The sequence below is a fragment of the Streptomyces sp. OR43 genome, from assembly GCF_008042275.1.
In the GTDB taxonomy this organism is placed as follows: domain Bacteria; phylum Actinomycetota; class Actinomycetes; order Streptomycetales; family Streptomycetaceae; genus Streptomyces.
In genome coordinates, this window is the sequence record NZ_RDBK01000043.1 from 1589228 (window position 1) to 1645218 (window position 55991).

The 55991-nt window shown below is 70.0% G+C and carries 47 protein-coding genes, 2 tRNA genes and 1 pseudogene; 27 read left to right on the forward strand and 23 right to left on the reverse strand.

Annotation, left to right across the window (positions count from 1 at the left end; genetic code table 11):
- Positions 1–127, forward strand: a pseudogene (locus tag EAO72_RS43335) (acyl-CoA dehydrogenase); the annotation flags it as partial.
- A gap of 1 nt (position 128) precedes the next feature.
- On the opposite strand, the gene EAO72_RS25765 reads toward EAO72_RS43335, so the two are convergent.
- Positions 129–440: a hypothetical protein gene (locus EAO72_RS25765; RefSeq protein WP_148019583.1), complete on the reverse strand. Its 312-nt coding sequence runs from the start codon at positions 438–440 to the stop codon at positions 129–131.
- A gap of 306 nt (positions 441–746) precedes the next feature.
- Here EAO72_RS25765 and EAO72_RS25770 point away from each other — a divergent pair, with 306 nt between their 5' ends.
- On the forward strand, positions 747–1655 hold the full coding sequence (locus EAO72_RS25770) for a bifunctional DNA primase/polymerase (protein ID WP_148019584.1): 909 nt from the start codon (positions 747–749) through the stop codon (positions 1653–1655).
- 49 nt (positions 1656–1704) lie between these two features.
- Positions 1705–1965, forward strand: coding sequence for a GrpB family protein (locus EAO72_RS25775; protein WP_261991638.1), 261 nt, complete (start codon positions 1705–1707; stop codon positions 1963–1965).
- Positions 1966–2119: 154 nt separating this feature from the next.
- Here the strand turns inward: EAO72_RS25775 and EAO72_RS25780 are convergent.
- Positions 2120–2209, reverse strand: a tRNA-Ser gene (locus tag EAO72_RS25780).
- Positions 2210–2262: 53 nt separating this feature from the next.
- Complete coding sequence (locus tag EAO72_RS25785) at positions 2263–3834, reverse strand: S1C family serine protease (protein WP_148019585.1); 1572 nt, start codon at positions 3832–3834, stop codon at positions 2263–2265.
- Between the two features lie 190 nt (positions 3835–4024).
- Between EAO72_RS25785 and EAO72_RS25790 the strand changes: the two genes are divergently transcribed.
- The 3 genes from EAO72_RS25790 (at position 4025) to EAO72_RS25800 (ending at position 6875) form a co-directional block, all read left to right on the forward strand.
- Positions 4025–4870: a glycerophosphodiester phosphodiesterase family protein gene (locus tag EAO72_RS25790; RefSeq protein ID WP_148019586.1), complete on the forward strand. Its 846-nt coding sequence runs from the start codon at positions 4025–4027 to the stop codon at positions 4868–4870.
- Between the two features lie 123 nt (positions 4871–4993).
- Complete coding sequence (locus tag EAO72_RS25795) at positions 4994–5677, forward strand: ATP-binding protein (RefSeq protein WP_148019587.1); 684 nt, start codon at positions 4994–4996, stop codon at positions 5675–5677.
- Positions 5678–5909: 232 nt separating this feature from the next.
- Positions 5910–6875 carry a DUF5926 family protein gene (locus EAO72_RS25800; RefSeq protein ID WP_148019588.1) on the forward strand — a complete coding sequence of 322 codons (966 nt, stop codon included), beginning with the start codon at positions 5910–5912 and terminating at the stop codon, positions 6873–6875.
- A gap of 787 nt (positions 6876–7662) precedes the next feature.
- On the opposite strand, the gene EAO72_RS25805 is transcribed toward EAO72_RS25800, so the two are convergent.
- Positions 7663–8385, reverse strand: a complete 723-nt coding sequence (locus tag EAO72_RS25805) for a bifunctional DNA primase/polymerase (protein WP_148019589.1) — start codon at positions 8383–8385, stop codon at positions 7663–7665.
- Positions 8386–8865: 480 nt separating this feature from the next.
- On the opposite strand from EAO72_RS25805, the gene EAO72_RS25810 reads away from it, so the two are divergent.
- Entirely contained in the window at positions 8866–10353 is a 1488-nt protein-coding gene (locus EAO72_RS25810; protein WP_187285394.1) for a PP2C family protein-serine/threonine phosphatase, read from the forward strand.
- A gap of 123 nt (positions 10354–10476) precedes the next feature.
- Positions 10477–11940, forward strand: a complete 1464-nt coding sequence (locus tag EAO72_RS25815; RefSeq protein WP_148019591.1) for an aminopeptidase P family protein — start codon at positions 10477–10479, stop codon at positions 11938–11940.
- Positions 11941–11978: 38 nt separating this feature from the next.
- Here EAO72_RS25815 and EAO72_RS25820 read toward each other — a convergent pair whose 3' ends face one another.
- Positions 11979–12572: an ATP-binding protein gene (locus EAO72_RS25820; protein ID WP_148019592.1), complete on the reverse strand. Its 594-nt coding sequence runs from the start codon at positions 12570–12572 to the stop codon at positions 11979–11981.
- 257 nt (positions 12573–12829) lie between these two features.
- Here EAO72_RS25820 and EAO72_RS25825 point away from each other — a divergent pair, with 257 nt between their 5' ends.
- The 9 genes from EAO72_RS25825 (at position 12830) to EAO72_RS25865 (ending at position 23031) form a co-directional block, all read left to right on the forward strand.
- A complete protein-coding gene (locus EAO72_RS25825; RefSeq protein WP_187285212.1) occupies positions 12830–13633 on the forward strand; it encodes a hypothetical protein in 804 nt (267 codons plus the stop codon).
- Positions 13634–13799: 166 nt separating this feature from the next.
- Positions 13800–14546, forward strand: coding sequence for a YcnI family copper-binding membrane protein (locus EAO72_RS25830; protein WP_148019593.1), 747 nt, complete (start codon positions 13800–13802; stop codon positions 14544–14546).
- Between the two features lie 79 nt (positions 14547–14625).
- On the forward strand, positions 14626–15279 hold the full coding sequence (locus tag EAO72_RS25835; RefSeq protein WP_148019594.1) for an SCO family protein: 654 nt from the start codon (positions 14626–14628) through the stop codon (positions 15277–15279).
- Positions 15276–15722 (forward strand): copper chaperone PCu(A)C, encoded by a 447-nt coding sequence (locus tag EAO72_RS25840; RefSeq protein ID WP_148019595.1) that lies wholly within the window; start codon positions 15276–15278, stop codon positions 15720–15722. The genes EAO72_RS25835 and EAO72_RS25840 overlap by 4 nt, the downstream gene beginning before the upstream one ends.
- A 14-nt stretch (positions 15723–15736) precedes the next feature.
- Positions 15737–17758, forward strand: a complete 2022-nt coding sequence (locus EAO72_RS25845) for a copper resistance CopC/CopD family protein (protein ID WP_148019596.1) — start codon at positions 15737–15739, stop codon at positions 17756–17758.
- 8 nt (positions 17759–17766) lie between these two features.
- Positions 17767–19137, forward strand: a complete 1371-nt coding sequence (gene efeB, locus EAO72_RS25850) for an iron uptake transporter deferrochelatase/peroxidase subunit (protein WP_410090502.1) — start codon at positions 17767–17769, stop codon at positions 19135–19137.
- A 210-nt stretch (positions 19138–19347) separates the two neighbouring features.
- Positions 19348–20283, forward strand: a complete 936-nt coding sequence (gene pheA / locus EAO72_RS25855; protein ID WP_148019597.1) for a prephenate dehydratase — start codon at positions 19348–19350, stop codon at positions 20281–20283.
- Positions 20284–20947: 664 nt separating this feature from the next.
- The gene (serS, locus tag EAO72_RS25860) at positions 20948–22237 is read left to right on the forward strand and encodes a serine--tRNA ligase (protein WP_148019598.1); all 1290 of its coding nucleotides are present in this window, start codon (positions 20948–20950) and stop codon (positions 22235–22237) included.
- Positions 22234–23031 (forward strand): HAD family hydrolase, encoded by a 798-nt coding sequence (locus EAO72_RS25865; protein ID WP_148019599.1) that lies wholly within the window; start codon positions 22234–22236, stop codon positions 23029–23031. Before serS ends, EAO72_RS25865 begins: the two co-directional genes overlap by 4 nt.
- A 90-nt stretch (positions 23032–23121) precedes the next feature.
- Here EAO72_RS25865 and EAO72_RS25870 read toward each other — a convergent pair.
- From EAO72_RS25870 to EAO72_RS25895, 6 genes are all read right to left on the reverse strand, one after another.
- A tRNA-Ser gene (locus EAO72_RS25870) sits at positions 23122–23208 on the reverse strand.
- Between the two features lie 271 nt (positions 23209–23479).
- Complete coding sequence (locus EAO72_RS25875; protein WP_148019600.1) at positions 23480–24175, reverse strand: hypothetical protein; 696 nt, start codon at positions 24173–24175, stop codon at positions 23480–23482.
- A gap of 282 nt (positions 24176–24457) precedes the next feature.
- Positions 24458–25177 (reverse strand): ABC transporter permease, encoded by a 720-nt coding sequence (locus EAO72_RS25880; RefSeq protein WP_148019601.1) that lies wholly within the window; start codon positions 25175–25177, stop codon positions 24458–24460.
- 28 nt (positions 25178–25205) lie between these two features.
- Positions 25206–26117 carry an ABC transporter ATP-binding protein gene (locus tag EAO72_RS25885; RefSeq protein ID WP_148019602.1) on the reverse strand — a complete coding sequence of 304 codons (912 nt, stop codon included), beginning with the start codon at positions 26115–26117 and terminating at the stop codon, positions 25206–25208.
- Positions 26114–27022: an ABC transporter permease gene (locus tag EAO72_RS25890; protein ID WP_148019603.1), complete on the reverse strand. Its 909-nt coding sequence runs from the start codon at positions 27020–27022 to the stop codon at positions 26114–26116. Before EAO72_RS25890 ends, EAO72_RS25885 begins: the two co-directional genes overlap by 4 nt.
- Entirely contained in the window at positions 27012–28046 is a 1035-nt protein-coding gene (locus tag EAO72_RS25895; protein WP_187285213.1) for an ABC transporter ATP-binding protein, read from the reverse strand. The genes EAO72_RS25890 and EAO72_RS25895 overlap by 11 nt, the downstream gene beginning before the upstream one ends.
- Positions 28047–28413: 367 nt before the next feature.
- On the opposite strand from EAO72_RS25895, the gene EAO72_RS25900 reads away from it, so the two are divergent.
- The 4 genes from EAO72_RS25900 (at position 28414) to EAO72_RS25915 (ending at position 32700) form a co-directional block, all read left to right on the forward strand.
- Positions 28414–29265 carry a M24 family metallopeptidase gene (locus tag EAO72_RS25900; protein WP_148019604.1) on the forward strand — a complete coding sequence of 284 codons (852 nt, stop codon included), beginning with the start codon at positions 28414–28416 and terminating at the stop codon, positions 29263–29265.
- A complete protein-coding gene (locus tag EAO72_RS25905) occupies positions 29262–31043 on the forward strand; it encodes an SDR family oxidoreductase (protein ID WP_148019605.1) in 1782 nt (593 codons plus the stop codon). Before EAO72_RS25900 ends, EAO72_RS25905 begins: the two co-directional genes overlap by 4 nt.
- Positions 31040–32011, forward strand: coding sequence for a MerR family transcriptional regulator (locus EAO72_RS25910; RefSeq protein WP_148019606.1), 972 nt, complete (start codon positions 31040–31042; stop codon positions 32009–32011). Before EAO72_RS25905 ends, EAO72_RS25910 begins: the two co-directional genes overlap by 4 nt.
- Before the next feature lie 146 nt (positions 32012–32157).
- Positions 32158–32700: an RNA 2'-phosphotransferase gene (locus tag EAO72_RS25915; protein WP_148019607.1), complete on the forward strand. Its 543-nt coding sequence runs from the start codon at positions 32158–32160 to the stop codon at positions 32698–32700.
- 46 nt (positions 32701–32746) lie between these two features.
- Here the strand turns inward: EAO72_RS25915 and EAO72_RS25920 are convergent, their stop codons facing one another.
- Positions 32747–33709: an LLM class flavin-dependent oxidoreductase gene (locus EAO72_RS25920; protein ID WP_148019608.1), complete on the reverse strand. Its 963-nt coding sequence runs from the start codon at positions 33707–33709 to the stop codon at positions 32747–32749.
- A 302-nt stretch (positions 33710–34011) separates the two neighbouring features.
- Between EAO72_RS25920 and EAO72_RS25925 the strand changes: the two genes are divergently transcribed.
- Positions 34012–34878, forward strand: coding sequence for an HAD hydrolase family protein (locus EAO72_RS25925; RefSeq protein WP_261991639.1), 867 nt, complete (start codon positions 34012–34014; stop codon positions 34876–34878).
- A 138-nt stretch (positions 34879–35016) separates the two neighbouring features.
- On the opposite strand, the gene EAO72_RS25930 is transcribed toward EAO72_RS25925, so the two are convergent.
- The 5 genes from EAO72_RS25930 to hisC all read right to left on the reverse strand — a co-directional run bounded on the left by EAO72_RS25930 (position 35017) and on the right by hisC (position 44341).
- Positions 35017–36813: a sensor histidine kinase gene (locus EAO72_RS25930; protein WP_261991640.1), complete on the reverse strand. Its 1797-nt coding sequence runs from the start codon at positions 36811–36813 to the stop codon at positions 35017–35019.
- A gap of 62 nt (positions 36814–36875) precedes the next feature.
- Positions 36876–40415: a thiol reductant ABC exporter subunit CydD gene (gene cydD, locus EAO72_RS25935; RefSeq protein WP_148019610.1), complete on the reverse strand. Its 3540-nt coding sequence runs from the start codon at positions 40413–40415 to the stop codon at positions 36876–36878.
- A 46-nt stretch (positions 40416–40461) separates the two neighbouring features.
- The gene (gene cydB / locus EAO72_RS25940; RefSeq protein WP_148019611.1) at positions 40462–41463 is read right to left on the reverse strand and encodes a cytochrome d ubiquinol oxidase subunit II; all 1002 of its coding nucleotides are present in this window, start codon (positions 41461–41463) and stop codon (positions 40462–40464) included.
- Between the two features lie 19 nt (positions 41464–41482).
- Entirely contained in the window at positions 41483–42991 is a 1509-nt protein-coding gene (locus EAO72_RS25945) for a cytochrome ubiquinol oxidase subunit I (RefSeq protein ID WP_148019612.1), read from the reverse strand.
- A 270-nt stretch (positions 42992–43261) separates the two neighbouring features.
- A complete protein-coding gene (gene hisC / locus EAO72_RS25950) occupies positions 43262–44341 on the reverse strand; it encodes a histidinol-phosphate transaminase (RefSeq protein ID WP_148019613.1) in 1080 nt (359 codons plus the stop codon).
- A 370-nt stretch (positions 44342–44711) separates the two neighbouring features.
- On the opposite strand from hisC, the gene EAO72_RS25955 reads away from it, so the two are divergent.
- The 3 genes from EAO72_RS25955 to EAO72_RS25965 all read left to right on the forward strand — a co-directional run bounded on the left by EAO72_RS25955 (position 44712) and on the right by EAO72_RS25965 (position 48061).
- Complete coding sequence (locus EAO72_RS25955) at positions 44712–45824, forward strand: LacI family DNA-binding transcriptional regulator (protein WP_148019614.1); 1113 nt, start codon at positions 44712–44714, stop codon at positions 45822–45824.
- Between the two features lie 174 nt (positions 45825–45998).
- Complete coding sequence (locus EAO72_RS25960) at positions 45999–47057, forward strand: metallophosphoesterase (protein ID WP_148019615.1); 1059 nt, start codon at positions 45999–46001, stop codon at positions 47055–47057.
- A 182-nt stretch (positions 47058–47239) separates the two neighbouring features.
- Positions 47240–48061, forward strand: a complete 822-nt coding sequence (locus EAO72_RS25965; protein WP_148019616.1) for a hypothetical protein — start codon at positions 47240–47242, stop codon at positions 48059–48061.
- A gap of 180 nt (positions 48062–48241) precedes the next feature.
- Here the strand turns inward: EAO72_RS25965 and EAO72_RS25970 are convergent, their stop codons facing one another.
- Positions 48242–49933: a DUF885 domain-containing protein gene (locus EAO72_RS25970; RefSeq protein ID WP_148019617.1), complete on the reverse strand. Its 1692-nt coding sequence runs from the start codon at positions 49931–49933 to the stop codon at positions 48242–48244.
- A gap of 123 nt (positions 49934–50056) precedes the next feature.
- Complete coding sequence (gene thiC, locus EAO72_RS25975; RefSeq protein WP_148019618.1) at positions 50057–51856, reverse strand: phosphomethylpyrimidine synthase ThiC; 1800 nt, start codon at positions 51854–51856, stop codon at positions 50057–50059.
- Positions 51857–52052: 196 nt separating this feature from the next.
- Here thiC and EAO72_RS25980 point away from each other — a divergent pair, with 196 nt between their 5' ends.
- Positions 52053–53393: a YibE/F family protein gene (locus EAO72_RS25980; RefSeq protein ID WP_148019619.1), complete on the forward strand. Its 1341-nt coding sequence runs from the start codon at positions 52053–52055 to the stop codon at positions 53391–53393.
- 80 nt (positions 53394–53473) lie between these two features.
- Here EAO72_RS25980 and EAO72_RS25985 read toward each other — a convergent pair whose 3' ends face one another.
- From EAO72_RS25985 to EAO72_RS26000, 4 genes are all read right to left on the reverse strand, one after another.
- Positions 53474–53911 (reverse strand): SsgA family sporulation/cell division regulator, encoded by a 438-nt coding sequence (locus EAO72_RS25985; protein ID WP_114245561.1) that lies wholly within the window; start codon positions 53909–53911, stop codon positions 53474–53476.
- Between the two features lie 101 nt (positions 53912–54012).
- The gene (locus tag EAO72_RS25990; RefSeq protein WP_187285214.1) at positions 54013–54783 is read right to left on the reverse strand and encodes an IclR family transcriptional regulator; all 771 of its coding nucleotides are present in this window, start codon (positions 54781–54783) and stop codon (positions 54013–54015) included.
- 241 nt (positions 54784–55024) lie between these two features.
- Positions 55025–55234: a DUF5326 family protein gene (locus EAO72_RS25995; protein WP_148022045.1), complete on the reverse strand. Its 210-nt coding sequence runs from the start codon at positions 55232–55234 to the stop codon at positions 55025–55027.
- Positions 55235–55429: 195 nt separating this feature from the next.
- Positions 55430–55747 carry a cupin domain-containing protein gene (locus EAO72_RS26000; protein ID WP_148019620.1) on the reverse strand — a complete coding sequence of 106 codons (318 nt, stop codon included), beginning with the start codon at positions 55745–55747 and terminating at the stop codon, positions 55430–55432.
- 68 nt (positions 55748–55815) lie between these two features.
- On the opposite strand from EAO72_RS26000, the gene EAO72_RS44140 reads away from it, so the two are divergent.
- The coding region (locus tag EAO72_RS44140; RefSeq protein WP_148022046.1) for a phage holin family protein at positions 55816–55991 on the forward strand (176 nt) is incomplete at its 3' end.

Consider the following 55991-nt stretch of genomic DNA (forward strand, 5'->3'; position numbering starts at 1 on the left):
CACCCGGGCCGTCCGTGACGGCGACTCCTGGGTCATCGACGGGCAGAAGATCTTCACCAGCAACGCGCAGAGCGCGGACTGGATATGGCTCGCCTGCCGTACGGACCCTGACGCGCCCAAACACCGGGTCACCAGAGATTGGTGAAGTTCACCGCCAGGTTGTGCGTGGACTGGTCGATGTCGGTGAACGCCGAACCGTTCACCTGGGCGGAGTTGCTCTGGTTCGATGCCCCGGCTCCGGTGGCCTGCTGCTGCGAGGTGGACGAGTTGCCGAAGTTGTCCCCACCGACCCCGCTGCCGCTGATCGTGGCCACCCCCGCGTTCGATCCGTCGTTCGCGAACGAGCCGTTGTCGGCCTGGGCCACGCCACTGAAGAGAACGGCGGCAAGAGGCAGGGCGGCAACAACGGCGAGGGCACGAGCGGTACGGATGCTTGCCATGTCTATTCCTCCAGGAACCGAAAGTAAGGCTGAAACCGGGCCGGTTGGCCGACCGCCCGGCGATGGTCACGACGTCGCGAGATCAAAGCTGCCCAGCACCGCACCGGCGAACCACCCACACGATCCGATTCCCTCGCAAGCATGAGGAAGCGAAGATAAACCCCGAATCACACAAACTCCCAGGTCAGTGCAGCCCATGACGCGAGCCCGCGCCCCACGGGAGAAGAAGCGTTCCGCCACCGGGTCCCGCCCGCCACCTCACCCCCGCCCCTTCCCTTATTCGAACATCCGTACGAACATAGAACCATGGCCACCATCAACCGGCGAACCGCCACCCTGGCCCTGGCCCACGCGCTCTCCGCCGCCGAGCACGGGCTCCCCGTCATCCCGCTGTCCGCCACCAAGCTCCCCGCCCTGCGCTCCCCGCACCGCGACGAGCACCCCTCGTCCGGCTGCCGGGGCGCCTGCGGCCGTCCGGGACACGGAGTCCACGACGCCACCACCGACCCCACCGCGGTCCGCGCCCTCTTCGCCGCCGCCCCCTGGGCCACTGGTTACGGCATCGCCTGCGGACGCGCCCCGCACCACCTCATCGGCATCGATCTCGACATCGACTCCGACGGCCGGACCGACTCTGTGGCGTCCCTGCGACAGCTGGCCCTGCACCACCTGTTCACCCTCCCGCCGACCGTCACAGTGCTCACCCCCAGCGGCGGCCGCCACCTCTGGCTGTCCGGCCCACCCGGCGTGGTCGTACCGAACTCCGCCGGCCGCCTCGCCCCCGGCATCGACATCCGCGGCTCCGGCGGCTACCTCGTCGGCCCCGGCTCGGTCACCGCCCACGGCACCTACCGCCTCGTCCCCGGCACCGGCAGCCTCCCGCCCGCGCCCTGCCCGAGCGCCCTGCTCCACCTGTTGACGCCTCCCGCCCGCGCGCGTCACCACCACGGCCATACCGCCGGATCCCATTCCGGCCACGGCCATCCCGACCAGGGCCGCGGACTGGTCCAGTTCGTCCTGGCCGCGGACGAGGGCCAGCGCAACACCCGGCTCTTCTGGGCGGCCTGCCGCGCCTACGAACACGGCTTCGGCGACGCGCTGGCCGACGCCCTCACCCGGGCAGCCGTCGGCACCGGTCTCCCCGAACACGAGGCCCGGGCCACCATCGCCTCCGCCGCCCGCCTCACCCACACCCGCTGCGAGCCCCCACGATGAGTACCGCCGACCCGCAGAACCGTCCGGACAGGATGTAGCGTCTGGCGCCATGCCGTTTCCCGATGAGTACAGCCCCCTGGTCGGGGCCGACTACCGGCCCCAGTGGCCGGTGGAGTTCGAGTCGCTGGCCGGCACACTGCGCGCTGCGCTGGGCGGCCTCGTGATCGGCATCGATCACGAGGGATCCACCTCGGTACCGGGACTGCCTGCCAAGGACTGCATCGATGTGCAGGTGCGGATGAGGTCGGTCGACGAGCAAGGCCCCTGCCACGGAGGTCCTGATGGCCGCGGCCGAGCGATGGGCTGCTGAGACCGGCTGGGACGAGTGAGTCGGCCGGGGCGGATGATCCGGCCCGTTCATGCCCGTACACGCCGGCCAACACCTGCCGCGGGCGCCCGCAGCACACGCACAGGGCGGGCCTCCGAACCGGAGACCCGCCCTGTGACCTGCTGTTTCTCTGACCTGGCGGTGGGTGTGGGATTTGAACCCACGGTGACATCGCTGCCACGACGGTTTTCAAGACCGTTCCCTTAGGCCGCTCGGGCAACCCACCCCGCGTCAGCAGCCGGTGAGGACCGGTTTCGACGCGGAGGACAGCCTAGCCGGTCAGCTGTCGCCCTTGCGCTCGCCCAGGGTGACTTCCACCGTCGACGTCTTGCCGTCGCGCTTGTACGTCAGCGTCACCTTGTCACCCGGCTTGTGGGTCCAGATCTCACCGATCAGGGTCGGGCCACTGTCGACGACGGTGTCGTTGAACTTCGTGATGACGTCGCCCGCCCGGAGTCCGGCCCGGGCCGCGGGACCGTCCTTCGTGACCGCTTCCGTGCCACCGGCGCCCTGGTCCGAGATGACCGCACCGCCGGTCTTCTCGTCCATCGTCACCGTGGCGCCGATGACCGGGTAGACCGGCTGGCCGGTCTTGATCAGCTGCTGGGCGACGTTCTTCGCCTGGTTGATCGGGATCGCGAAGCCGAGACCGATGGACCCCGCCTGGCTCTGGCCGGTGCTTCCGGCCGACTGGATCGCGGAGTTGATGCCGATGACCGCGCCGCCGGCACTCAGCAGCGGGCCGCCGGAGTTGCCCGGGTTGATCGAGGCGTCGGTCTGCAGCGCGCTCATGTACGAGTTGCTGCCTCCGGATCCGTCACCGGAGGCGACCGGGCGGTTCTTCGCGCTGATGATGCCCGTGGTGACCGTGTTGGACAGACCGAACGGGGCACCGATCGCGATCGTCGAATCGCCGACCGCCACCTGGTCCGAGTTGCCCAGCGGCAGCGGCGTGAGCCCCTGCGGCGGGTTCTTGAGCTTCAGGACGGCCACGTCGTAGCCCTGGGCCCGGCCGACCACCTCGGCGTCGTACTTCTTGCCGTTGGAGAACGTCGCCGTGAGCTGGCCGCTGTCCGCCGCGGAGGCCACCACGTGGTTGTTCGTGAGGATGTGGCCTTCCTTGTCGTACACGAAGCCGGTGCCCGTACCACCCTCGCCGTCACCGCCCTGCGCGTCGATCGTGACCACGCTGGGGAGCGCCTTGGCCGCGACGCCCGCGACCGTGCCCGGGTCCCGCTTGAGGTCCTGGGGGGTGCCCGACGCGGCGACCGTGGTCGAACCGGACGAGCCGGAGCCGTTGTTGCTGTCGGCGGCCCAGAATCCGAGGGCTCCGCCGACTCCACCCGCGACGAGTGCCGCCACGACCACCGCGGCCACCATGCCGCCCGCGCCCCGCTTGCGCGGCGCATCGGGTGCCTGCGGCTGGGCGGGCGCGCCCCACACGGGGCCGCCGCCCTGCGCCCCGTGGGCGTACGACGGGACCGCAGGCGGGGGCGGGGGCCAGCCGGCATCGGCCGCGGACTGCGGTGCGGCCGGGGGCGCGTACTGCGGCGCGGCCGGCGGAACCGGGGCCATGGGTGTGGTCGCCGGGTCCTGGGCGGGAGAGGCCGGCTGGTGCTGTGCGGTCGCCGGGTCCTGGGCGGGAGAGGCCGGCTGGTGCTGTGCGGTCGCCGGGTCCTGGGCAGGGGAGGCCGGCTGGTGCTGTGTGGTCGTCGCGTCCGGGTGCGGCGGGGCGTCGGGCGCGCTCCCGGGGAGCCCCTGGGGAGCGTCGGCCGGCACTGGAGGTGCGGACGGAACGGACGGGGCGGCCTCGGCCGCGTTGCCCTCGTTGCCCTCGTTCTCTGTGCTCACAGCTCTTTACTCCTCGGTTCCACATCATCATTCGGCAAGAGATCCGCTGTGTACGTGTCTGGAGTCAGCTTTTCCCACGGCACGTCAGGCCACTGTAAGCAGGAGCTGTGCATCTGCGCACGGCCCCTTACATCGGACAAAACGGTCACACGTCCTCAGATGTACGCGTCCGTGGTCTCCCGGTGACACCATGGCGCGGGTGACCCAAGCACGGCCGCAGCGCCCCAGCCAGCATCCCATCCAGGTCATCGCACACCGGGGCGCGTCCGACGACGCTCCCGAGCACACCCTGGCCGCGTACCGGAAGGCGATCGAGGACGGGGCCGACGCCCTGGAGTGCGACGTACGGCTCACGGCCGACGGCCATCTCGTATGCGTACACGACCGACGGGTGAACCGCACGTCCAACGGGCGGGGCGCGGTCTCCGCCCTGGAGCTCAACGCACTCGCGGCCCTCGACTTCGGCTCGTGGAAGGACCGCGAGGAGGCGGAGTCCCCGGACTGGGACCCGGTACCCGGCGAGCTCACCTCCGTGCTCACCCTGGAACGGCTCCTCGAGCTCCTCGTCGAGACCAGGGCCTCCGGCCGGCACCTGCAGTTGGCCATCGAGACCAAGCACCCGACGCGCTGGGCGGGCCAGGTCGAGGAACGGCTGCTGCACCTGCTGAAGCGATTCGAGCTCGACGCGCCGCCGACCGACGCCCCGTCGCCGGTCCGCATCATGAGTTTCTCGGCCCGCTCGCTGCACCGCATCCAGGACGCCGCACCCCAGCTGCCCACCGTCTACCTGATGCAGTTCGTCTCGCCTCGGCTGCGTGACGGACGGCTGCCGGCCGGGGCCCGGATCGCCGGGCCGGGGATGCGGATCGTACGCAGCCACCCGGGCTACATCGACCGCCTGCACCGCGCCGGTCATCGGGCGCACGTCTGGACGGTCAACGAACCGGAGGACGTCGAGCTCTGCATCCGGCTCGGGGTCGAGGCGATCATCACGAACCGTCCGAAGCAGGTTCTGGCCCAGCTGGGGCGCGCGTAGCGAGAGCGTCGTCCGGGGGCGCCGGCGGGGAGCGCCGGCCGGGGGAACAACCGGGGAGGCACCCCCGCACTGTCGGTCACAGGGAGTACACCGGCGCATTCGCCCCGTACCCGATCGTTACGAGTGCGTCACTCGCGGGCCATTGGCCGGTTTCCGGTCCAGCCCAGGGGGGCATCCACTCCGTGGCGTGGGGCAAAGGAGGTCTCGGGGGTGGCGTTGGTGGTGGCACAGGAAGTGCCCACGTCGTCGAGCATGGCCGTACCCCATGGCCCTGCGGGCGTGGGTCAGGCACGGCACCGGATGCGTGAGCAGTTGCGCAACCACGGGGTGTCGGATTCGGTCGTCGACGATGCTGTATTGATTCTTTCCGAACTGCTCAGCAACGCCTGCCGGCACGGCAGGCCACTGGGCCGGCACACCGATGTGGGGGACGGCGATGTGCGCGCCGCGTGGCGCGTCGACAGAACGGGCGGGCTGACCGTCGAGGTGACGGACGGAGGCGGCCCGACGCGGCCGGTTCCGGCCACTCCTTCGGTGACCGCTCGCGGCGGTCGCGGGCTCAACATCATCAGTGCGCTCGCCGAGGAGTGGGGCGTGCGGGACGACTCGTCCGGCGAGGTCACGGTCTGGGTGCTGGTCAACGAGGGCCACGGCCCTGCCGACGAAGGGCCTGCCGCACGGGGCAACGCGAAAAGCAACGGACGGAGCCCCGGCACGACAGGCCCCTCGGGCCGCGGCTCGGGGGTGAACGGTGCCGCGGGTCTCGACGGGCTGGACTTCGCCGGCGCGTTCGACGACGTGGGCTGAACCGGGGCGGCGCACCGCGGTGGTGGCACGGGAGCACGGAAGGCCGGGGGCCCGGAAACCGGCAGGCCGGGGAACCGGAACCCGGCAGCCGGGAGAGCGGAAAGCCGGGAGCGGCAACCCGGGAGAGCCGTCGCCGGCGAGCCTGCTGCCGGGTCGGCGGTGCCCCGTACGGCGCACGGACGGCTAGGCTCGCGGCCCAGACCGCACTGTCGCAATCGGGAGAAAGCCCACCATGGCGAAGAAGCGCCCTCAGACCAAGGCCGGGAAGCAGCAGCTTGACGACGGCGAGATCCCGGTGGTCGGGGCTCGCGAGCCCTGCCCGTGCGGTTCGGGCCGCCGTTACAAGGCCTGTCACGGCCGCGCAGCCGCCCAGGCCGTGGCCGAACTCGTCCAGCGCCCCTTCGAGGGCCTGGCCGGCGAATGCGACTGGGTCGCGCTGCGCGAGCTGGTGCCCGCGGCCACGGTCGAACTGACCCTGAAGGGCGGACTGCCCGAGGGCGTGCCGTCGGTGACGCTCGCGACCGTCCTCCCCATGGCGTGGCCCGCACTGCGGCGCGACGACGGTTCGGTCCTGCTCGCCCTGCAGAACGACACCTCTTCCGGCGACCTGAGCCGCGACCTCGCCGACACGCTCCAGCGGGCGCTGGAGGCCGAGCCCGGCTCGCCCGTCGCCGCCCGGCGCGTACCGGCCGAAGGGCCCCGGCTCCAGGACCTCCTGGACGCCGACGCCCCGTTCGCACCCGTCGTCCACTCGGGCTTCGAGTTCTGGGTGCCCGACGCGGAGAACGCCACGGCGGAGGTGTCCGCGTCTCTGGAGCGCGCCAACGACGCGGCGCTCCCGACCGTCCTGCTTTCCGGGGTGGACGCCGCCTACTGGTGCGAGACGCCGGAGAAGAACCACCTGCGCTGGGTCATGCCGCACCCCGAGGAGCGGCTCCTGGACGCGCTCGCCCGGCTGCACGCCGCCGGCACCTCCTCGCTCGGCGAGGGCACCCGGCTGGTCGGCTCCTTCCGCGCGCACGGCCTGATGGTCCCGGTCTGGGACCTGCCGAGCTCGATGGGTGCCGAGGACTGCGAGAAACCCGCCGTCGCGTTCGCGGAGCGGCTCGCGACGGCGCTCGCTTCGGATGCGCCGCTCACCGCCGAGGAGCGTCGGGCACGTGGCGGGCTCACCAACCGCCAAGTGACCCTCAGCTGACAGTGACCATCGCCCGGACCGTACGGTGACGCCCGTCACAACTCACCGTACTCACAGGTAAATCGCTGTCCGAATACGCGAGATCGAATTTGCGAACGGCAGATCTCTTGTTACCGTTCTAGAAGCCCGGTCGCTGGTGCATCCCCCGTCGCCAGCGATCGGGCATCCTCATGCCCGGGCCCAGCGCACTCCGGCGCACCACTCGGCGCGCGAACCGCGCACAGGCCCTGCACAGACACCGGTCGCGCCCCCGGCTTCCTCGACCGCCCCGCACCTTGCCTCGGCCGCTCTTCGACGGCCCGGAGGTGTCTTCCACGTGGCCCGGCGTCAACCCACCGCCGTGGACGCCTTGTTGGATCCCCGTCGACAGCGGGTCCGCAGGATCACCGGACCGCTAGGAATCGGACAGAAGTCACCTGCTGCTCCCCTTTCCGTTTTCTCCGCGAAACAGCCCCGAAGAGATCTTCGAAGAGGGATCGAACGGTTTTCGGAAAGCGCATCAGAAAGCAGACCACCGGCGGACTTTGCACCGGCAGACTTTGCATGACCGAAACAGCCCGCACGGAATGACCGAAACGGGCCCTGCCGATCACCTCACCCGGAAGTGATAGGCCAGTGATCCGACAGCGCTCGGTAATGACGTCGGGCGGAGAAGCGGACCGAGAGGCCGGTGGTGAAGCGGGCAGAGAAGCGGGTGGAGAAGCGGACAGAGAAGCGAGCGGAGAGGCCGCTGAAGAAGCGGGCGGCGAGGCGCACGAACAAGCACCGCCACCCGCCACCCCGCAGCTCAGTACGCGAGCCGGCTTCCCCCGTCCGGAGCGCTGTTGCTCGCCTCGACCAGCGCGTCCAGCAGCGCCCCCACGTCCGGCAGCCACGGCGACGCCACCGCCCGGACCGGCGCCCCGCCACCGGAGCCCGGCCGGGACACCCGCTCCGGGGCCCGCTCCCAGCGCACCTGCCCCGTGCCGATCCCCGACGGCGGAAGGACGAGATAGCCGCCCTCGCCGTGGAACCGCAGCGAACTGGGCACCCAGTCCTGCGCGTGCAGCAGTTCACCGAGCCGTTCGAGCGTGTACGGAGCGACCAACAGGGACCACCGGGTCGGCGTCGCCACCACGGGGCCCAGCCGCATGCCCATCCGGTCGAGTTCCGCCAGCGCCCGGGCACCGGCCACCGCCGGCAGGCTCAGTGCACACGGCGCACGCCCGCCGGTGGCCAGCAGGAGCGGCGCGGTGGGCCGGTTCGTCCACCACCAGCGCACCATCCGGGCATCGGTGGTCGCGGCGAGCAGTCCGGGGTCGAAGGGGTGCGCGCCGGGAACGGCGCACTCGGGGTCGGGGCAGGCGCAGCCGCGACCGCGCTCGCCACGGCCGTCGGCCGCCTGGAGGCCCACCCCCGGGAGCACGGGCCACTGCCATGCGGTGGCACAGGTCAGGGCCGCGTCGAGCCGGGCGGTCCCGGCCCTGCGTCCGAGCCGGAGCCTGCGTCGCCTTCCGAGGATCTCGCGCATGAGCGCTCGTTCCTTTCCGTTGAACGCCGAGAGTCCACATCACACCACGCGCGCGTCACAACACGTGTGCGGATCTTCACTGTGTGTACATGCCCGTCGAGCCTGCGGTACGGGTTGGTCGTCGGTACCGAGCCTGAGCTGTGCTGAGCCGAATCGAGCCGGTTCCAGTCGAGAATGTCGCGAGGTGCAGGGCGCGTATCGCGCCTGCCGTCCGTCGTACGACCCCGCCACTCGGGGGTGGGGGGTGGCCGTCACAGGTGAGGACGTCCGGGCCCGCTGCCAGGTTCCGGAGGCGGTCGGAACCACCTCTGGCCATCTACCGATTTACGTACCCAGCATGCCCGGAATGACGCTCCCCCGGCACTTCACCCGGGGGCAACCCCCGGTCGAGCAACCTCAGTCGACCGCAAATGACAGCCGCAGGGTGCATTTTTTGGCCAAGTTACTCACCCCTCGGACACCACAAATCCCGTGGGGACAATGCTGGACATCGCCTTACTTGTGCGTGTACATGTGGATGCACTGATAGCGGCGCAGAATGACATGGGGGTTTGCGATGCTATTCGACGAAACAAACCAGTCGGAAAGCCGGCGACCATGAGCGCCCCACACCTGCCGAAAGTGGCTGGAATCGATCCCACAGTTCCGGTTTCGGCGCACACTGCCGGGCCGCTCTCCGAGATGCCCGCCGCGCCCGGCGCCTTCATCCAGGACCGTCTGGCGGGCTGGGTCTCCGACCTCACCACGCTGCACGAGCTCACCGAACGGCTGGCCAGAACCAACACCCTCGACGACGCCCTGCACGAGCTGCTCGATGCCGGGGCCGCACTGGTCGGCGCCCGTCGCGGACTGATCGCCTTCGAACCGTCCGACCGCCGCGGCCCCGTCACCACCATCGGTCTCGGGCTGGCCCACGCGGAGCTCGGCCAGATCGAGACGGTTCCGCGCAGTGCCACCTCCTACGGGCGCATCCTGGAAGGTCTGCCGAACGCAGACGGCCCGCTGACCACCCCCGATCTGCTCGGCGACACCAGCCTGGACCCCCGCAGGCGCGAGGTCGCCGCCCGCCTGGGCTACGCCGCCAGTTACGCACTGCCGATCACCACCGAGCGGACCGGACGGCTCGCCGCCGCAGTCTGGCTCTACGACGAACCCGCCGAGCCGCTCGAACGTCAGCGCCACCTCGTCGGCCTCTACGCCGGGTACGCCGCCGAACACCTGGCCCGGCTGCTGGAACTGGAACGGGCCAGGACCGACGTCGCCACCATCGCCGAGGAGCTCCTGCCCAGCCGGCTGCCACGCGTCCCCGGCGTACAGCTGGCCGTACGCCATCACGCCGCGCCGCAGAGCGGCAGCGACTGGTACGACGCGCTGGCGCTGCCGGAAGGAGCGCTCGGCCTCTCGGTGGGCTCGGTCGGCGGCTCCGGACCCGGCGCCCTGGCCGCCATGGGCCGGCTGCGCGCCGGCCTGCGGGCGTACGCGGTGATGGAGGGCGAGGACCCGGTCGCCGTACTCTCCGATCTCGAACTCCTGATGCGGCTGACCGAACCGGCCCGTTCCGCGACCGCGCTCTTCGCCTACTGCGAGCCCGCCCGCCGCAAGATCCTGCTGGCCGGTGCCGGGCACACCCCGCCGCTGATCGTCGGCGACCGGCGCACCGAGTTCGTCGAGACGACCCTCTCCGCCCCCCTGGGCATGCTCGCGTGCTGGGAGGCGCCGAGCGTGGAGATCGTCCCGGCTCCCGGCGAGACGGTCCTGCTGTACACCGACGGTCTGCTGCGCCGCGCCGGTGACTCGACGGACCGGGCGTTCGCGCGGCTCCACTCCGCCGCGGCGAGCGTCCCGAAGGCGCTGCGCCACGACGCCGGATCGGTCGCCGACCATGTGGTGCGCACGGTCCTGCCCGACGGGATCGACCGGGGCGACGACACCGAGGACGTGGTCCTGCTCGCGGCACGTTTCGACTGAGCCGGCCGCGCGCCCGCCCGTAGCGGCGGGCCACCCTGTGTAAGAGGTCTTCCGGCCCTGGGCCCCCTTCCGTACGCCCGTACGATGGAGGGGGTCCAGTGTCGTATCAAGGAGAGACAAGTCGTGTCTGAGGAGCTCACCCCGGAGAACCCGGAGACCGAAGAGGCAGAGCCGGTCAAGCAGCGGAAGAACGGCCTGTACCCGGGCGTCTCCGACGAGCTCGCCGCGAACATGAAGTCCGGTTGGGCCGACACCGAGCTGCACGGTCTGGAGCCGATCGCCCAGGCCGCGCACACCGCCGACCGCCGCGCCGCGCTCTCGGCACGCTTCCCGGGCGAGCGGCTGGTCATTCCGGCTGGCCGGCTGAAGACCCGGTCCAATGACACCGAGTACGCCTTCCGCGCCTCCACCGAGTACGCGTACCTCACCGGCGACCAGACCCAGGACGGCGTCCTCGTCCTGGAGCCGACGGACGACGGCCACGAGGCGACCGTCTACCTGCTGCCGCGCTCCGACCGGGAGAACGGCGAGTTCTGGCTCGACGGCCAGGGCGAGCTGTGGGTCGGCCGCCGTCACTCCCTGACCGAGGCCGAGAAGCTGCTCGGCATTCCGGCGAAGGACGTCCGCGAACTGCCCGCCGCGCTGGCCGAGGCCACCGGCCCGGTCCGTAACGTCCGTGGTCACGACGCCGGCATCGAGGCCGCGCTCACCGACAAGGTCACCGCGGAGCGCGACGAGGAACTGCGCGTCTTCGTCTCCGAGGCACGCCTGGTCAAGGACGCCTTCGAGATCGCGGAGCTGCAGAAGGCCTGCGACATCACCGCGCGCGGCTTCGAGGACGTCGTGAAGGTCCTCGACAAGGCTGAGGCGACGAGCGAGCGCTACATCGAAGGAACGTTCTTCCTCCGTGCCCGCATCGAGGGCAACGACATCGGCTACGGCTCGATCTGCGCCGCCGGCCCGCACGCCACCACCCTGCACTGGGTGCGCAACGACGGCGCGGTGCGCTCGGGCGAACTGCTGCTGCTCGACGCCGGCGTGGAGACCAACGACCTCTACACCGCCGACGTGACCCGCACGCTTCCCATCAACGGCACGTTCACGCCGCTGCAGCGGAAGATCTACGACGCGGTGTACGAGGCGCAGGAGGCCGGCATCGCCGCGGTGAAGCCCGGCGCGGGCTTCCGCGACTTCCACGACGCCGCGCAGCGCGTGCTCACCGAGAAGCTCGTGGAGTGGGGTCTGCTCGGCGACCGGACCGTGGACGAGGTCCTGGAGCTGGGGCTGCAGCGCCGCTGGACCCTGCACGGCACCGGTCACATGCTCGGCATGGACGTCCACGACTGCGCCGCCGCGCGGACCGAGTCGTACGTCGACGGGACGCTGGAGCCCGGAGTCTGCCTCACCGTGGAGCCCGGTCTCTACTTCCAGGCCGACGACCTGACCGTGCCCGAGGAGTACCGCGGCATCGGCGTCCGGATCGAGGACGACATCCTCGTCACCGAGGACGGCAACCGGAACCTCTCGGACAAGCTGCCGCGGCAGGCCGACGAGGTCGAGGCGTGGATGGCCCGGCTCAAGGGCTGACCGCCCGCCCCGCTACCGCGCGCCGGAGGGCGCCCTGCTCAGGAGACCATGAGCAGGGCGCCCTCCCGCCATTTCAGGACCTTGTCGAAGCTCACCACCGCCCCGCCGCGCCCCGGCCGGTTGCCGAAGTGGACGTGATCGGCGAGCTGCTCGATGAGGCACAGCCCCCGCCCGTCCTCGGCGGTGAGCGGCGGGTGCTCGGCGTACTGCGGCGGGTACTGCTGCTTGGATGCGTACGGCTGCTGTGCGTCGTGCTGCTGTGCGTCGTGCTGCTCTGCCTCGTGCTGCTGTGCGGCGGTGCGAAGTGCGCGCCTCGCGGGGAACCCCGGTCCGGAATCGGCGACTTCGATACGGCATTTCTCGCCGTCCAGATACGCGGTGACCCGGTACTGCCCAGAGGCAGTACCGGACGGCTCCTCCCAGGCTTCCCAGGTCTCCGCTCCCTCGCCCCGGTCTGTCTGTGACCCGCCGTGCTCGACGGCGTTGGCACAGGCCTCGCTCAGGGCGAGCGACAGGTCGAAGGAGATGTCCGGGTCCACGCCCGCTGATTCCATCGTGCCGAGCAGGAACCGTCGGGCGAGCGGAACGCTCGCAGCTTCGCGCCGCAAATGGAGTGACCACCAGATGCTCATGCTCCAGCCTCCTGGCTGCGGCTCGACATACCGATACGTATTGCCGCCCGAGACCGTTCGTAAGCACGGGCGGGGTGTGAGACCGCTCATTCGGCGGATACCCGTATTCGCCACACCTGTGCATCCCCGGCCCATAGAACCGTTCTGCCCCGTCAGTAACCGGTCCGAACGGCCCGGCTCCCGTGTATTCGGGCGGAAGACGACCTTCCGGACCTGCCGTACGGGGACGGGGGGTGCAGTGGGATGATGTCTCGGCCATGACTACGTCTGTGGGACGCGCCGGAGCCGGTATGCGGCTGCTGAGGGCCGCGGTGTTCGCCGCGGTCTGTGTCGCGTTGTCCGCAGCCGGGCACGCGCTGGCCGCCTGCGCGACGGTCCCCTGGTGGACGCTGCTCGCCGGATTCCTCGGGATCCTCGCGGTGACGGCCCCGCTCGCCGGACGCGAACGCTCGCTGCCGTCCATCGCCGGCGCCCTGGCCGGCGGACAGCTCGTCCTGCACACCCTCTTCGGCGTGGGTACGCACACCGCCTCGCCCCGGGTACCGGCCGGCGAGGACGCGCTGATCCGGTTCGCGGCGAACCTCGTCTGCGGTGCCGGGCCCGACCGGCTGAACGCCGCCGACGCCCACCGCATCGTCACCACCGCGGGCATCGATCCGGCGTCGGTGACCGGACAGGCCCATCAGCACCTGGCGGCCACCCCTTCCACGGGTACGGCCGGCCTCGCCGGCATGCTGCCGGACCTTCCCATGGTGCTCGGCCACCTGCTGGCCGCGCTGGCCGCCGGCTGGCTGCTGCGACGCGGCGAGGTCGCCCTGTTCCGCCTCGCCCGGCTGTCGGTCCACGGCGCCCAGCAGGTGGCGGCCGGGGCGCGGCTGCGGGCGTTGCGCGCCGCGCTCGTCCTCGTGGCCGCGCTGCGCGCGGGGCTTCCCGGCGGGCCGACGACCGGGCCGCGTATCTCCCGTACCGCCGTGGACGCACCGGCCCCGGCCACCGGGGATCCCTTGCAGCACATGGTGATCAGGCGCGGGCCGCCCTCCGTATTCACCCTCGCAGCCTGACGCGACGCCCTCCACGCGATGCCCGCGCGACCCTGCCACGCACCCCCGCGGTGCCGGTACGGGTTCTCGTACGCACGCCGTTCGTGAGGAAGAGGTGTCGCGACCCCGTCGCGCACCCGCGCGCCGGAGCACCCTTCCTTCGTGCATCTGTGGAGTGATCCCTGCCATGAACGTTTCCCGCATCGCCCTCGCCGGCGGCGTCGCCGCGTCCACCGTGCTGATCCTCGCCGGTACGGCCTCGGCCCACGTCAGCGTCCAGCCGCAGGGCGAGGCCGCCAAGGGCGGTTACGCCGTCATCAACTTCAAGGTCCCCAACGAGCGCGACGACGCCTCGACGACCAAGCTCGAAGTCAACTTCCCCACCGACCACCCGCTGGCGTCCGTCATGCCGCAGCCCGTGCCCGGCTGGGACATCAAGGTGACCACCAGCAAGCTGGCCAAGCCGCTGGACATGCACGGCAAGAAGATCAACGAGGCCGTCTCCAAGGTCACCTGGACCGCGGACGGCGGCAAGATCGAGCCCGGCCGCTTCCAGCAGTTCCCGCTCTCGGTCGGCCAGCTCCCGGAGGACGCCGACCAGCTGGTGTTCAAGGCGATCCAGACGTACGACAACAAGGAGGTCGTGCGCTGGATCGAGGAGCAGAAGGACGGCGCGGAGGAGCCCGAGAGCCCCGCTCCGGTCCTCAAGCTGACCGCGGCCGCCGAGGACGCGCACGGCGCCACCGCCGCCTCCGGCTCGGACTCCGCCGACAAGAACGCCACCACGGACGACCACGCGAAGGACGAGCAGACGACGGCTTCGGCGTCCTCCTCCAGTGACACCACGGCCCGTGTGCTCGGCATCGTGGGCATCGTCATCGGCGTCGCGGGCGTCGCCTTCGGCGTCCTGGCCGGCCGTCGCCGTACGGCCTGAGCACCCATGTACCCGTCCCACGCACCCGTCCCACCCGCCAGTCCCACCCGCTCCACCGACCCATCAGGAACAGTGCTCCATGGTTAAGAAGTCTGTGCTGGCCGCGGCGCTCGTCGCCGCGGCCGCGCTCACCCTGTCCGCCTGCGGCGGCAGTGACAACGACAGCAAGAAGCCCATCGCCGACGTGTCGGTCGAGGCGAAGACGCAGGCCGCGACGGTGCTCGACCAGCCGTTCACCAAGCCGAATCTCGTCCTGACCGACACCCACGGCAAGAAGTACGACCTGCGCGAGCAGACCAAGGGCAAGCCGACGCTCATCTACTTCGGCTACACCAACTGCCCCGACGTCTGCCCGCTCATCATGAGCAACATCGCGATCGCCAAGAAGTCGCTCCCCAAGGCCGACCAGGAGAAGCTCCAGGTCGTCTTCGTCACCACCGACCCCGAGCGGGACACCCCGGCCTCGCTGGGCTCCTGGCTCAAGTCCCAGGACCCGTCCTTCATCGGTCTCACCGGCGACTTCCCGACCATCCAGGCGGGCGCCCGGCAGATCGGCATCGGTATCGACGCTCCGAAGAAGGAGAAGGACGGCACGGTCGTCTCGATGCACGGCTCCCAGGTCATCGCCTTCTCCCCGAAGACGGACCAGGGTTACGTGCTGTACAGCGAGGACACGACGCCCGACGACTACACCAAGGACCTCCCCAAGATCGTCAAGGGGGAGAAGCCGTGAACCGCCGTTCGGCCCTCGCCGGCGTCCTGGCCCTCTCCACGGGGCTGACGCTGGCGGGGTGTTCGTCCTCGGACGCACCGGAGCTGAAGGTCATGGGCGCGTTCATGCCGCAGCCCGTCAACGACATGGCAGCGGCCTTCCTCGTCGTGCGGAACGACGGCGGCAGCTCCGACCGCCTCACCTCGGTCACCAGTCCGCTCTCGGACGACGTCACGATCCACGAGACGAAGAACCAGGCCATGCGCATGGTGACGTCCTTCGACGTACCCGCGGGCGGTGAGCTGGATCTGGAACGCGGTGGAAACCACATCATGTTCATGAAGCTCAAGCAGCAGCCCAAGCAGGGCGAGACCGTGTCCGTGGAACTGCACTTCGAGAAGGCCGGCCCCATGAAGGTCGACCTTCCCGTGAAGGAGACCACCCACAACCCGAAGAAGCAGTGAGGGACTGACACACCATGACAGCCACCGCCCCGCCCTTCGGGCGCTCCCCGACCGCATCCGCCCCGCGCCGGCCGCTCGCCGTCGCCGGCCTCCTCGCCGCCCTGGCCGGCGTGGTGTTCGGGCTGCTGCTGGCCGTGGCGGGCCCCGCGTCGGCGCACGCCGCGCTCACCGGGAGCGACCCGKAGGYCGGGGCGGTGGTCGGTACCGCGCCCAAGGCAGTCACGCTCACCTTCTCCGAGCAGGTCGCCATGGGGGAGGGCTCCATCCGCGTCCTCGACCCCGCCGGGAAACGCGCCGACACCGAGGAGGCGCCGCGTGATCTGCACAGCGGCTCCACCGTGAAGTACGGCGTCTCCCTGCACGCCGGGCTGCCCGACGGTACGTACACCGTCGCCTGGCAGGCCGTCTCCGCCGACAGCCACCCCGTCTCCGGCGCCTTCACCTTCTCCATCGGCGCGCCCTCCGACACCACCGTCGCCCTCCCGGACAGCGAGGCCGGCGGCGGCCTGGTCGGCACGCTGTACGGCATCGCCCGTTATGCCGCGTACGCCGGGTTCATCGTGCTCACGGGCGGCTCCGCGTTCGTGCTGGCGTGCTGGCAGCGCGGAGCGGGCGCCCGTCCGCTGCAGCGCCTCGTGGTCCGCGGCTGGATGACCCTCACCGCGGCCACGCTCGCGATGCTTCTGCTGCGCAGCCCGTACACCGGTTCCGGGAAACTCGGCGACGCATTCGACCTCGACGGCCTCAAGGCGGTGCTGGACACCAAGCCCGGCGCCGCACTCGTCTCGCGGCTGCTGCTGCTCGGCGCCAGTGCGCTGTTCATCGCGGTGCTGTTCGGTGCGTACGCGAAGCGCGAGGACGAACGCGAGAAGAAGGACCTCACCTTCGGCCTCGCGATCGGCGGTGCGGTCATCGCGGCCGGAATCGCCGGGACCTGGGCGCTGGCCGAACACGCGTCGACCGGAATCCAGCCCGGTATCGCGATGCCCGTCGACGTGCTCCACCTCCTGGCCGTCGCGGCCTGGCTGGGCGGGCTCACCGCCCTGCTGATCGCGCTGTACCGCACCCCCGACGTCACCGCCGTCGCGGTACGCCGGTTCTCACGTATCGCGTTCGTCAGCGTGCTCGTCCTCACCGCGACCGGGATCTACCAGTCCTGGCGCCAGGTCGGCTCCTGGTCCGCGCTGACCGGCACCGGATACGGGCAACTGCTGCTGGTGAAGGTGGGCCTCGTCGCCGTCCTCGTGGGGATCGCCGGGATCTCGCGCCGGTGGACCGCCCGGCTGGCGGCGGGTGGGGGCACGCACGCGGACAACGCTGCCCCAACCCCCGAGACGGCCGGCACGCACGCGGACACCGCTGCCGCACCCCCCGAGACCGCCGGCACGCACGCGGACACCGCTGCCGCAACCCTCGAGGCCGCCGGCACGAAGACCCCGCAGGCCGCGGCACCCGAGGATCCTGCGCGCGCCGCCCAGCTCGCGCGGCAGCAGACAGCCGTGGCCACCGCGGAGAAGAAGCGGATACGTGACGCCGACCCCGACCGGTCCGGTCTGCGCCGCTCGGTGCTGGCCGAAGTCGGGGTCGCGGTGGCGCTGCTTGCGGTGACCACCATCCTGACCTCGACCGAGCCCGGCCGCACCGAGGAAGAGGCGGCACGCACGTCCGCACCGGCCGCCGCGCCGGTGACGAGCGGCCCCGTCAACCTCACCCTGCCCTTCGACACCGGCGGCGAGAACGGCAAGGGCACGGTCCGCATGGACCTGGACCCCGGGCGCACCGGAGCCAACGTGGTGCACCTCTGGATCGACGGTATCGACGGGAAGGCCATGGACGTCCCCGAGGTGAAGCTCGCCTTCACCCTGAAGTCCAAGGACATCGGGCCCCTGCCTGCCGTCCCCGTCCGGCTGACCGAGGGGCACTGGACCGCCACCGGGATCCAGATCCCGATCGCGGGCAACTGGAACGTCGCGGTCACCGTACGAACCTCGGACATCGACCAGATCACGGTCGACAAGAACGTCAAGATCGGCTGAGCAGGACCGTGAGCGGACACCGGACAGACAGCACAGACACGTCGAGCGGCGCGGGCAGCACGGGCGGCGCCGGCGGCCGGAGCAGGCGTACCGGAAACGATTCCGAGTCCGCCGCCCGGGCGACCGTCGCGATCTCCCGGCGGCGACTGATCGGCACCGCGGGAGCGGCCGGTGCCACCGGTCTGGTCCTCGGGGCGGCCGGCGGCGCCACCGGCTACGCCGCGACCCGGGACGAGGCCCCGACGGCACTGACCTCGGTGGGCTCCACCGAGGTGATGTTTCACGGGAAACATCAACCGGGGATCACCACTCCGCTTCAGGCCCGTGGCCACCTCATCGCCTTCGACCTGGCCCCCGGGGCCGGCCGCAAGGAGGCGGCAGCCCTGATGCGCCGCTGGTCGGCCACGGCCGAGCGGCTGATGGCCGGTGAAGCCGTCACCGGCGGCTCGGCGGACGGCGCCGGGCACGACACCGGCATCGCGCTGGACGCCGGACCGTCCTCGCTGACCGTCACCTTCGGTTTCGGCGCCACCTTCTTCGAACGGACGGGTCTGAAGGGCCGCCGTCCGCCCGGACTCGACCCATTGCCGCCGTTCTCCGCCGACCATCTCGACGCCGGCCGGTCCAACGGCGACCTGTGGGTACAGATCGGGGCCGACGACGCACTCGTCGCCTTCCACGCGTTGCGGGCCGTACAGAAGGAAGCCGCTGCGACGGCCACCGTCCGCTGGCAGATGGACGGCTTCAACCGCACCCCCGGCGCCACCGCGAAACCGATGACCGCCCGCAACCTCATGGGCCAGATCGACGGCACCGGCAATCCGAAGCCGGCCGACAGCGACTTCGACCAGCGTGTCTTCGTTCCGGCGGGCGCCGACGACTCCGCGTACGAGTGGCTGGCGGGGGGCTCTTACGCGGTCGTCCGACGGATCAGGATGCTGCTGGACGACTGGGAGAAGCTCCCGGTGGAACGTCAGGAACGGGTCATCGGGCGGCGCAAGGCGGACGGCGCTCCGCTCAGCGGCGGCACCGAGACCACCGAGATGGACCTCGACAAGGCGGGCCCGGACGGCAAGCTGCTGATCCCCGACAACGCTCACGCCCGTATCTCCTCTCCCGAGCGCAACAGCGGCGCCGCCATGCTGCGGCGCCCGTTCTCGTACCACGACGGCATCACGTCGGACGGCAGCCCGGACGCCGGGCTGCTGTTCATCTGCTGGCAGGCCGACCCCCTGCGCGGCTTCGTCCCCGTGCAGCGCAAACTCGACCGGGGCGACGCGCTGTCGCCCTTCCTCCGACACGAGGCGAGCGGGCTGTTCGCGGTGCCGGGCGGTGCGGCGCGGGGAGAGTACGTGGGGCAGCGGCTCCTGGAGTCGTAGTCCGCTGCGGTGAGTGGCACGCGCGTGGACGGCGTCAGCAGCCGGACGGAGCGGCACGCGCGGCGACCGCATCCGCTGTCGGCCGGAGCGGCACGTCCAGGGACCGCATCCGCCGCCGGACGGAGCGGCACCTACGGGGACCGCATCCGCCGCCGGACGGAGCGGCACGTACGGGGACGCCATGCCGACCCGGCGCACTAGGGTGACGGTATGTCCGCCACGCGCTACGCCTATCTCGGCCCCGAAGGCACCTTCACCGAGGTCGCCCTCCGTACGCTCCCGGAGGCCGCCACCCGCGAACTCGTCCCGATGGTCTCCGTACCGGCGGCACTGGACGCGGTGCGCAACGGTACGGCCGCCGCGGCGCTCGTACCGATCGAGAACTCCGTCGAGGGCGGCATCACCACCACGCTCGACCAGCTGACCAGCGGCGAACCGCTGATGATCTACCGCGAAGTGCTGCTCTCCATCACCTTCGCCCTGCTCGTCCGTCCCGGCACCAAATTGTCCGACGTCAAGACGGTCACCGCGCACCCGGCCGCGCAGCCGCAGGTACGCAACTGGATGGCGGACCACCTCCCCCAGGCCGTATGGGAGTCGGCGGCGTCCAACGCGGACGGTGCCCGACTCGTGCAGGAGGGGCGCTACGACGCCGCCTTCGCCGGGGAGTTCGCGGCGGCGACCTACGGGCTCGAACCGCTGGTGACCGAGATCCACGACGCGGAGAACGCCCAGACCCGCTTCGTGCTGGTGGGCCGCCCGGCCCGCCCGTCGGCGCCGACGGGCGCGGACAAGACCTCCGTGGTCATCTGGCTCGGGGACGACCACCCCGGCGCACTGCTCGAACTGCTCCAGGAATTCGCGGTGCGCGGGGTGAACCTGATGCTGATCCAGTCCCGGCCGACGGGTGCGGGGATCGGGAACTACTGCTTCGCGCTGGACGCCGAAGGCCATATCTCCGACCGCCGGGTCGGCGAGGCACTGATGGGACTGAAGCGGATCTGTCCGAAGGTCCGGTTCCTCGGCTCATATCCGCGGGCCGGCGTGACCACGGCTGACGTACGCCCCCTGCGGGCGGGCACATCGGACGCGGACTTCACCGAGGCCTCCGACTGGCTCGCCCGGAACCAGGACGGGCGGGCCTGACCCCCCGCCTGCCCGTCGTCCACCCGGTTCGTTCCGTCGTCCACTCCGTCCGCCTGTCGGCACTCCGCCCGTCGCCGCGTCCCGGCCGCCCGTCGGCCATAGCGCCTGTCCGTATGGCCGGTGCGATCAGCCGATAGTCATCGACGGAAAAGTTATCCACAGGTGCTCCTCTCGACCTGGGGACAAGTCGACACCGCAACGCGACATGGTCGACAAATCTGCCCACGTCTCCCAGATCGGTCCACAGGTCGACGGGTCGTGTGTTGTCAGCTCAATTCCAGTGATCAACTCTTTAGGGCGAGCAATTCCCACCCGAACGAGCGTCTGAAGTGGGTTTGAACCGCGAATCCACAAGCCGGCATGCGGCTTTCGGAATGATCTCCTCCATGTCCACAGACCTTCCTCACAGCCTGTGGATAACTTTGACCGGCCATGCATTCCTGTGGACAAGCGGCGCCCAACTCGCCAACCACACAAGGCCGATGCGTCAAGGCGCATAACCCTTCTGCCCCATTTAGGGGAATAGGGCACCTTTCCTTGATCCCGCCACCTCGTGCCGCGCAGATTCCGCCCCCAGCATTACCAATACCGGCAATTCGGGCAAAGTGACACGCTTGGCAATATCGGTTCGGACTACCGAAGCCGACACCGGTAGCCTGGAGGGGTGATTGACCTTCGCCTGCTTCGTGAGGACCCCGACCGTGTTCGCGCCTCCCAGCGCGCCCGTGGAGAGGACGTCGGCCTCGTCGACGCCCTGCTCTCCGCCGACGAACGGCGCAGGTCGTCCGGGGTCCGGTTCGACGAGCTCCGTTCCGAGCAGAAATCGCTCGGCAAGCTCATTCCCAAGGCCTCCCCGGAGGAGCGCGCCGAACTCCTGAAGAAGGCCGAGCAGCTTAAGGCCGACGTCAAGGCGGCAGACGCGGCGCAGGACGAGGCCGACGAGGAGACCAAGAGCCTGCTGCTGCGGCTGGGCAACATCGTCCACACGGACGTGCCGGTCGGCGGCGAGGAGGACTTCGTCGTCCTGGAGACGCACGGCACCATCCGCGACTTCGGCGCCGAGGGCTTCGAGCCCAAGGACCACCTGGAGCTCGGCGAGGCGCTCGGCGCGATCGACATGGAGCGCGGCGCCAAGGTGTCCGGTTCGCGTTTCTACTACCTGACGGGCGTCGGCGCGCTCCTGGAGCTCGCTCTCGTCAACGCGGCGATCGCCCAGGCCACCGAGGCGGGCTTCATCCCGATGCTCACCCCGGCGTTGGTCCGTCCGCGCGCCATGGAGGGCACCGGCTTCCTCGGCCAGGCCGCGGAGAACGTGTACCACCTGGAGAAGGACGACTTCTACCTGGTCGGCACCTCCGAAGTACCGCTTGCCGCGTACCACATGGACGAGATCATCGACGCGGACAAGCTGCCCCTGCGGTACGCGGGCTTCTCGCCGTGCTTCCGCCGCGAGGCGGGTACGTACGGCAAGGACACCCGCGGCATCTTCCGGGTCCACCAGTTCGACAAGGTCGAGATGTTCTCGTACGTCGACCCGGCGGACGCCGAGGCCGAGCACCAGCGCCTCCTGGACTGGGAGAAGCAGTGGCTCACCGCGCTCGGGCTGCCCTTCCAGGTGATCGACGTCGCCACCGGTGACCTGGGCTCCTCCGCCTCCAGGAAGTTCGACTGCGAGGCGTGGATCCCGACCCAGGGCAAGTACCGCGAGCTGACCTCCGCGTCCAACTGCGACGGCTTCCAGGCACGCCGGCTGTCCGTCCGGATGCGGGACAACCGCGACGGCAAGAAGGTCCTGAAGCCGCTGGCCACGCTGAACGGCACGCTCTGCGCCGTACCGCGGACGATCGTGGCGATCCTGGAGAACCACCAGCTTCCCGACGGTTCGGTACGGGTGCCCGAGGTGCTCCGTCCGTACCTGGGCGGGCGCGAGCTGCTGGAGCCGGTCGCCAAGTGACCTTTCCCTACAAGCTCGTCGCGACCGACCTCGACGGCACGCTGCTGCGTGACGACGACACGGTCTCCGGGCGCACGCGCGAGGCACTGGCCGCGGTCACCGCGGCCGGTGCGGCGCACATCATCGTCACCGGCCGCGCCGTCCCGTGGACCCGGCACATCCTGGACGACCTGGGCTACGAGGGCCTCGCGGTCTGCGGCCAGGGCGCGCAGGTCTACCACGCTGGTGAGCACAAGCTCCTGACGTCGCTGACCCTGGACCGGCAGCTCGCAGGCCTCGCGCTCTCCAAGGTCGAGGCCGAGGTCGGCCCGCTGGCGCTGGCCGCGAGCCGCGACGGGCTCGACGGTGAGGTGCTGGTCGGCCCGGGGTACCGCGTGCAGGAAGGCCCGCTGCCGGCCGTCCTGGTCGAGGACCCGGCCGAGATGTGGTCCGCCCCGCTGAACAAGGTCTACATACAGCATCCGGAGCTGGACGACGACGCGCTGGCGAAGGCCGCGCGGGCCGCGGTCGGCAATCTGGTGGACGTGGTCATGGCGGGTCCGGGCGTAGTGGAGATCCTGCCGCTGGGGCTCAGCAAGGCCACCGGCCTTTCGCTGGCCGCACGTCGGCTGGGTGTGAAGGCGGCGGACACGATCGCCTTCGGCGACATGCCGAACGACATCCCGATGTTCGCCTGGGCACGGCACGGCGTGGCCATGGCCAACGCGCACGAGGATCTGAAGGCCGTGGCCCAGGAGATCACCGCGTCGAACGAGAACGACGGGATCGCCGTGGTGCTGGAGCAGTTGCTCTAGGCGTCGGTGCCGGGTCTCACGGCCGGGTCTCAGGGCCGGACCTCGGGCCCAGACTTCAAGGCTGGACGTCAGGCTGGGCCTTCTGCGAGGCGGAGGATGCGCGGATCGAACGCGCGCGGGGTCAGTGCCCCGACGACGGCTTAGCAAGCCGCTGCCTTACCACTCGGCCAATCCTCCGGGAGGCGGCCGCGCGCGGTGCGCAGCAACGGCCGCCCGGGCGTGCTGCTCGGAGCGGCGCGGCGGAGCAGTCGCTGACTACTCCGGTGCCGGTTCGGGCACGCCCTGCTGGGAGCTCGACGGACTCGGACTCTCGGTCATCGCCGCGCTCCTCTCCCGGTCTGTGGTGCCGTTCCCGGCGGGTGCCGTATCACCTACTGTGCCGTGGCCCCGTCGCCCGGTGCCACTCAATTACGGCGGCGCGGGCAACGGGGCTTCGTCAGGAACTTCGTCAGCGGTTCTTGTTGCGGCGGCTCAGGTCCTTCAGATTCCGCGCGAGCTCGTCCATGTGCTCGTCCAGCCGCACGATGTCCTCGGACACGCCGCCCAGCCGCACGCTCATGGCACCGACCACTTGATGCGTGACCTCCATCCTGCGGTCGAGGCTGTCGAGGCGGTGCGACATCCGGTTGAGAACCGGCCCGAGTTCCTGCAGGGCGCTGCCGACTCCGGCCAGGCAGCTTTCGACCCGGGTGACGCGGTGTTCGAGCGAGGCGTATCCCGCGCGCAGGTCCTGCTCGGCGTCGAGGAGATACGTACGGACGCATCGGGCGATGTCGCTGTCGCGAAGAAGCATGGCGACGTTGAGGACGGTCCTGCGGGTGTAGAGCGTGAGCTGGGCAGGCGCCTGTGGATAACTTTCGCCCTGTCCACCACCCAATAGGGACATCATGTCCCTATTAAAGACGCGCAGGTCAGCGCCTCGCAGCAGCCTCAGGCCGTTCTCCTCCATCTCGGCCCGATGGCGCTGGGTCACCTTCTTGATGACCTCTGTGGATACTTCGAAGTAACGGGCCACGTCCTCAGTGCGAACGTGAACTCCGTCCGGGAGCATGACAAGGCTCTTCACCTTGTCCAGGGCATCGACGCGCCCCATCTGTTCGACGCGCAGCGCGCGTGATTCGAGGAGGGCGACTTCCGTGGGCATGAGCGTGCCTTCCGATCGTGAATGCGACGGCGGACAGCCCTCACCCCGGGCTTCAGGGGCGGAGGACGCTCACGGTTGCCACTCATTCAAGGACCGACCGACGAGTGCTTCCCGCCGTATCGACTATCCGGATCTCACGAAAGCTCGACGCCACAGATTCCAGTTGCCTCCACGCGGAGTGAACAACGAGCCGATAACCGTACAGTTACGCGTATGACCGTCCGATATGCGGCAACCCCCGTCCAGGAAACGGGGGTTGCCGTCATCTAAAGCCGCCTTCGCTCACTCCTCGCCGGCGAGCTTCAGCGTCCGGAGCTTCTGCCCGGCGTACCAGGTCGCCATCACGGTGACCGCGACCAGCAGCACCGTCGCGACCGGCAGGCCGACGTCGGAGGTGATCGCGCCGCCCCCGCCCACCTTCTCCGCCAGAGCCAGGGACCACTGCTGCACGCTGAGCGTGCGCGCACCGGGTACGAGGCTGCCGAAGAGGGCCTCCCACACGAGTGCGTAGACGAGTCCGAGGACCACCGCGTGACGGCTGACCGTGCCCAGCAGCAGGAACAGCGCGCTGTAGGCGATCGAGGCGACCAGCGCGGCGATCGTGTACGCCACCGCGATCTGCTGACCGTTCCCGTTGAGGATCAGACCGGCGATCAGCGTCGGCACCGCCGAGAACACCATCGTCACCGCGATCGCCACGATCAGCTTGGTGAAGATGATCCTCGGCCGTTTCACCGGCTTGGCCAGCAGATAGACGATCGAGCCGTCGTCGATCTCCGGCCCGATGGCTCCCGTGCCGGCGATCACACCGATCAGCGGCACCATGGTGGCGATGGCGAATCCGCCCAGCACGTCCGAGGCCACCTGGTCGTCCGCCCCGGCGAACATGCGTACCGCCACGGCGATGACGATCAGGAGCGCCGGCAGGACGAAGAGGATGGCGGCCCGGCGTCGGCCGAGCAGGGCCCGGTAGGTGAGCCGGGCGACTGTGGGGTCGTACATGACGTCACAGCTCCTTTCAGGCCACTACTCAGGCCGCTACGAGATAGGAAAAGACCGATTCGAGGGACTCGTCGGACGGCGAAACGGTCAGCAGCCGAATGCCCTGATCACGCGCCACCTTCGGCAGCAGCGTGGTGAAGCGTGCGAAGTCGACGGCCTGGATGCGCAGCGCGTTCTCCCCGAGGTCGACCTCGATGCCGGCCGTCGACGGGTCGGCGATGAGCGCGGCCGCGAGGGCGCGGTCGTCGCTGGACCGTACGAGATAGCGGTGCGGCCGGTCCGTCATCAGCCGGCGGATCCTGCGGAAGTCACCGGACGCGGCGTGCCGCCCCGCCACGATCACCTCGATGTGCGAAGCGAGCTGCTCGACCTCTTCGAGGATGTGGGAGGAGAAGAGAACCGTGCGGCCCTCGGCCCCCATCCGTCGCAGCAGTTCCATCAGCTGCATCCGCTGGCGCGGGTCCATTCCGTTGAACGGCTCGTCGAGCAGCAGCACGGACGGATGGTGGACCAGCGCGGACGCCATCTTCACGCGCTGGCGCATGCCCTTGCTGTACGTGGAGATCTTGCGGTCCTGCGCGTACTCCATCTGGACCGTGGCCAGCGCGGCAGCCGCCTCGGCGTCGCCGAGCCCCTGCAGCTCGGCGTTGGCCACGACGAATTCGCGGCCGGTCAGGAAGTCGTACATCCCCTCCCGCTCCGGCACGATGCCGATCTGCCGGTAGACGGCCTCGTTCCGCCAGATCGGCGTGCCGTCGAGCGTCACCGTGCCCGTCGACGGGGCGAGGAATCCGGCCATCATGTTGATGAGCGTGGACTTGCCGGCGCCATTGGGCCCCAGCAGACCGGTGACACCCGGTCCCACGGTCATGCTCACGTCGTTGACGGCGACCACATTGCCGAACCAGCGGGAGGTGTGGTCGATCTCGATGGTGGTCACAGCCCGACCCTCCGGTAGCGGCGCATCAGTACGGCGTACGAGCCGGCGACGAGCGCGAGAACAACGATCAGATAGACCACACCGGCCCCGGCCCCCGGGCCTTCCCCTCCGGGGAAGGCGGAGTCCGCTCCGAGGAACGCGGTCTGCACACCGTCGACGAGCGTGATCGGGGAGAAGAGCCCCAGCCAGGGCACGGCGCCGGTGGACCCCGTGTTCCAGGCGATGCCCTGAATGGTGCTGACCGCGCCATACGTGATCGTCAGCACGGCGATCACCGCTGCGACACCGAAGCCGCGCCGCGGCGTGAGCGCTGCCATCACCAGGCCGAGTCCTGCGAAGAGCACGGACAGCAACGCCACCGACACCATCCCCTGAGCGAACCACTTGGTCTGGTCGGCGAAGTCGAACTTCCCCAGCAGAGCGCCCACGTACAGAATGACGAGCGGCGCCGCGGTGAGGACGAAGAGCGCGGAGACCATGGCGGCGAACTTCGCGAGGACGTAGTCGCCTCGCTCGATCGGCCGGGAGAAGTAGAGCGGGATGCTCTTGAACCGGAGGTCCCTGGAGACCGACTGCGGTGCCTGTGCGGCGATGAACAGGCCGATGACGGCCTGCAGATAGATCGCGAACGAGGTGTACTTGATCGGCAGCTGCGTCGTGTTGGGAGTGGCGATGGCGAGTGCCACGATGACCGCCGCCACCAGGCACATCACGCCGAGCAGCAGCATGGGCAGCACCTTGGACTTGGTCGACCGGCCGAGCCCGAAGGACCCGCGCAGGGACTGCGAGTAGAGCGAGCGGCGGGCGTAGGCGCGGCCGAGCCGCGGGCCGTCGTAGGCGCGGTAGCCGATGTTGTGGATCCGGGAGGTCTCGCTCCCGGTCGCGGCGCCGGTCTCAGTGCTCATCGCGACCGCTCCCCTTCTGCTGTGCGGCCCCGGCGGTCACGGGCGCGGTCCGCGCCTCGGGGTGTGCTGCCGGTGCCTCTTCGGTACGGAAGACCTCGGAGATGTGGTGGCGGCGCTGTTCCATCCGGACGAGGCCCAGGCCGAGACCGGCGACGCTGTCGCGGACGAGGTCGTACGTCTCCTCGCCGGCCGCCTCGACCAGCAGGATGTGGCCCGCTCCGGGCAGCCCTTCGGCATCGAGCCCGTTGAGCCCCACCAGCTTGACCCCCGCACCGGTGAGAACCTTGCGCAGCGCGTCGGTCCCGTCGGGGTGCGTATCGCTGTCGGTGACCTCGACCGCGAGTGTCGTGGTGGTCTGGGTGAAGTCGCTGGTGGAGCTGGAGCGCAGCAGCGCTCCGCCGTCGATGACGACGACGTGGTCACAGGTGCGCTCCAGCTCCCCCAGGAGGTGCGAGGTGACGAGGACCGAGATGCCGAAGTCGGTGTGGATCCGCCGGATCAGACCGAGCATCTCGTCGCGGCCCACCGGGTCCAGACCGTTGGTCGGCTCGTCGAGGAGGACCAGCTGCGGATCGTGGACCAGCGCCTGGGCCAGTTTCACCCGCTGCTTCATACCGGTCGAGTAGCCGCCGATGGGCCGGTAGCGCTCCTCGTACAGACCGACGTGCCGCAGCGTGTCCGCGGTACGTTCACGGGCCGCGGTCGGCGGGAGTCCGGACATCCGCGCCATGTGGACGACGAACTCGGTGGCCGAGATGTCGGGCGGCAGGCAGTCGTGTTCGGGCATGTAGCCGACCCGTTCCCGGATCGCGGCGCCGCTGGTCGACACGTCGAGCCCGAGCACCGCGGCCCGGCCCTCGGTCGCGGGGGACAGACCCAGCAGGATCTTGATCAACGTGGACTTGCCGGCTCCGTTGGCGCCCACCAGCCCGGTCACACCGGGGCCGATGTCCAACGAGAGCCGGTCAAGCGCGGTCACCCGTGGGAACCGCTTGCTCAGGCCTTCGGTCGCAATGACAGTCACGTCACCGACGTTAGTGGCGCAGGCCACACCCGTCGTCAGACCTGAGGCTGGAATCCCGTCAGACCCCAGATGTACGGACCCGTAGGGGGACCACCCGCAGGAGGATCACCCGGCTCAGGGCCCGGGACCGCCGACGGCGTCGTGCCCGGTCGGTCGGCTGCCTGGTGTTCAGACGCGTCGGCTACGTCGCGTCCGAAGCAGTCGGCTGCGTCGTGTCCAGACGCGTGGGGTACGTCGTGTCCGAGCGACCGGCTGGGGAGTTTTCCACAGGCCAGGCACACCCCTTGACGCAGCCGCCGGACATTGTCACATTCATCAGTGTCACGTTACGGGCACGTACCGCACACGGCAGGGAACGGACGGTGGCATGGTCTCGCGCGTCAAGGACGAACGGGCCCCGGAGCTCCAGGGGTTCAGGGAAGTGCAACGTCTCGCGTACGACTGCGCGGAAGCGGTCGCCGCCCGCCTGAAACCGGGGGTGACGGAGCGCGAGGCGGCCCGGATGCAGCGCGAGTGGCTGCGGGAGCGCGGGGTGCGCGACTGGTTCCACCTCCCGTTCGCCTGGTTCGGGGACCGTACGGCGTTCACCGGGTTCAAGGTGCCGCTGCAGTTCTTTCCGACCGACCGGCGGCTGGAGCCGGGGATGCCGTTCATCCTCGACATGGCCCCGGTGTACAAGGGGTTCACGGCTGATATCGGGTACTCCGGCTGCCTCGGCCTCCACCCGCTCCACGACCGGCTGCTGGCCGATCTGGAGGCGCACCGCGGACTGATCCTGAGCGAGGTGCGGGAGCGGCGTCCGCTGCGCGGGATCTACGAGGACGTCGAACGCCTCATGATCAGGCAGGGATACGCCAACCGGCACCGCGCCTACCCGTTCGGGGTCATCGCCCACAAGGTCGACCGTGTCGCCGAACGGCGTTGGTCGCCCCATGTGTTCGGGTTCGGTACGCAGTCGCTCAAAGGTCTGCTGAGCGATGCGGTGCACGGGCACCGGGACGGCTGGTCGCCGCTCTGGAGCCCGTACCGCTTTTCCGACCATCCCCCGCGACCGGGCCTCTGGGCGGTCGAGCCGCACCTCGGATTCCGGGGGACGGGTGCGAAGTTCGAGGAGATCCTGGTCGTCACCGACTCGCGGGATCCCGAGCAGAGTGCCTTCTGGCTGGACGATGACCTGCCGCATGTGCGGCGCTGGGCCGAGGAGAGGGTGGCGGCGTGAGTCTGCGAGATCTGCCGGGGGCGCGCGAGCGCCGGGTGGCCACGGGCGGCATCGAACTGTGTGTCGTCGAGCTGGGTGACGCGGCCCGGCCCGCGATCGTGCTGGTGCACGGCTATCCGGACAGCAAGGAGGTCTGGACGCAGGTCGCCCGCCAGCTGGCCGAGCAGTGGCATGTCGTGCTGTACGACGTACGTGGGCACGGCAGGTCGACGGCTCCGGTGCCGCTGCGCGGCGGGTTCACGCTCGAGAAGCTGACCGACGACTTCCTGGCCGTCGCCGACGCGGTGAGCCCGGACCGGCCGGTGCACGTGGTCGGGCACGACTGGGGTTCGGTGCAGGCCTGGGAGTTCGCCACGGTCAGCCGCACCGAGGGCCGGATCGCCTCCTTCACTTCGATGTCCGGCCCGTCGCTGGACCATTTCGGGCACTGGATCAAGCAGCGGATGGCCCGCCCCACCCCGCGCCGGGTCGGCCAGTTGCTGGGGCAGGGCGCCAAGTCCTGGTACGTGTACATGCTCCACACTCCCGTGCTGCCTGAGCTCGCCTGGCGCGGACCGCTCGGCAAACGGTGGCCGCGCCTCCTGGAGCGGCTGGAGAAGGTGCCTCCGGGCGACTATCCGACGCCTTCCCTGCCCGACGACGCGGCCCACGGGGCCTGGCTCTACCGGGACAACGTCCGTTCCCGGCTGCGTCGGCCGCGCGCCGACGCGTTCGCGCACGTCCCGGTCCAGCTGATCACCCCGACCGGCGACATATTCCTCTCGGAACAGCTCTATGACGGACTCGACGCGTGGGTACCGCGGTTGACACGGCGCTCGCTGCCGGCCAAGCACTGGGTGCCGCGGACGAGGCCGGACCAGCTGGCCTCCTGGATCGGCGAGTTCGTGGCGGTCAACGAAACGGCTCTGCGGGACGGAGTTCCTGTGCGGGACACCGCGCCGCGGGGTGCGTACGCGGACCGCTTCGGCGGACAGCTGGTCCTGGTGACGGGTGCGGCCGGCGGGATCGGGCGGGCCACAGCCTTCGCGTTCGCCGAGGCCGGCGCACGCGTGGTGGTCGTGGACCGGGACGGTGAGGGGGCAAGCCGGACCGCCGAACTGGCCCGGCTGATCGGCGCCCCGGCTGCCTGGGCCGAAACGGTCGATGTCAGCGACGAACAGGCCATGGAGAAACTGGCCGAGAAGGTCGCCACCGAGTACGGCACCGTCGACGTGCTGGTCAACAACGCCGGTATCGGGATCTCCGGTTCGTTCCTGGAGACGAGCCCCGAGGAATGGCGACGCGTCCTCGACGTGAACCTCTGGGGCGTGATCCATGGCTGCCGGCTCTTCGGCAAGCAGATGGCCGACCGCGGGCAGGGCGGCCATATCGTCAATACGGCTTCGGCAGCGGCGTACCAGCCGTCCCGTGCGCTGCCCGCGTACAGCACGTCGAAGGCGGCCGTGCTGATGCTCAGCGAGTGCCTGCGTGCCGAACTCGCGGAGAAGTCGATCGGGGTCAGTGCCATCTGCCCCGGGATCGTGAACACGAACATCACCGCCACCACGCGCTTCGCCGGAGCGGACGCGGGCGAGGAACAGCGGCTGCGGAAGCGGACGAGCAAGCTGTACGGGATGCGCAACTACCCGCCGGAGAAGGTCGCCGACGCGATCCTCAGAGCGGTCGTCCGCAACCAGGCCGTCGTACCGGTGACACCCGAGTCCCATGCCGCCCGGTTCCTGTCCCGGCTCAGCCCGGGAGCACTGCGCGCGGTAGCCCGGCTGAAGCCTCCGCTGTGAGCGCCGCCGGGCCGCCGGCGGCCGGCCGGACAGTCGCCGAGTACCGGATCGAGGACCTCGCCCACGCCAGTGGCGCCACGGTCCGCACCATCCGCGCCTATCAGGACCGGGGGCTGCTGCCGACCCCGGAGCGGCGCGGCCGGGCCAATGTGTACGGGGACACCCATCTCGCCAGGCTCCGGCAGATCGCGGACCTGCTGGACCGGGGCTACACCCTGGCCAGCATCAAGGAGTTGCTGGAGGCCTGGGACACGGGGCGCGGACTGGGCGGCGTGCTGGGGCTCGTCGRCGYGGTGCACGGCCCGTGGACGGACGAGCGGGCCGACCGCATCACCCGCGCGGACCTGGAAGCGAGGTTCGGCGTGCACCCCGACGACGAGGCGATCGCCGAAGCCGTGGAGCTGGGGGTGCTCGAACGCATTCCGGGACGTGACGACGAGTTTCTGGTCCCGAGCCCGCAAGAGCTCGCGGTGGCCGTGGAGTTGTACGCGGCCGGAGTACCACTGAACGCAATCTCCGGGCATTTGCGGGAGCTTCGCGGTCAGGTCGAGCAGATAGCTTCCCGCTTCCTGGAGTTCACGACGGAACACGTCTTCGCCCGATATCTGGGCCATCGGCCTCCGACCGACGCGGATGCGGCCGAGGCGACGTCGATGGTGCGACGCCTCCGCCCGCTGGCGCAGCAGACAGTCGACGCCGAACTTGCCCGAGCCATGCGGATGTTCGCGACGCGGCATCTGGAGCACCACCTCTCCGCCGACGGCCTCCCTGCCTCCCAGCTTGTCACTCCGCCGCCGATGTCGGTCGCGCTCCCGGTCGGGACAATCACCGCTGTAGAGCGTCTGGTTGGGCGCGATAAGGCCACGGCCTTCATGGTGGCAGCCATCGAACGAGAGGTACAAACAAGGACTTTGGACGCTCTCGCGCCACCTTCGCACAATTGCCCTGTAGTTGATCAAAAAGGTTAGTTCACAGGCTAGTTGTCCACAGAATCGCCAAATCGCCTGTGGATAACTCAAGTTGGCTGTGGATCAAACCTGTTGTCGAAAATTGGTGAGCGACTCGGGAGCCAAATCCGGATGCGCTGGAGGGCCCCGGCGGGCAGGCTGGCCGGATGGACGACAGACGCACCGTCAAGGTGTCCAAATACCTCTCGAAACACCTTCGGCATCAGCCCGAACGGATCGGCCTCACGCTGGACGCCAACGGCTGGGTGGCGATCGACGAGCTGCTACGGGCCGTTGGCCGCCACCACTTCCCGCTCACCCGCGCCGAACTCGACCATGTCGTCGAGTCCAACGACAAGCAGCGCTTCGCCATCGAGGGCGACCGCATCCGGGCGAGCCAGGGCCACACCATCGAGGTGGACCTGGACCTGCCCCCGGCCGAGCCGCCCGCGTACCTCTACCACGGCACCGTCGCCCGGTCCCTGGACGCGATCCGCGGCGAGGGACTGCGCCCGATGAATCGCACACACGTCCACCTCTCGCCCGACCGTGCGACGGCGACCCGCGTCGGAGCTCGGCGCGGCCGTCCTGTCGTCCTGTCCGTGGACGCGGGTGCCATGCACCGGGCCGGACACGTCTTCTACCTCAGCGCCAACGGGGTCTGGCTCAGCGCCGCCGTACCCCCGGAATTCCTGCGCCTGCCCAGCTGACGGAACGCCCGCCGCGCCCGTTCGGGCGCCGCCGCGGCACCGCTCGCTAGCCCGCGAGCTGGTCCAGGCCCTGCGTCACGATCCGCTCGAAAAGCTTCTCGTCCGCCACCGCGGCGGGGAACTCGGGGCTGCCGTCGGGCACCGGTGCGTGGATCACGATCTCGGTGAAGCCGAGCTCCGCATACCTGCCCGCGAAGTCCACGAACGCGTCCACGGAAGCGAACGGTCCGACCCGGCCCCCGACGAGATCCGGGTTGAACTCCGGTGTGAAGCCGGTGAGCAGGATCTTGTCGAGCTCGTCCGCGTCCCGGCCGCTCTCGGCACAGGCCCTGCCCAGCCTGGCTACCTGGCCCCGGACAGCGTCGATCGACTCCGCCGCACTGCCCGCCTCGTACACCTTCGGGTCACCCGTGGTCACCCACGCCTGTCCGTACCGCGCGGCCAGCGCGAGCCCGCGCGGTCCCGTCGCCGCGACGGCGAACGGCAACCGAGGCAGCTGCGCGCAGCCCGGAATGTTCCGGGCCTCGGTGGCCGAGTAGAACTCGCCCTCCCGCGTCAGCCCGGCCGGCTCGCGAAGCAGTCCGTCCAGCAGCGCCACGAACTCAGCGAACCGGTCCGCCCGCTCGCGGGGGGTCCACGGCGATGCGTCGCCTTGCAGGAGCGTCGTCGCGTCGAACCCGTTGCCACCGGCCCCGATGCCCAGCGTGACACGGCCGCCCGAGATGTCGTCGAGCGAGATGAGCTCCTTGGCGAGGGTCACGGGATGCCGGAAGTTCGGCGAGGTCACGAGCGTCCCCAGCCGCAGCCGCGAGGTGGCGCAGGCTGCCGCCGTCAGAGTCGGGAGGGCGCCGAACCACGGCCGGTCACGGAAAGCCCGCCAGGCGAGGTGGTCGTAGGTGTACGCGGCGTGCAGACCCAGTTCCTCGGCGCGCTGCCACTGCGTCCGACCACCCTCGTGCCAGCGGCGGACGGGCAGGATGACGGTGCTGAGGCGCAGAGGGGTGGTCATGCCCAGAGTTTACGGTGGCCCGCCCGGCCCCACCCCTTTCCGCAGGTTTCCTCGCAGGACGGCACCAGGGGCGCCGGCACGTGCGGCCGGCGCCAAGCACGTGGGCCCAGCACCGGCACGTGCGGCCGGCGCCAGGCACGTCGGGATCAACGGCGACGCCTGGGATCAGCAGAGAACCCTCGGAGAAGCCTCGGAGAATCCCCAGACATATGCCAGAGGAATGTTCCCCTGCTCAGCGGCGTGCGTACTCAGATGTGCGCCCCTGCGCACGCCCGTGCACCCTCGTGCGCGAGAATGAACCGGTGACCTCAGCTACCGAACAGCCCGTTCCTGCCGCTCCCCGGCTGATCGCCACCGACCTGGACGGCACCCTCCTGCGTGACGACAAGACCGTCTCGGACCGCACGGTAGCGGCGCTCGCCGCCGCCGAGGAGGCCGGGATCGAGGTCTTCTTCGTCACCGGGCGGCCCGCCCGGTGGATGGACGTCGTCAGCGACCACGTGCACGGCCACGGTCTGGCGATCTGTGCCAACGGGGCCGCGGTCGCCGACCTGCACGACGGCGGCAGGCTGCTCAAGGTGCGGGGCCTGGAGCGGCCGATCGCCCTCGATGTCGTGCACATGCTGCGAGCGGCCGCACCCGGTACCTCGTTCGCCGTCGAGCTGGCCACCGGTATCCACTACGAACCGGCCTACCCGCCCTTCCACCTCGACCCGGGCGCAACGGTGGCCGTGGCCGAGAAGCTGCTCCACGAGGAGACGCCGGGTGCCGGCGCCCCCGTGCTGAAGGTCCTGGCCCACCACGGCGAAATGGCCCCGGACGCGTTCCTCGCCCTGGCACGCAGCGTCGCCGGCGACCGGGCATCGTTCACCCGGTCCAGCCCCACGGCGCTCCTGGAGGTCAGCGGTCCCGGTGTCTCCAAGGCCAGCACGCTGGAGCTGTGCTGTGCCGAGCGCGGCATCTCCGCCGCAGAGGTCGTCGCCTTCGGCGACATGCCGAACGACGTGGAGATGCTGAGCTGGGCGGGGACTTCGTACGCGATGGGCAACGCGCACCCGGCCGCTCTGGCCGCTGCCTCCGGCCGGACGGTCACCAACAACGAGGACGGCGTCGCGGTCGTCATCGAGCGGATGATCGCCGAACGCACCCGCCTCCCCGTGGAGCGCTGACCGGTCGGACGGCGCCCGCACCGCGTGACCGCCGGCGGCTCAGAGAAGCGGGGCGAGCCGCGCCCTCCCCGCGTGACCCGCCGGCGGATCAGAGAAGCGGGGGCGAACCGCGCCCTCCCCGCGTGACCCACCGGCGGATCAGAGAGGCGCCTGCCACACCACTGTCGTGCCCGCGCCGTCCTCCCCGATCCCGGGTCCGAACCAACTGGCCCCGCCGAGTGATTCCGCCCGGCGGGCCAGGTTCCGCAGCCCGCTGCGCCGGCCGCCCGCCGGGATGCCCACCCCGTCGTCGGCGACCGAGAGCCGGACCGCGTCCCGTCCGTCGGGCAGCGTCACGGTCGCGTCGACGACGACATCGATGCGCGCGGCCTCGGAGTGCCGGAAGGCGTTGGACAACGCCTCCCGGAGCGCGGCGATCAGGTTCTTCCCGGTCAGCTCACCGACGAGGGAGTCGACCGGACCGAGGAAGCGGTGGGACGGTTTGAAGCCCAGCGGGACCGCGGCCATGTTGATCTCGCGCAGCACTCGGGTACGCAGCCCGGACGGCGCCTCGGCCGGCTCCTGCTGCAGCGCGAAGATCGCCGTACGGATCTCCTGAATGGTCACGTCGAGTTCGTCGACCGCCCTGCCGACCCCGGTCTGCACCTCCGGCACGTTCGACCGCCGCTGCGCGCTCTCCAGCATCATCCCGGTGGCGAACAGCCGCTGGATGACCAGGTCATGCAGGTCACGGGCGATGCGGTCGCGGTCCTCGTAGACCGCGAGCCGCTCGCGGTCCCGCTGCGCCTCGGCCATCATCAGCGCCAGGGCCGCCTGTGAGGCGAACTGCGTGGCGAGGGTCCGCTCCGTCTCCGTGAACGGCCGCCCGCCCCTGGCACGTGGCGTGGCGAGCGCGCCGAGCACCCGGCCCCCGCTGTGCAGCGGGAGCATCATGCTCGGACCGTAACGGTCCGCCAGCCTGGTAATCATGCGGGAGTCGGTGGCCGAGTCGGCGACGAAGACCGCCTCCCCGTTCAACAGCCTCGCCACCACCGGACTGTGCGCGGGAATGATCACCCCGAGCGAGGCGGACGGGTCGTCCGCGGAGACGGCGGCGATCTCCAGTCCCCCGTCCTCGGCCGGCAGCAGCACGATGCCTGCCGCGGATCCGGCGAGACGGCGGGCCTGTTCGGCGACGACGGAGAGCGCGTCGTCGGCGTCTCCGCCGGACAACAGAGCGGTGGTCACGGCCACCGACCCGTCGATCCAGCGCTCGCGCTGCCTGGCCGCCTCGTACAACCGCGCGTTACCGATGGCGATGCCTGCCTCGGTGGCCAGCACACGGACCATGTGCAGGTCGTAGTCGTTGAACTCGCCGCCGTCGGCCTTCTCCGCCAGATACAGGTTGCCGAAGATCTCGCCCTGGACCCGGATCGGGACGCCGAGGAACGTGCGCATCGGCGGGTGGCCCGGCGGGAAGCCGGCGAACCTCGGGTCGGACGTCAGGTCGGCCAGCCGCAGGGGGCGCGGTTCGTGGATGAGGGCGCCGAGCAGTCCCCGCTGCCCGTCCGGCCGGCGCCCGATGCCCCGCGCCACGGTCTCGGAGACTCCGTACGTCACGAAGTCGGACAGCCCTTTGCCCTCCTCGTCCACGACACCGATGGCGGCATAGTGGGCGTGCGCCAGCTCGGCGGCCGTCTCGCAGATCCGGTCGAGCGTGGAGTGGAGTTCGAGCCCCGTGCCCACCGACCTCATGGCTTCCAGCAGCCGCGGAACGCGGGCGGTGAGTTCGGTCGACAGCCCTTGCAGGCTGCGGGTCGCCTCCGTGGCGGCGTCGAGCGAGTCCAGCGAATCCTGCGGTTCGAGCGGTTTCAGAGGATTCGGTGCCTTCGGCGGCTTCAGCGGTTGATCCGAATGGTGCGCATGCTCCGGGTGGCTCGGGTCCTGCTCTGACATACCCAGAGCGTAGTTAGTCCTTTTTGAGGGGGAAAGTCGAGAGCGGCGGCGGCCCACGCCTCTCAGACGCGCGCGCCCACCGGCTCGCCGGAGCCGGCCGTCGTCTCCTGCTCGCGCTTCAGCATCCGGCTCAGCGGCCCGTCCACCGTTGCGAGGGCGCTGTACGGACCCCGCTGTACGGCGACGCCCTCCTCCAGGACCACCACCTCGTCCACGGCGTCCAGCCCTTCGAGCCGGTGGGTGATCAGGACGGTCGTACGCCCCTGGGTCGCCGCCAGCAGGTCCGCTGTCAGCACATCGGCCGTCGGCAGGTCGAGATGCTCGGCCGGCTCGTCCAGGACCAGCACGGGGAAGTCCGCGAGCAGCGCCCGGGCCAGGGCGAGCCGCTGGCGCTGACCGCCGGAGAGGCGGGCGCCGTGCTCACCGACGAGCGTGTCCAGACCGTCCGGCAGCGCCAGCGCCCAGTCGAGCAGTCTGGCCCGGCCGAGGGCGTCGCGCAGTTCCGCGTCCGTCGCGCCGGTACGGGCCAGCCGCAGGTTCTCCCGGATGGAACTGTCGAAGACGTGGGCGTCCTGCGCACAGAGGCCGACGAACCGCCGGACCGTGTCCCCCTCCAGCGCGGACGCATCCACCCCGCCGATCCGGTACGTGCCCGTCCGCGCGTCCAGGAAGCGGAGCAGGACCTGGGCCAGCGTGGTCTTCCCGGAACCGGACCGGCCCACGACCGCGATGCGCCGGCCCGCCTCCAACGTGAGGTCGAAGGAGTCCAGCGCATCGTGCCCGGATCCCGCGTAACGGGCCGACAGGCCCCTTACCTCCAGCGGGAACGGCGACGCGGGAGCCTCGGCGGGTACTGCGGGTTCCCGTACCGGCACCGGGGCGTCCAGCACCTCGAAGACCCGCTCCGCACTCCGCTTGACCCGCTGCCGGTACTGCACGGCGAGCGGCAGACCGGTCACGGCTTCGAAGGCGGCCAGCGGGGTGAGGACGACCACGGCGAGTTCCACCCCGGCCAGCCGGCCGTCAGCCACTGCGGGAAGGGCGACGAGAGCGGCGGCGACCACGGTGAGGCCGGCGATCAGGGCGCCGAGTCCGCCACCGAGCGCGGTGGCCGTAGCCGCCCGGGCGGCGATCCGGGTCAGCACTCCGTCGGCCTCCCGGGTCCGGGCCAGGCGGGCCGGAAGCGCGCCGGCGACGGTCAGTTCGGCGGTCCCGCCGAGCAGATCGGTGATCCCGGTGGCCAGATCCGCCCGTGCGGGCGCCAGGCGGCGCTCCGCGTGCCGGGCACAGGCCCCGCTGACGAGCGGAACCCCGACCCCCGCCAGCAGCAGTCCGGCAGCCAGCACGGCGCCTGCCTCGGGCAGCAACCACGCGGTGAAACCGGCGGCACCCGCGCCCACGACGACCGCGGTACAGGCGGGCAGCAGCCATCGCAGCCAGTAGTCCTGGAGGGCGTCCACATCGGCGACCAGCCGTGAGAGCAGGTCTCCCCGCCTGGTCCGGCGCAGGCCCGCGGGCGCGATGCGTTCCAGGCTCCGGTAGACGCCCACGCGGAGTTCCGCGAGCATCCGGAGCACGGCGTCGTGCGAGACGAGGCGCTCGGCGTAGCGGAAGACCGCCCGCCCGATGCCGAACGCGCGGGTCGCCGTCACCGCCACCATGAGATAGAGCACCGGGGGCTGCTCGGAGGCACGGGAGATCAGCCAGCCGGAAACGGCCATGAGGCCGACGGCCGAGCCCAGCGCGAGGCTTCCCAGCAGCAGAGCCAGCAGCAGCCGGCCGCGCTGTGCTCCGGCGGCCTCCCTCACCCGGGCGAGCACGTGCCCGGTCCACGCCGTCGTGTCCCGCAGCGCGCTGGATTCCTTCGGCGTATCGGCCGCGACGACCGCTGCCCGGGCCTCCACCGGCTCCGGCACCACAGCGGCCGTCCGTGCCCCCGCCCGCTCAGCCGACGCCGGTGGGACCACCCCGGCAGGTGTCAGTGTCACCACTCGGTCTGCCACGGACAGAAGCGCCGGCCGGTGGACGACCAGCAGCACCGTCCGGCCCACCGCCAGCCGTCGTACCGCCTCGACGATGCCCGCCTCCGTCTCGCCGTCCAGGCTCGCGGTCGGTTCGTCGAGCAGCAGGACCGGCCGGTCGGCGAGGAACGCACGGGCGAGTGCGAGCCGCTGGCGCTGTCCGGCGGAGAGTCCCGCGCCGTCCTCGCCGAGGAGCGTGCCGGCGCCGTCCGGCAGCGCGGCCACGAAGTCGTACGCCCCGGCCTCGCGCAGCGCGGCCGTCACGGCGCTGTCGTCCGCCTCCGGCCTGGCCAGCCGGACGTTCTCCGCGATGCTGCCCGCGAAGAGGTGCGGGCGCTGCGGCACCCAGGCGATCCGCTCGCGCCAGCGCTCGGGGGAGAGGGCCGCCAGATCGGTTCCGCCGACCCGTACCCGGCCCTCGTCGGGAGCCACGAAGCCCAGCACCACGTTCAGGAGGGTGGACTTGCCGACGCCGCTCGGGCCGACCAGCGCCACGGTCTCCCCCTCGTCCACCACCAGTGAGGCCGCGGCGAGCGAGGGTTCGGTGCGCCCGGCGTGCCGGACGGTCACTTCTTCCACTTCCAGCCGCAGCGAGCCGGGGACGTTTCGCGTACCGGACGTGCGCGGCTCGGTCTCCAGGACGGCGAAGATCTCCTCCGCGGCGGACAGTCCCTCGGCTGCCGCGTGGTACTGCGCGCCTACCTGCCGGATCGGCAGGTAGGCCTCGGGGGCGAGGATCAGCACGACCAGACCGGTGTAGAGGTCGAGCTCCCCGTGCACGAGCCGCATGCCGATGGTGACCGCGACGAGCGCCACCGAGAGCGTCGCCAGGAGTTCCAGGGCGAAGGACGACAGGAACGCGATCCGCAGGGTCTTCAGCGTGGCCTGCCGGTACTGCGAGGTGATGGTGCGGATGGACTCGGCCTGGGCCTTGGCCCGGCCGAAGACCTTCAGCGTCGGCAGCCCCGCGACCACGTCGAGGAAGTGCCCCGAGAGCCGGGAGAGCAGGCGCCACTGGCGGTCCATCCGCGACTGGGTGGCCCAGCCGATCAGGATCATGAAGAGCGGGATGAGCGGCAGCGTGACGACGATGATCGCGGCCGAGACCCAGTCCTCGGTGACGACTCTGGCCAGCACGGCCACCGGAACCACGACCGCGAGTCCGAGCTGCGGCAGGTAGCGCGCGAAGTAGTCGTCGAGCGCGTCGATTCCCCGTGTGGCGAGAGCCACCAGTGAGCCGGTGCGCTGCCCGCTGAGCCAGTCCGGTCCCAGCTCTGCTGCCCGGGCGAGAAGGCGCCCGCGCAGCTCGGACTTGACGGCCGCGCCGGCCCGGTAGGCGGCCAGTTCGGTGAGCCACGCGACCAGGGCCCGGCCGAGCGCGACCGCGGCGAGCAGCAGGAGCGGAGTACGCAGGCCCCCGCCCGTGAGCCCGTCCTCGAAGCCGCCCACCACCACTTCGGCGACGAGCATGGCCTGGGCGATGACCAGCGCCGCTCCGGCCACTCCGAGTACCACCACTGCGGCCAGGAACAGGCGGGTGGCACGGGCGTGGTGGAGCAGACGCGGATCGATCGGTTTCACGTGAAACACCCCACGGGGCTCGGCTCGGTCAAGGCACTCACTGCGTTCAGTGCGCGTCGGCGATGTGCTGCGTACCGATCCGCTTGCGGAACACCCAGTACGTCCAGCCCTGGTAGAGCAGCACGACAGGGGTGGCGATCCCCGCACACCAGGTCATGATCTTCAGCGTGTACGGACTGGACGAGGCGTTGGTGACCGTGAGGCTCCAGGCGTCGTTCAGCGAGGACGGCATGACGTTCGGGAAGAGCGTCAGGAACAACATGGCGACCGCGGCCGCGATGGTCACCCCGGAGAAGGCGAAGGACCAGCCCTCGCGCCCGGCCGCGACGGTGCCGATCGCCGCGACCAGGGCCACCACGGCGACGAGCATCGCGATCAGGCTCCAGCCGTCCCCGTGGTCTGCCTGGGTCCAGATCAGAAACCCGAGAGCGAGCACGGCGGTGGCCGCCCCCAGCTTCAGCGCCAGCCTGCGCGCCCGGGCGCGGATGTCCCCGACCGTCTTGAGTCCGGCGAACACCGCTCCGTGGAAGGTGAAGAGGAAGAGCGTGACCAGTCCGCCGAGGATCGCGTACGGGTTGAGCAGGTCCCAGAAGTTGCCCACGTACTCCATGTCCGCGTCGATCTTCACGCCGCGGACGATGTTGCCGAAGGCGACGCCCCAGAGCAGGGCCGGGATCAGCGAGGTCCAGAAGATCGCGTGCTCCCAGTTGGTCTGCCACTTCGCCTCGGGCCGCTTCGCCCGGTATTCGAAGGCGACCCCCCGCACGATCAGGCAGAGCAGGATGATCAGCAGCGGCAGGTAGAACCCGGAGAACAGCGTGGCGTACCACTCGGGAAACGCGGCGAAGGTCGCTCCGCCGGCGCTGAGCAGCCAGACCTCGTTGCCGTCCCAGACGGGCCCGATCGTATTGATCAGGACCCGCCGTTCCTTGCGGTCCCGCGCCAGCAGCTTGGTCAGGACACCGATCCCGAAGTCGAATCCCTCCAGGAAGAAGTAGCCGGTCCAGAGAACGGCGATGAGCACGAACCAGACGTCGTGGAGTTCCATCTCTCGGCTCCCTGTGCTCTCAGTAGGAGAAGGCCATGGGCCGGTCGGCGTCGTCGTGGTCGCCGCCGATCCTGGTGGGCGGGTTGAGGTCGGCGTCGGTCAGCTCCGGCGGTCCGGCCTTGATGTACTTCACGAGCAGCTTGACCTCGATCACGGCGAGCACGGCGTACAGCACCGTGAACAGGATCATCGAAGTGAGGACCTCGCCCTGCGAGACGCCGGGGGAGACCGCGTCACGGGTCTGCAGGACCCCGTAGACGACCCAGGGCTGCCGCCCCATCTCGGTGAAGATCCAGCCCCAGGAGTTGGCGATCAGCGGGAAGAGCAGCGTCCAGAGCGCGACGATCCAGTAGCACTTGGCGAGCTTCGGGCTGAGCGCCTTGTTCTTGAACAGGACCAGATGCGGCACCTCGTCCTCACCGGTGCGCATCCCCGGCGGCAGCATGAACTTCTTCCGGGTCAGCCACAGGCCGAGGATCCCGAGGCCGAAGGACGCCATGCCGAAGCCGATCATCCACCGGAAGCTCCAGAAGGCGACGGGGATGTTGGGCCGGTAGTCGCCGGGCCCGAACCGCTCCTGCTCGGCCTTGTTGATGTCGTTGATGCCGGGGACGTACGAGTTGAAGTCGTCGTCGGCGAGGAAGGACAGTATCCCGGGGATCGAGATCTCGACGGAGTTGTGGCCCTTGCTGACGTCTCCGTACGCGAAGATCGAGAAGGGCGCGGAGTTCTGCCCGTCCCACAGTGCCTCGGCCGCCGCCATCTTCATCGGCTGCTGCTTGAACATCACCTTGCCGAGCTGGTCTCCGCTGACGGCGGTGAGCAGCCCGGAGATCACGATGGTGATCAGGCCCAGCCGCAGCGAGGTCCGCATCACCGGGATGTGCTTCTTGCGCGCGAGGTGGAAGGCGGCGATGCCGACCATGAACGCGCCGCCGACCAGGAAGGCCGCCGTGATGGTGTGGAAGAACTGGGCGAGCGCGGTGTTCTGCGTGAGCACGTGCCAGAAGTCGGTGAGCTCGGCGCGTCCGCGTTCCTTGTTGATGCGGTAGCCGACCGGGTGCTGCATCCAGGAGTTGGCAGCCAGGATGAAGTACGCGGAGAGGATGGTGCCGATCGAGACCATCCAGATGCAGGCGAGATGGATCTTCTTGGGCAGCTTGTCCCAGCCGAAGATCCACAGACCGATGAACGTGGACTCGAAGAAGAACGCGATCAGCGCCTCGAACGCGAGCGGGGCGCCGAAGATGTCACCGACGAATCGTGAGTAGTCGGACCAGTTCATTCCGAACTGGAACTCCTGGACGATGCCCGTGACGACACCCATCGCGATGTTGATCAGGAAGAGCTTGCCCCAGAACTTGGTGGCCCTGAGGTACTTCTCCTTGTTGGTCCGCACCCAGGCGGTCTGCAGGCCGGCGGTGAGCGCCGCGAGAGAGATCGTCAGAGGAACGAACAGGAAGTGGTAGACGGTCGTCGTTCCGAACTGCCATCGCGCCAGGGTCTCCGGCGCCAGAGCCAGCTCCACGTCGTCTTCTCCTTACGTCGCCGCCGATACACCGGCAGTTTGTCCTGTAAATCCAACCGATCACGGGAGGAAACAGGACACGCTTGTGAACGCGTTCACATTCACAAGCAATTATGACGCACAGGCATTCGGGGGATGCGACCGGGGTACCCCTCCGGGACGTAGCGATCATTCCCCCCGAAGGAGACATTCCCCGGACCGCGTCCCCCTACGCGAACGGCCCCGCACCTCGCGCACGAGATACGGGGCCGCCGGCCGGAGCGCGTGGCGCTACAGCTCCTTGCGGTACGACTCCGCGACCTTCACGAACAGGTCGTTCGCCTCGTCCTCGCCGATCGAGACCCGCACCCCCTCGCCCGCGAACGGCCTGACCACCACACCGGCCTTCTCGCAGACCGCGGCGAAGTCGGCGGTACGGTCCCCCAGGCGCAGCCAGACGAAATTCGCCTGGGATTCGGGCACCGTCCACCCCTGTCGCACCAGCGCCTCGTGCACCCTCTGCCGCTCGCACACCAAGGAGCCCACCCGGCCCAGGAGTTCGTCCTCGGCCCGGAGTGAAGCCACCGCCGCGTCCTGGGCGAGCTGGCTGACACCGAAGGGCACCGCCGTCTTGCGCAGCGCGGCCGCCACCGGCTCATGGGCCACGGCGAAGCCGACCCGCAGTCCCGCCAGGCCGTAAGCCTTGGAGAACGTCCGCAGCACCGCCACATTGGGCCGCTCGCGGTAGATCTCGATGCCGTCGGGAACCTCGGGGTCGCGGATGAACTCCTTGTACGCCTCGTCGAGCACCACGAGCACATCGCCCGGCACCCGGTCCAGGAACCGCTCGAGCTCCGCCCGGCGCACGACGGTGCCGGTCGGGTTGTTCGGGTTGCAGACGAAGATCATCCGGGTCCGGTCGGTGATCGCGTCCGCCATCGCGTCCAGGTCGTGCACCTCGCCGTCGGTCAGCGGCACCTTCACCGACGTGGCACCGCTGACCTGGGTGATGATCGGGTACGCCTCAAAGGAACGCCAGGCGTAGATGACCTCGTCACCCGGGCCCGAGGTCGCCTGCAGCAGCTGCTGGGCCACGCCGACCGAACCGGTGCCGGTGGCCAGGTGCGCGAGCGGCACACCGAACCGGTCGGACAGCTCGTTCATCAGCGCGGTGCAGGCCATGTCCGGGTACCGGTTGAAGTGGCCGGCCGCGGCCAGCGCGGACTCCATCACCCCGGGCAGCGGCGGATACGGGTTCTCGTTGGAGGACAACTTGAAGGCGACCGGTCCGTCCGCCGCGGCCGGCTTGCCCGGCACATATGCGGGAACGCCATCCAGTTCGGCACGCAGCTTGGGGCTCGTCTCGCTCACCGCAGGTCCTCCTCGACCGTCCGTACACATCAATACTGCTCACCTTATGAGGATTGGGCGCCGCTGCGAATGGCTGACCGTGGATTCGCCGGATGAGCCCCGGAATGAGGGGGAGCGCTCCGCGCCGTGGCGCGCGCCGGTGGCTCACTCCGTGGCGCGCGTCCCCCGAAGAGGTGAGTTGAGACCTCTTCGAGACATCCACCTATCGCCAGGCCCATCCGGCCCGATGCGTGACACATGATGGGCCGGCCCCATAACACCCTTGATTATCAAGGTGCTTGGCCGTTGATGACCATGCAGAAACGTGCCTGTCAACGAGTGCATATGCGACCGGGCCAAGTACCCGCCCGAGCCCTACTATCGGCTCGCCATGACAGCAGCAGGGAAGCACCAGGTGAGCCGGACGGAGACCCCCCGGCGCGGCGGCCGGCAGGGACGAGCAGGAATCCGGGACGTGGCCGCCGCCGCCGGGGTCTCCATCACGACCGTCTCCGACGCGCTCAACGGCAAGGGCAGGCTCCCGGACGCCACCCGCCGCCATGTCCGCGAGGTCGCCGAGCGTCTGGGCTACCGCCCGTCCGCCGCGGCCCGAACCCTCCGTACCGGAAAGTCCGGCCTCATCGGCCTGACCGTGACGACCTACGGGGATGAACCTTTCACCTTCACCGAATTCGCGTACTTCGCCGAGATGGCCCGGGCCGCCACCTCCGCCGCACTCGCCCGCGGCTACGCCCTCGTCATCCTCCCCGCCACCTCGCGCCACGACGTCTGGTCGAACGTCGCGCTCGACGGCACCGTCGTCATCGATCCCTCCGACCAGGACCCGGTCGTCACCGAACTCGTGCGCCAGGGGCTGCCCGTCGTGTCCGACGGCCGGCCGGCCGGGACCCTTCCGGTCACCGCCTGGGTGGACAACGACCACCGGGCCGCCGTCCTCGACCTCCTCGACCATCTCGCCGCCGCCGGAGCGCGCCGCATCGGGCTGCTCACCGGCACCACCACCGACACGTACACACGGCTCTCGACCACCGCGTACCTCCACTGGTGCGAGCGCGTGGGCCAGGACCCGGTGTACGAGTCCTACCCCGCCCACGACCCGTGTGCGGGCGCGGTGGCAGCCGACCGCCTGCTGGCCCGCCCGGACCGCCCCGACGCCGTCTACGGCCTCTTCGACCCCAACGGCACCGATCTGCTGGCGGCCGCCCGCCGGTACGGTCTGCGCGTCCCGGAGGACCTGCTGCTGGTCTGCTGCAGCGAGTCCACCGTGTACGCGACGACCGAGCCACCCATCACGACGCTCTCGCTCAAGCCGCGCCGCATCGGCACCGCGGTCGTCCAGCTGCTCATCGACGCCATCGAAGGCGTCGACCAGGACGGACCGGTGGAGCAGGTCATACCTACGGAACTCATCGTCCGGACCTCCTCGCAACGCCGTCCACCACGCACCACGGTCAGTCCGCCGCGCTCCCCGGCAAGGGATTGATCAGGCGAATTGGGACCAATCGACCGACGAACCTGGCGTGCGCGTGGATTCACCACCCCTGGTGCGTCACAGAGCACGATCCTCATTCCTATGATGGGCGCACGACACCGCGGACCACCCCGACCAGCAGGGCCCGTCAGGTGTACGGCGGCGCGACGGTGGTGGAGGGGTCGGATGACACAGGGGGCCGGTCAGGAACCCGTGGTGCGGACGGCGACGTTGCGCGACTTCCGCGTACCGCCCTATGCGCAGTCCCCTGCGCCGCCCGCCCCACCGCACCCGGGCAACGGATTCCCGGGGGGCGAGCCGCCGGAGGGGTACACGCCGACCGCGCGCGACCTCCCCGTGATCAGCCGCGAGGACACCGTCCAGGTACGGGCCGTGCCCGAGCCGCGTCCCGCGCAGGATTCGGGGCTCGGCCCGCTGTACGTCGTCGGTGACGTCCACGGCTACCTCGACGAGCTCCTCGCCGCCCTCACCGAGCAGGACCTCATCGACTCCGAGGGCAACTGGTCCGCGGGCAACGCGCGGCTCTGGTTCCTCGGCGACTTCACCGACCGGGGACCCGACGGAATCGGCGTCATCGACCTCGTGATGCGGCTCTCCGCCGAGGCCGCGGCCGCCGGCGGCTACTGCAAGGCCCTGATGGGCAACCACGAGCTGCTCCTCATCGGCGCCAAGCGCTTCGGCGACACCCCCGTCAACTCCGGCGCGGGCACCGCGACCTTCCAGGCCGCCTGGCTGCTCAACGGCGGCCAGAAGACGGACATGGAACGACTCCAGGACGTCCACCTCCAGTGGATGTCCCGGCTCGACGCCGTCGTCGAGGAGGACGAGCACCTCCTGATGCACTCGGACACGACGGCATACCTCGAATACGGCTCCACCATCGAGGACGTCAACGACACGGTGCACGCCATTCTCACGCGGAACGACGCCGATGAGTGCTGGGACCTCTTCCGCAAGCTGACCAAGCGGTTCGCCTTCCGTGACGAGTCGGGTCCGCAGGCCGTGCAGGAGCTCATGGCTGCCTACGGCGGCCGACGCGTCGTCCATGGTCACAGCCCCATTCCCTACCTTCTCGGCGAGGTCGGATCCGAGGACGGTGAGGACAGGTCCGGACCGCTGGTGGACGGTCCGCACGTGTACGCGGACGGGCTCGCCATCGCCATGGACGGCGGAGTGACCATGGCCGGAAAGCTACTGGTCGTTCAGCTCCCGCTGCATGACTGACGTTCTTCGGGGAAGACGCTCCCCGACCTGAACACGCGCACCACTGGGCCTATTTCCGGAAACCCCCTGTCACCCCGTGCCGTGGGCGCTCTACCATCGGCGTATCAGTAGCAGGCTCTCCTCCGTTTCCGCCCGACTGCCCGGTTTCGCGCGGGCACACAGGCCCTACGGAGCATCGGGGGATGCACATGAACAGCGCTCCGCACCTGCTGACCGAGGACCGGCCCGAGTACGAGCGGATCCTCGACGACGCACTGCGTCACGCCCATGAACGACCGGATCTGGCCGCTGTCGGTGAACGGCTCAATCCGGTGCAGCTGCGCACCATGGCGATGGCGGCCACCGCGCTGATCACCGCCGCGGCGGCCACCGAGTACGAGCACTACGTGAAGGCCCGCGAGGAGATCCGCGCGGCCGCCGGAACGGACGAGGACGGCGAGCCCGACACCGGCGCGCACGGCGCCCGGCAGTCGGGCGCCGGCGTGGGCGTCGTCATCACCGTCCTGGCACCGGTGCTCGCAGGCACCGCCGCGGTGATCTTCCTGCTCATCGGGTACATCCTCAAGGCGCTCGACCCGCCCCCCGCCTTCGCGCGCACCATGGTCGGCGCGGGCTGGTTCTTCGCGGCGGCGACGGCGGCCGCCATCCTCGTCGCCGCCGTCGGCCTGCTGGTCACGGCTCTGCGCAACGGCTCGACATCGGTGGCCGCCGAGGAGCACGGCGAGGAGTTCCCGGAGGACGTGGCCCGTGCCAGAGAGGCCTGGCGCCACGCCCTGCTGGAGCGCGGCATCCTGCCGTTCCTGCGGGACGCCCTCGCCGATCCCGGGGCCGCACCGGCCGCGCGCATCCCGCTTCGCTCGCCCAACCGCATCCCGAAGATCGGCTACAGCAGGCCCGACTTCACCAGCCCGGACGGCGGCCCGGCCGCCGCACCCCGCCCCACGTTCACGAGCCCGGACTTCACCAGCCCCGACTTCGGCGGACCCGAGCACGAACTGGAATGACCGGCTCCGGTGCTCGGGAGCTCAGCGCGCCGGGACCGGCCCCCGAAGCTCAGCGCGCCGGGACCGGTCCCCGCACATTCGCGCGCATGGGCCGGTTCCCCGCACATCCGCGCCTCGGGACCCGTCCCCCGGGGGATGCGGGACAGATCTCCGGGGCGTCGGCTCCGCCCGTTTCCGGATCTACAGCGCCGCCAGACTGCCGACCAGGTCATCGAGCCCCAACGAGCCCTGGGACAGTGCCTTCATGTGCCACGCCTTGAGGTCGAAGGCCGCACCATGGCGCCGCTTCGCCTCCGCCCGGCCCCGCAACCAGGCGCGTTCGCCGAGCTTGTAGCCGATGGCCTGGCCGGGCCAGCCAAGGTAGCGGTCGATCTCCGCGTCACGGCGGGCAGCCGGGCTGCCGTTGTAGGTGGCCATGAACTCCGCCGCGAGGGCGCCCGTCCAGCGTTCGCCCGGGTGGAAGCCCGAGTCGGCGGGGACGGCGAGTCCGAGGTGCATGCCGATGTCGACGATCACCCGGATGGTGCGCAGCATCTGCCCGTCCAGGAAGCCGAGCCGGCGCGCGGGGTCGGCGAAGCAGCCCAGGTCGTCCATGAAGCGTTCGGCATACAGCGCCCAGCCTTCGATGTTGGCGCTGACGATGCCCTCGGTGACCTGGTAGCGGCTGAGGCCGTCGGCGACCGTGACCCACTGGGCGAACTGGAGGTGATGGCCGGGGACGCCCTCGTGGTACCAGATGCTGACGAGCTGCCAGGTCGGGTAGGTGCCCTGCTCCAGGGCGGGTAGGAAGGTACGTCCCGGCCGGCTGAAGTCGAGGCTCGGTCCCTGGTAGTAGGGCCCGGAGGCGCTGCCGGCCGGCGCGATGCGGGACTCGACCTTGGCGAGCGGACCGGAGAGGTCGAAGTGGCTGCCGTCGAGCGCGCTGACCGCCTCGTCCATCAGCTGCTGCAACCAGTCGCGGGCGGCCTCATCGCCCTTGACCGCGTGGCCGTGCTCCTCCAGGTGGTGCATGGTCTCCAGGAGGCCGGCGCCGGGCAGGACGCGTTCGGCTTCGACGCGCATCTCGGCGAGCGTCCGGTGGAACTCGTCCCAGGCCCAGCTGTAGGCCTCGTCCAGGTCGAGTTCGGCGCCGGTGTTGTGCCGGGCGGCCCGCAGATAGCGCTCCCGGCCCACCGCGTCAGGAGTGCCCGCCGCAGCGGGGAGGTAGGTGTCGCGCAGCCACTCACGGAATGCGGAGACGGCGCCGGTGGCCCGGAGGGCGGCGGCGTCCAGCTCGGGCCGCATCCGCTCGGTGCCGTCCGCGACGAAACCGGCGAACCAGCCCGCACCCCTGTCCGCGCCCCGTCCGGCGGACTCCCCGGTCCAGTCGGCGAGCTGGCCGATCACGCCGGCGACCTGCCGGGGCGCGGCGAGCAGGCCGCGGGATATGCCCTCGGTGAGGGTGCGCCGGTAGCCGTCCAGGGCCTCGGGAAGGTGGCGCAGGCGGCCGGCCACTGCCGCCCAGTCCTCGTCCGTGGTCGTGGGCATCAGGGTGAAGATCGAACGCACCTGATCGACGTGCGCGCCCACCGTGCGCAGCTGTCGGTAGTTCTCGCCGGTGTCGTGCATCGCGAGTTCGGCGGTCAGCCGTTCCCGCAGCAGCCGGGCGCACGCCAGTTCGGCGCGGTCGTCGGGCACAGGAGCGGCGTCGAGCGCGGCGAGACTGCGCCGGGCCAGCTCGGCGTGGGCCTCGAAACCGTCCGGGGAGAGGTCCGGCTGCCGGTCGTCGCCCGGGTTCAGGCCCAGCCATGCGGAGGTCATCGGATCGTGTGCGGCCACCTGATCGAGGTGGCGGTCGGCGATGGTGCGCGGGGTGACCGATTCGTTTGCCATGAACACATCTTGACGCGCCGTCGGGTTCCTCATCCAGGCTCTCGAGCGCTGTTCCGGGCGGGCCGGGCCCGCCCGGAACAGCGACTGTTCAGCCGCGCGTCAGTCCGTCAGTCCGTCAGTCCGTCAGTCCGTCAGCGGGAGGTACACCCGGTTGCCCCGGGCGGCGAACTCCTCGGACTTCACCGCCATGCCGGCCAGCGCCTCCGCGTCGAACTCGGTGGGGACGGCCGTGGCCCCGTCACCGTGCTCGTCACGGATCTTCTGGGAGATCTTCATCGAGCAGAACTTCGGTCCGCACATCGAGCAGAAGTGCGCCGTCTTCGCCGGCTCGGCGGGCAGTGTCTCGTCGTGGAACTCCCGCGCCGTGTCCGGGTCGAGGGCCAGATTGAACTGGTCCTCCCAGCGGAACTCGAACCGGGCGTCCGACAGCGCGTCGTCCCATTCCTGCGCCCCCGGGTGCCCCTTGGCGAGGTCCGCCGCATGGGCCGCGATCTTGTACGTGATGACCCCGGTCTTCACATCGTCCCGGTTGGGCAGGCCGAGGTGCTCCTTGGGTGTCACGTAGCAGAGCATCGCCGTCCCCCACCAGGCGATCATCGCGGCGCCGATGCCCGAGGTGATGTGGTCGTACGCGGGCGCCACATCGGTCGTCAGCGGGCCGAGCGTGTAGAACGGCGCCTCCTCGCAGATCTCCTGCTGGAGGTCGATGTTCTCCTTGATCTTGTGCATCGGGACGTGGCCCGGCCCCTCGATCATGGTCTGGACCCCGAACCGCTTGGCGATGGTGTTCAGTTCGCCGAGCGTACGCAGCTCGGCGAACTGGGCCTCGTCGTTGGCGTCCGCGATCGACCCGGGGCGCAGCCCGTCGCCCAGGGAGTAGGTCACGTCGTACGAGGCGAGGATCTCGCAGAGCTCCTCGAAGTTCTCGTAGAGGAACGACTCCTTGTGGTGCGCGAGGCACCACGCCGCCATGATCGAGCCGCCCCGGGAGACGATGCCGGTCTTGCGGCGGGCCGTCAGCGGTACGTACGGCAGGCGTACGCCTGCGTGCACCGTCATGTAGTCGACACCTTGCTCGGCCTGCTCGATGACCGTGTCCTTGTAGACCTCCCAGGTCAGCTCCTCGGCCCTGCCGTCGACCTTCTCCAGTGCCTGGTAGAGCGGCACGGTGCCGATCGGCACGGGGGAGTTGCGAAGAACCCACTCACGGGTGGTGTGGATGTTGCGGCCGGTGGACAGATCCATGACGGTATCGGCGCCCCACTTGGTCGCCCAGGTCATCTTGTCCACCTCCTCCTCAATGGAGGACGAGACCGCGGAGTTGCCGATGTTGGCGTTCACCTTCACCAGGAACCGCTTGCCGATGATCATCGGCTCGATCTCCGGATGGTTCACGTTCGCCGGCAGTACGGCCCGGCCGGCGGCGATCTCCTCGCGCACCACCTCCGGATCGACGTTCTCCCGGATCGCCACGTACTCCATCTCGGGTGTGACCTCGCCCCGGCGGGCGTACGCGAGCTGGGTGACGGGGCGGCCGTTGCGGCTGCGTCGCGGCTGGCGGGGGCGGCCGGGGAAGACGGCGTCCAGGTTGCGCAGCCCGCCGCGCGGTGAGGTGTGCTTGAGCCCGTCGTCCTCGGGGCGTCCGGGACGTCCCGTGTACTCCTCGGTGTCGCCGCGGGAGATGATCCAGTTCTCCCGCAGAGGTGCCAGTCCGCGACGGACGTCGGTCTCGGTGGTGGGGTCGGTGTACGGCCCCGACGTGTCGTACAGCGTCACGTCGTCGCCGTTGGTGAGATGCACCTGACGGACCGGCACCCGAAGGTCCGGACGTGAGCCCTGGACATAACCCTTGTGCCAGCCGATGGACTTCCCGGCCTCGTCGCTCCGGTTCGAGGCAGGCATGCGTGTGTCCGATGTGGTCATGAGACCTACTCCCTACGCCGGCATTACCCGGTAACAGGTTCGGCGGTCGGCGCAGCGTGTCCCGTACGGACGTACGGAGATCAGCGCCCTCTCAGCCCGGTGCTCCGAGCTCCCGCGTGTGCAAAGGTGCCACCACGCTAGCGCCCTTGCCGGCGAACTGAACAGAGGGCCCTTCTCTTCTTGCGATGATCGGCCGGTGACGTCCCCCCATAACGACCCCGAACCGCAGGGCCATCAGCACGGGCACTCCCACAGCCACGGCCCCGCCGCCCCCGTCTCCGGCCATCTGCGCAAGGTGATCGCCGCCGTGCTGATCCCGTTCGCGGCCGCGGTCGCCGTCGGCCTCGTGGTCCTCTGGCCCGGTGGTGCGCCGGCGCACGAGCGCACCGGTGTCGGATTCGACCGACAGACCCAGCAAGGAAAGGTGGTGAACGTCGACCGGGTCGACTGCAAGGACCTGAACGCCTCCCAGCTGCCCGTCAGCGGCGGGACCACGCCGCCCGCCGGTGAAAGGACCGAGGGGGACGACGGGGCCGGCCTCTGCGGGAAAGCCACCGTCGAGATCACGAGCGGTCAGGACAAGGGCCGGAAGTTCGTCGAGGTCGTCCAGCCCGGCGCACCACGGCAACTACGGGAGGGACAGGGGGTGGTCGTCGCGTACGCCCCCGACGCTCCCCATGACCTCCAGTACTCCGTGACGGACGTGAACCGGAAGTTCCCGCTGATGCTGCTGGCCGGGATCTTCGCGCTGGTGGTGGTCGCCGTGGGCAGAATGCGCGGGGTGATGGCCCTGGTGGCGCTCGCCCTGTCCTTCGCCGTCCTGACGCTGTTCATCCTTCCGGCCATCCTGCAGGGATCGAACCCGCTGGTCGTGGCGGTCGTCGGGGCGAGCGCCATCATGCTGATCGCGCTCTACATCTGCCACGGGCTGACGGCCCGCACCTCGGTCGCCGTCATCGGCACCCTGATCTCACTGCTGCTGATCGGGCTGCTCGGCTCGCTCTTCATCGGCTGGGCGAGTCTGAGCGGGAACACCGACGACAACACCGGCCTCATCCACGGCCTGTATCCGCACATCGACATGAGCGGGCTGCTGCTGGCCGGCGTCATCATCGGTTCCCTCGGGGTACTCGACGACGTGACGGTCACCCAGACCTCGGCGGTCTGGGAACTGCACCAGGCGGACCCGACGATGAGTGCGAAGCAGCTCTACCGGGCGGGGATCAGGATCGGCCGCGACCACATCGCCTCGGTGGTCAACACCCTGGTCCTCGCCTATGCGGGCGCCGCACTTCCTTTGCTGCTGCTGTTCTCGATCGCGCAGAGCAGCGTGGGGACCGTGGCCAACAGCGAACTGGTGGCGGAGGAGATCGTGCGCACTCTGATCGGCTCGATCGGACTGGTCGCCTCGGTGCCCGTGACCACCGCGCTCGCCGCACTGGTCGTCTCCGCCGACCGCACCGGGCCCGCCCCGGATACCGAAACTCCGGCCCTCGTACGGAGCGGCAGGGGACGCCGCCGTCGGGCGAAGTCCTGAGTGTCCGGTCACGGAGAGCGATTCACCCGTTCGGCAGGTGTGCTGTTCGACCGCCATGCAGGCCAGGGACACGGCCGTGGTCAGCCCGCGTTCTGTTCCTCGGCCAGAATTCGCCCCAGTGCCTCTTCCAGATTGCCCTCGAAGTCACCCAGCGTGCACTCCTGCCCGAGCGGCACGAGCTTGTCCGTCCGGTCGAGGAACGCCACGAGGGGCGCCGTACCGGCCCGGAAGAGCGCACGGTCAGCCCCCACCTGGAGCCGGATGTGGACGTCGGACAGCCCTTCGGGCTCGGTCGGCCCGATGTGCACATCGCCGTCACCACTGGGGCTGTTGAGACCGTCGAGCAGCAGCTCGCGGCCAAAAGCCCAGGTGACGGGGGCATCGCCGGGCAGATGGAAGGTCATCCGGATCGCGTACGGATCGCACACTTCGTACCGGAGCTCCACCGGGATACGGAAAGAGAGCTCCTCGGAGACGAGGAAGCTCATCATGACCTCAGCTTGAACCGACTCGCGCATCGTTCAACCCCGCAGTAGATGAATCTGGCCAGGAATGATCCCCCATGGCCCTATTGACGCCATCGTGGTGCACGCGATAGCAGATCACAAGGAGTGATTTTTCAGATACTGATAGAGAACACGAACGAACGCAAGAGGCTGGCCACTTCGCCACGTAGTCGTTCGACTGCGGGGAGCAACCGTTCTTCCTGGTCGAGAGGGACCGAAATGGCCATCGCGGCGGCCGTGAATCCGGCCGCGATCGGGATGGCCGCGCAGACCGTTCCGAGCGCGTACTCCTGTCGTTCGACGACAGGTTTCGTACGCTCGATCGACCGCAACCGCTCAAGAAGTGCCGGCCGATCGCGCACGGAGTAGCGCGTCAGCGGGCGCACGGGATGCCGGTCCACATGATCCTCGCGGGCCTGCTCGTCGAGCTGGCTCAGCAGGCACTGGCCGATCGCGTGGGCATGCCCCGTCTCACCGAACGCCGCCCACTCCTCCACCGCCGGCGCCGCCGGGGTGTCCGCGACCGCGACGAGCTCGATCTCGCCGTCGCGGTAGACGGCGCAGTACACCGGGGCTCCGATGATGTCCCGCCACCGCCCCAGGGACTGGGTCATTCTGCTGCGACGATTCTGCAGCGCTCCGTCGTCCACCAGCCGCTCCGCGGCGGCGCCGAAGAGGAAGACGCCGTTCTCCCGGCGCAGATATCCCTCATGGGTCAGCGTGCGCAGCAGGTGGTAGGCGGTGGGAAGCGGAAGACCCGCTTCCCGTGCGAGCTGTTTGGCCGGCGCCCCGTCGCGATGGGTACCCACAGCCTCCAGCAGCCTCAGCGCCCGCTGCACCGATCCGATCAGCGTCGGAACGGCGGTACTCGATGCCGTGGTCAACGGTCACCCCCAGGCATGGTGACGGGCGGTCAGCCCGCCTGTGGGGGCCGCCCCCACAGATCTGCCGCAGGCCTGGGGTCCAGAAGGCCGGATGCCGTACAAACCACTGGTCAGGGTGGCGACTGACGGTGTTTTCCCAGGTGGCGGCAGCGGACTGCCACTGTATCGGGAGCATCCGGGCCGAGTGCCGTTTCGCCTTCCGCTTAGCTCAGCTGGGCTAATCGCCCGGCCGCTCGTGCGGTTACCAGCCGCCTCCCGAGGAGGACGACATGAACTTCCGCACGACGAACACGAGCCCACCGATCAGGACCACGAAGAGCAGGACCTTGAACAGCAGACCGACCACGAAGCCGACGATGCTGGCGATCAGGCTGCCGAACACGACGATCGCGATGACGGGCACCGCGATCCACTTCACCCACCAGGGCATTCCCGCGAATATCTCCCGCACCGCCATCGTCCCTACCTCGTCTCTGTGAGTTCCTGCTTCGATGCTAGAGGTGTCGCGGCCGGCTGAGGGGGCCGCGATCCCTTGAACTCCCCTGATCGATCCCCTAGGGATCCCCGAGACGCGGCCCTGCCCCCGGGCCGGTGCGGCCCTGCCCTCGTCGCGTGCGGCTCAGCCCTCGGGCAGCGTCGCGTGGGCTCAGCCCTCGGGCGGCGAGAAGACCACCATCACGCGCAGGTCCTCCGTGATGTGATGGAACTTGTGGGCGGTGCCGGCAGGTACGTACACGACACTTCCTCTGCCCACCTGCGTCGTTTCCATGCCCACGGTGATCGAAGCGCGCCCGCTGACGACGAGGTAGACCTCGTCCTGCTGGTGCGGCTGCTGTGGGTCGAGTTCACCGGCGTCCAGTGCGTACAGACCGACAGACATGTTCCGTTCGCGGACGAACTGGAGGCGGAACGGGCCGCCAACGACGGTGCTTATCTCCAGTTCGTCCAGTCTGAATGCCTTCATGGCCCGTCCGCCCCTTGCCTCTGTCCAGCCGGTGTCCGCCACCGATCATGTCTGCCACGATCAGACACATGAAGAATTTCGTAGTCAAGACGATCGCCAACGCGGGTGCGCTGGCCGTGGCCATCTGGCTGCTCCACGACATCACGCTGACCGGCGGCAGCACCGGCCGCAAGGTACTGACCCTGATCGTGGTCGCGCTGATCTTCGGCCTGGTCAACTTCGTGGTCAAGCCGGTGGTGAAGCT

Excerpts from the sequence above, each read along its gene's own strand:
- EAO72_RS25985 (WP_114245561.1), bottom strand. The coding sequence starts at position 53,911 with ATGCGCGAGTCGGTTCAAGCTGAGGTCATGATGAGCTTCCTCGTCTCC.
- EAO72_RS25970 (WP_148019617.1), bottom strand. The coding sequence starts at position 49,933 with ATGGCAAACGAATCGGTCACCCCGCGCACCATCGCCGACCGCCACCTC.
- EAO72_RS25930 (WP_261991640.1), bottom strand. The coding sequence starts at position 36,813 with ATGTCAGAGCAGGACCCGAGCCACCCGGAGCATGCGCACCATTCGGAT.
- EAO72_RS25920 (WP_148019608.1), bottom strand. The coding sequence starts at position 33,709 with ATGACCACCCCTCTGCGCCTCAGCACCGTCATCCTGCCCGTCCGCCGC.
- EAO72_RS25875 (WP_148019600.1), bottom strand. The coding sequence starts at position 24,175 with ATGCCCACGGAAGTCGCCCTCCTCGAATCACGCGCGCTGCGCGTCGAA.
- EAO72_RS25830 (WP_148019593.1), top strand. The coding sequence starts at position 13,800 with ATGAACGTTTCCCGCATCGCCCTCGCCGGCGGCGTCGCCGCGTCCACC.
- EAO72_RS25880 (WP_148019601.1), bottom strand. The coding sequence starts at position 25,177 with ATGTACGACCCCACAGTCGCCCGGCTCACCTACCGGGCCCTGCTCGGC.
- EAO72_RS25960 (WP_148019615.1), top strand. The coding sequence starts at position 45,999 with ATGACACAGGGGGCCGGTCAGGAACCCGTGGTGCGGACGGCGACGTTG.
- EAO72_RS25810 (WP_187285394.1), top strand. The coding sequence starts at position 8,866 with ATGCTGGACATCGCCTTACTTGTGCGTGTACATGTGGATGCACTGATA.
- EAO72_RS25955 (WP_148019614.1), top strand. The coding sequence starts at position 44,712 with ATGACAGCAGCAGGGAAGCACCAGGTGAGCCGGACGGAGACCCCCCGG.
- EAO72_RS25765 (WP_148019583.1), bottom strand. The coding sequence starts at position 440 with ATGGCAAGCATCCGTACCGCTCGTGCCCTCGCCGTTGTTGCCGCCCTG.
- EAO72_RS25890 (WP_148019603.1), bottom strand. The coding sequence starts at position 27,022 with ATGAGCACTGAGACCGGCGCCGCGACCGGGAGCGAGACCTCCCGGATC.
- EAO72_RS25825 (WP_187285212.1), top strand. The coding sequence starts at position 12,830 with ATGACTACGTCTGTGGGACGCGCCGGAGCCGGTATGCGGCTGCTGAGG.
- EAO72_RS25835 (WP_148019594.1), top strand. The coding sequence starts at position 14,626 with ATGGTTAAGAAGTCTGTGCTGGCCGCGGCGCTCGTCGCCGCGGCCGCG.
- pheA (WP_148019597.1), top strand. The coding sequence starts at position 19,348 with ATGTCCGCCACGCGCTACGCCTATCTCGGCCCCGAAGGCACCTTCACC.
- EAO72_RS26000 (WP_148019620.1), bottom strand. The coding sequence starts at position 55,747 with ATGAAGGCATTCAGACTGGACGAACTGGAGATAAGCACCGTCGTTGGC.
- cydB (WP_148019611.1), bottom strand. The coding sequence starts at position 41,463 with ATGGAACTCCACGACGTCTGGTTCGTGCTCATCGCCGTTCTCTGGACC.
- EAO72_RS25915 (WP_148019607.1), top strand. The coding sequence starts at position 32,158 with ATGGACGACAGACGCACCGTCAAGGTGTCCAAATACCTCTCGAAACAC.
- thiC (WP_148019618.1), bottom strand. The coding sequence starts at position 51,856 with ATGACCACATCGGACACACGCATGCCTGCCTCGAACCGGAGCGACGAG.
- EAO72_RS25790 (WP_148019586.1), top strand. The coding sequence starts at position 4,025 with ATGGCGCGGGTGACCCAAGCACGGCCGCAGCGCCCCAGCCAGCATCCC.
- EAO72_RS25965 (WP_148019616.1), top strand. The coding sequence starts at position 47,240 with ATGCACATGAACAGCGCTCCGCACCTGCTGACCGAGGACCGGCCCGAG.
- EAO72_RS25775 (WP_261991638.1), top strand. The coding sequence starts at position 1,705 with ATGCCGTTTCCCGATGAGTACAGCCCCCTGGTCGGGGCCGACTACCGG.
- EAO72_RS25800 (WP_148019588.1), top strand. The coding sequence starts at position 5,910 with ATGGCGAAGAAGCGCCCTCAGACCAAGGCCGGGAAGCAGCAGCTTGAC.
- EAO72_RS25900 (WP_148019604.1), top strand. The coding sequence starts at position 28,414 with ATGGTCTCGCGCGTCAAGGACGAACGGGCCCCGGAGCTCCAGGGGTTC.
- EAO72_RS25805 (WP_148019589.1), bottom strand. The coding sequence starts at position 8,385 with ATGCGCGAGATCCTCGGAAGGCGACGCAGGCTCCGGCTCGGACGCAGG.
- EAO72_RS25820 (WP_148019592.1), bottom strand. The coding sequence starts at position 12,572 with ATGAGCATCTGGTGGTCACTCCATTTGCGGCGCGAAGCTGCGAGCGTT.
- EAO72_RS25770 (WP_148019584.1), top strand. The coding sequence starts at position 747 with ATGGCCACCATCAACCGGCGAACCGCCACCCTGGCCCTGGCCCACGCG.